Source organism: Arthrobacter psychrolactophilus (assembly GCF_003219795.1).
In the GTDB taxonomy this organism is placed as follows: domain Bacteria; phylum Actinomycetota; class Actinomycetes; order Actinomycetales; family Micrococcaceae; genus Specibacter; species Specibacter psychrolactophilus.
This window is the reverse complement of sequence record NZ_QJVC01000003.1, coordinates 115344-172299: the sequence shown is the minus strand read 5'-3', so window position 1 is coordinate 172299 and position 56956 is coordinate 115344. Positions and strand designations below refer to the sequence as shown.

General features: G+C 62.0%; 55 protein-coding genes, 1 tRNA gene and 2 riboswitches (2 of these 58 only partly in view). Of the genes, 31 read left to right on the top strand and 25 right to left on the bottom strand.

Annotated elements, in window-relative coordinates; translation table 11 throughout:
- Positions 1-775: the final stretch of a phosphoenolpyruvate--protein phosphotransferase gene (gene ptsP, locus CVS30_RS05240; RefSeq protein ID WP_181419705.1), read on the top strand. The gene continues 938 nt to the left of window position 1, outside the view; only the last 775 of its 1713 coding nucleotides appear in the window; its start codon lies beyond the left edge, outside the window; its stop codon occupies positions 773-775.
- A gap of 47 nt (positions 776-822) precedes the next feature.
- A complete protein-coding gene (locus tag CVS30_RS05235) occupies positions 823-1101 on the top strand; it encodes an HPr family phosphocarrier protein (RefSeq protein WP_110484270.1) in 279 nt (92 codons plus the stop codon).
- A gap of 24 nt (positions 1102-1125) precedes the next feature.
- Here the strand turns inward: CVS30_RS05235 and CVS30_RS05230 are convergent, their stop codons facing one another.
- A complete protein-coding gene (locus CVS30_RS05230; RefSeq protein WP_110484269.1) occupies positions 1126-1368 on the bottom strand; it encodes a helix-turn-helix domain-containing protein in 243 nt (80 codons plus the stop codon).
- Positions 1368-1865: a DUF2975 domain-containing protein gene (locus CVS30_RS05225; protein WP_110484268.1), complete on the bottom strand. Its 498-nt coding sequence runs from the start codon at positions 1863-1865 to the stop codon at positions 1368-1370. Before CVS30_RS05225 ends, CVS30_RS05230 begins: the two co-directional genes overlap by 1 nt.
- A 62-nt stretch (positions 1866-1927) precedes the next feature.
- Here CVS30_RS05225 and CVS30_RS17915 point away from each other — a divergent pair, with 62 nt between their 5' ends.
- From CVS30_RS17915 to CVS30_RS05190, 8 genes are all read left to right on the top strand, one after another.
- Complete coding sequence (locus CVS30_RS17915) at positions 1928-2071, top strand: hypothetical protein (protein ID WP_181419690.1); 144 nt, start codon at positions 1928-1930, stop codon at positions 2069-2071.
- Positions 2072-2152: 81 nt separating this feature from the next.
- Positions 2153-2761, top strand: coding sequence for a winged helix-turn-helix domain-containing protein (locus tag CVS30_RS05220; RefSeq protein WP_110484267.1), 609 nt, complete (start codon positions 2153-2155; stop codon positions 2759-2761).
- A complete protein-coding gene (locus CVS30_RS05215) occupies positions 2758-3477 on the top strand; it encodes an SRPBCC family protein (protein WP_220033864.1) in 720 nt (239 codons plus the stop codon). The genes CVS30_RS05220 and CVS30_RS05215 overlap by 4 nt, the downstream gene beginning before the upstream one ends.
- A gap of 207 nt (positions 3478-3684) precedes the next feature.
- Positions 3685-5166: an aldehyde dehydrogenase family protein gene (locus tag CVS30_RS05210; RefSeq protein WP_370800413.1), complete on the top strand. Its 1482-nt coding sequence runs from the start codon at positions 3685-3687 to the stop codon at positions 5164-5166.
- Positions 5159-6379, top strand: coding sequence for a CaiB/BaiF CoA transferase family protein (locus CVS30_RS05205; protein WP_110484264.1), 1221 nt, complete (start codon positions 5159-5161; stop codon positions 6377-6379). The genes CVS30_RS05210 and CVS30_RS05205 overlap by 8 nt, the downstream gene beginning before the upstream one ends.
- A 33-nt stretch (positions 6380-6412) precedes the next feature.
- Positions 6413-7207, top strand: a complete 795-nt coding sequence (locus CVS30_RS05200; RefSeq protein WP_110484263.1) for an enoyl-CoA hydratase/isomerase family protein — start codon at positions 6413-6415, stop codon at positions 7205-7207.
- Positions 7208-7358: 151 nt separating this feature from the next.
- On the top strand, positions 7359-8432 hold the full coding sequence (locus CVS30_RS05195) for a lipid II:glycine glycyltransferase FemX (protein WP_110484262.1): 1074 nt from the start codon (positions 7359-7361) through the stop codon (positions 8430-8432).
- A gap of 83 nt (positions 8433-8515) precedes the next feature.
- Complete coding sequence (locus CVS30_RS05190; protein ID WP_110484261.1) at positions 8516-9985, top strand: threonine/serine exporter family protein; 1470 nt, start codon at positions 8516-8518, stop codon at positions 9983-9985.
- Between the two features lie 86 nt (positions 9986-10071).
- On the opposite strand, the gene CVS30_RS05185 is transcribed toward CVS30_RS05190, so the two are convergent.
- Positions 10072-10926 carry a siderophore-interacting protein gene (locus CVS30_RS05185; RefSeq protein WP_245934442.1) on the bottom strand — a complete coding sequence of 285 codons (855 nt, stop codon included), beginning with the start codon at positions 10924-10926 and terminating at the stop codon, positions 10072-10074.
- A gap of 76 nt (positions 10927-11002) precedes the next feature.
- Complete coding sequence (locus tag CVS30_RS05180) at positions 11003-11761, bottom strand: uracil-DNA glycosylase (RefSeq protein WP_110484260.1); 759 nt, start codon at positions 11759-11761, stop codon at positions 11003-11005.
- Between the two features lie 169 nt (positions 11762-11930).
- On the opposite strand from CVS30_RS05180, the gene CVS30_RS18255 reads away from it, so the two are divergent.
- Both CVS30_RS18255 and CVS30_RS05170 read left to right on the top strand, forming a co-directional pair.
- Positions 11931-12233 carry a DUF3263 domain-containing protein gene (locus tag CVS30_RS18255; RefSeq protein WP_281268064.1) on the top strand — a complete coding sequence of 101 codons (303 nt, stop codon included), beginning with the start codon at positions 11931-11933 and terminating at the stop codon, positions 12231-12233.
- Between the two features lie 42 nt (positions 12234-12275).
- Complete coding sequence (locus CVS30_RS05170) at positions 12276-12869, top strand: LytR C-terminal domain-containing protein (protein ID WP_110484258.1); 594 nt, start codon at positions 12276-12278, stop codon at positions 12867-12869.
- Positions 12870-12962: 93 nt separating this feature from the next.
- On the opposite strand, the gene CVS30_RS18250 is transcribed toward CVS30_RS05170, so the two are convergent.
- Positions 12963-13463, bottom strand: a complete 501-nt coding sequence (locus CVS30_RS18250) for a TM2 domain-containing protein (RefSeq protein ID WP_110484257.1) — start codon at positions 13461-13463, stop codon at positions 12963-12965.
- Positions 13464-13917: 454 nt separating this feature from the next.
- Here CVS30_RS18250 and groL point away from each other — a divergent pair, with 454 nt between their 5' ends.
- Together groL and CVS30_RS05155 are read left to right on the top strand one after the other, a co-directional pair.
- A complete protein-coding gene (groL, locus tag CVS30_RS05160) occupies positions 13918-15543 on the top strand; it encodes a chaperonin GroEL (RefSeq protein ID WP_110484256.1) in 1626 nt (541 codons plus the stop codon).
- Between the two features lie 92 nt (positions 15544-15635).
- Positions 15636-16658, top strand: a complete 1023-nt coding sequence (locus tag CVS30_RS05155) for a ribonuclease HI family protein (RefSeq protein WP_110484255.1) — start codon at positions 15636-15638, stop codon at positions 16656-16658.
- Positions 16659-16691: 33 nt separating this feature from the next.
- Here the strand turns inward: CVS30_RS05155 and CVS30_RS05150 are convergent, their stop codons facing one another.
- From CVS30_RS05150 to CVS30_RS05140, 3 genes are all read right to left on the bottom strand, one after another.
- Positions 16692-16985, bottom strand: coding sequence for a WXG100 family type VII secretion target (locus CVS30_RS05150; RefSeq protein ID WP_110484447.1), 294 nt, complete (start codon positions 16983-16985; stop codon positions 16692-16694).
- Between the two features lie 136 nt (positions 16986-17121).
- Positions 17122-18642: a sensor histidine kinase gene (locus CVS30_RS05145; RefSeq protein ID WP_110484254.1), complete on the bottom strand. Its 1521-nt coding sequence runs from the start codon at positions 18640-18642 to the stop codon at positions 17122-17124.
- Positions 18643-18657: 15 nt separating this feature from the next.
- Positions 18658-19368 carry a response regulator transcription factor gene (locus tag CVS30_RS05140; RefSeq protein WP_110484446.1) on the bottom strand — a complete coding sequence of 237 codons (711 nt, stop codon included), beginning with the start codon at positions 19366-19368 and terminating at the stop codon, positions 18658-18660.
- Between the two features lie 181 nt (positions 19369-19549).
- On the opposite strand from CVS30_RS05140, the gene CVS30_RS05135 reads away from it, so the two are divergent.
- Positions 19550-20479: a sugar phosphate isomerase/epimerase family protein gene (locus tag CVS30_RS05135; RefSeq protein ID WP_110484253.1), complete on the top strand. Its 930-nt coding sequence runs from the start codon at positions 19550-19552 to the stop codon at positions 20477-20479.
- A 32-nt stretch (positions 20480-20511) separates the two neighbouring features.
- On the opposite strand, the gene CVS30_RS05130 is transcribed toward CVS30_RS05135, so the two are convergent.
- Together CVS30_RS05130 and CVS30_RS05125 are read right to left on the bottom strand one after the other, a co-directional pair.
- The gene (locus CVS30_RS05130) at positions 20512-21303 is read right to left on the bottom strand and encodes a class I SAM-dependent methyltransferase (protein WP_110484252.1); all 792 of its coding nucleotides are present in this window, start codon (positions 21301-21303) and stop codon (positions 20512-20514) included.
- A gap of 137 nt (positions 21304-21440) precedes the next feature.
- Positions 21441-21680, bottom strand: coding sequence for a hypothetical protein (locus CVS30_RS05125; protein WP_110484251.1), 240 nt, complete (start codon positions 21678-21680; stop codon positions 21441-21443).
- Positions 21681-21879: 199 nt separating this feature from the next.
- Here CVS30_RS05125 and CVS30_RS05120 point away from each other — a divergent pair, with 199 nt between their 5' ends.
- The gene (locus CVS30_RS05120) at positions 21880-22260 is read left to right on the top strand and encodes a cold-shock protein (RefSeq protein ID WP_110484250.1); all 381 of its coding nucleotides are present in this window, start codon (positions 21880-21882) and stop codon (positions 22258-22260) included.
- Positions 22261-22271: 11 nt separating this feature from the next.
- Positions 22272-22883: a DUF3027 domain-containing protein gene (locus CVS30_RS05115; RefSeq protein WP_110484445.1), complete on the top strand. Its 612-nt coding sequence runs from the start codon at positions 22272-22274 to the stop codon at positions 22881-22883.
- A gap of 333 nt (positions 22884-23216) precedes the next feature.
- Here CVS30_RS05115 and serC read toward each other — a convergent pair whose 3' ends face one another.
- Positions 23217-24344 carry a phosphoserine transaminase gene (serC, locus tag CVS30_RS05110; protein ID WP_110484249.1) on the bottom strand — a complete coding sequence of 376 codons (1128 nt, stop codon included), beginning with the start codon at positions 24342-24344 and terminating at the stop codon, positions 23217-23219.
- Positions 24345-24575: 231 nt separating this feature from the next.
- Here serC and CVS30_RS05105 point away from each other — a divergent pair, with 231 nt between their 5' ends.
- The 6 genes from CVS30_RS05105 (at position 24576) to CVS30_RS05080 (ending at position 29965) form a co-directional block, all read left to right on the top strand.
- Positions 24576-25271, top strand: a complete 696-nt coding sequence (locus CVS30_RS05105) for an iron-dependent transcriptional repressor DtxR (RefSeq protein WP_110484248.1) — start codon at positions 24576-24578, stop codon at positions 25269-25271.
- A gap of 135 nt (positions 25272-25406) precedes the next feature.
- A riboswitch (cyclic di-AMP (ydaO/yuaA leader) is annotated at positions 25407-25634 on the top strand.
- Between the two features lie 4 nt (positions 25635-25638).
- Positions 25639-26448 (top strand): M23 family metallopeptidase, encoded by an 810-nt coding sequence (locus CVS30_RS05100; protein ID WP_245934441.1) that lies wholly within the window; start codon positions 25639-25641, stop codon positions 26446-26448.
- A gap of 151 nt (positions 26449-26599) precedes the next feature.
- Positions 26600-26801, top strand: a riboswitch (cyclic di-AMP (ydaO/yuaA leader).
- Positions 26802-26805: 4 nt separating this feature from the next.
- On the top strand, positions 26806-27615 hold the full coding sequence (locus CVS30_RS05095; protein WP_245934440.1) for an NlpC/P60 family protein: 810 nt from the start codon (positions 26806-26808) through the stop codon (positions 27613-27615).
- A gap of 124 nt (positions 27616-27739) precedes the next feature.
- Positions 27740-28435 carry an NTP transferase domain-containing protein gene (locus tag CVS30_RS05090; protein ID WP_110484443.1) on the top strand — a complete coding sequence of 232 codons (696 nt, stop codon included), beginning with the start codon at positions 27740-27742 and terminating at the stop codon, positions 28433-28435.
- Entirely contained in the window at positions 28436-28747 is a 312-nt protein-coding gene (locus CVS30_RS05085; protein ID WP_110484246.1) for a DUF6457 domain-containing protein, read from the top strand.
- Between the two features lie 6 nt (positions 28748-28753).
- The gene (locus CVS30_RS05080; protein WP_110484245.1) at positions 28754-29965 is read left to right on the top strand and encodes a molybdopterin molybdotransferase MoeA; all 1212 of its coding nucleotides are present in this window, start codon (positions 28754-28756) and stop codon (positions 29963-29965) included.
- 279 nt (positions 29966-30244) lie between these two features.
- Here the strand turns inward: CVS30_RS05080 and CVS30_RS05075 are convergent, their stop codons facing one another.
- Positions 30245-32572, bottom strand: coding sequence for an FdhF/YdeP family oxidoreductase (locus tag CVS30_RS05075; RefSeq protein ID WP_110484244.1), 2328 nt, complete (start codon positions 32570-32572; stop codon positions 30245-30247).
- A 69-nt stretch (positions 32573-32641) separates the two neighbouring features.
- Between CVS30_RS05075 and fdhD the strand changes: the two genes are divergently transcribed.
- On the top strand, positions 32642-33475 hold the full coding sequence (gene fdhD, locus CVS30_RS05070; RefSeq protein ID WP_110484243.1) for a formate dehydrogenase accessory sulfurtransferase FdhD: 834 nt from the start codon (positions 32642-32644) through the stop codon (positions 33473-33475).
- Positions 33476-33545: 70 nt separating this feature from the next.
- Here fdhD and CVS30_RS05065 read toward each other — a convergent pair whose 3' ends face one another.
- The 6 genes from CVS30_RS05065 to CVS30_RS05045 all read right to left on the bottom strand — a co-directional run bounded on the left by CVS30_RS05065 (position 33546) and on the right by CVS30_RS05045 (position 37501).
- The gene (locus CVS30_RS05065) at positions 33546-33962 is read right to left on the bottom strand and encodes a hypothetical protein (protein ID WP_110484242.1); all 417 of its coding nucleotides are present in this window, start codon (positions 33960-33962) and stop codon (positions 33546-33548) included.
- Positions 33952-34098: a hypothetical protein gene (locus CVS30_RS17910; RefSeq protein ID WP_181419688.1), complete on the bottom strand. Its 147-nt coding sequence runs from the start codon at positions 34096-34098 to the stop codon at positions 33952-33954. The genes CVS30_RS05065 and CVS30_RS17910 overlap by 11 nt, the downstream gene beginning before the upstream one ends.
- 210 nt (positions 34099-34308) lie before the next feature.
- A complete protein-coding gene (locus CVS30_RS05060) occupies positions 34309-35160 on the bottom strand; it encodes a hypothetical protein (protein ID WP_110484241.1) in 852 nt (283 codons plus the stop codon).
- Between the two features lie 43 nt (positions 35161-35203).
- A complete protein-coding gene (locus tag CVS30_RS05055; RefSeq protein ID WP_110484240.1) occupies positions 35204-36004 on the bottom strand; it encodes an amino acid ABC transporter ATP-binding protein in 801 nt (266 codons plus the stop codon).
- Positions 35991-36650, bottom strand: a complete 660-nt coding sequence (locus CVS30_RS05050) for an amino acid ABC transporter permease (protein WP_110484239.1) — start codon at positions 36648-36650, stop codon at positions 35991-35993. The genes CVS30_RS05055 and CVS30_RS05050 overlap by 14 nt, the downstream gene beginning before the upstream one ends.
- 38 nt (positions 36651-36688) lie before the next feature.
- Positions 36689-37501: an amino acid ABC transporter substrate-binding protein gene (locus CVS30_RS05045; protein WP_110484238.1), complete on the bottom strand. Its 813-nt coding sequence runs from the start codon at positions 37499-37501 to the stop codon at positions 36689-36691.
- A gap of 331 nt (positions 37502-37832) precedes the next feature.
- On the opposite strand from CVS30_RS05045, the gene CVS30_RS05040 reads away from it, so the two are divergent.
- Entirely contained in the window at positions 37833-39734 is a 1902-nt protein-coding gene (locus CVS30_RS05040) for an ABC transporter ATP-binding protein (RefSeq protein WP_110484237.1), read from the top strand.
- Positions 39735-39757: 23 nt separating this feature from the next.
- Here the strand turns inward: CVS30_RS05040 and CVS30_RS05035 are convergent, their stop codons facing one another.
- Genes CVS30_RS05035 through CVS30_RS05020 form a run of 4 tightly spaced genes read right to left on the bottom strand, consistent with a single transcriptional unit; the run spans position 39758 to position 42521 of the window.
- Complete coding sequence (locus tag CVS30_RS05035; RefSeq protein WP_110484442.1) at positions 39758-40165, bottom strand: NUDIX hydrolase; 408 nt, start codon at positions 40163-40165, stop codon at positions 39758-39760.
- A 36-nt stretch (positions 40166-40201) separates the two neighbouring features.
- Positions 40202-40537 carry a YnfA family protein gene (locus CVS30_RS05030; protein ID WP_110484236.1) on the bottom strand — a complete coding sequence of 112 codons (336 nt, stop codon included), beginning with the start codon at positions 40535-40537 and terminating at the stop codon, positions 40202-40204.
- Positions 40538-40597: 60 nt separating this feature from the next.
- Positions 40598-41485, bottom strand: a complete 888-nt coding sequence (locus tag CVS30_RS05025; RefSeq protein ID WP_110484235.1) for an NAD(+)/NADH kinase — start codon at positions 41483-41485, stop codon at positions 40598-40600.
- Positions 41486-41489: 4 nt separating this feature from the next.
- Entirely contained in the window at positions 41490-42521 is a 1032-nt protein-coding gene (locus CVS30_RS05020) for an SPFH domain-containing protein (RefSeq protein ID WP_110484234.1), read from the bottom strand.
- A gap of 102 nt (positions 42522-42623) precedes the next feature.
- Here CVS30_RS05020 and CVS30_RS05015 point away from each other — a divergent pair, with 102 nt between their 5' ends.
- Entirely contained in the window at positions 42624-43358 is a 735-nt protein-coding gene (locus CVS30_RS05015) for an NUDIX hydrolase (RefSeq protein WP_110484233.1), read from the top strand.
- A gap of 106 nt (positions 43359-43464) precedes the next feature.
- Here CVS30_RS05015 and rarD read toward each other — a convergent pair whose 3' ends face one another.
- The 3 genes from rarD to CVS30_RS05000 form a co-directional block, all read right to left on the bottom strand.
- Complete coding sequence (gene rarD, locus CVS30_RS05010) at positions 43465-44388, bottom strand: EamA family transporter RarD (RefSeq protein WP_110484232.1); 924 nt, start codon at positions 44386-44388, stop codon at positions 43465-43467.
- Between the two features lie 26 nt (positions 44389-44414).
- Positions 44415-44486 (bottom strand) — tRNA-Arg (locus tag CVS30_RS05005).
- A gap of 70 nt (positions 44487-44556) precedes the next feature.
- A complete protein-coding gene (locus CVS30_RS05000) occupies positions 44557-45183 on the bottom strand; it encodes a hypothetical protein (protein ID WP_110484231.1) in 627 nt (208 codons plus the stop codon).
- Between the two features lie 32 nt (positions 45184-45215).
- On the opposite strand from CVS30_RS05000, the gene CVS30_RS04995 reads away from it, so the two are divergent.
- The 5 genes from CVS30_RS04995 to sucD form a co-directional block, all read left to right on the top strand.
- A complete protein-coding gene (locus CVS30_RS04995; protein ID WP_110484230.1) occupies positions 45216-46070 on the top strand; it encodes an inositol monophosphatase family protein in 855 nt (284 codons plus the stop codon).
- A gap of 58 nt (positions 46071-46128) precedes the next feature.
- Positions 46129-48708 (top strand): DNA helicase PcrA, encoded by a 2580-nt coding sequence (gene pcrA, locus CVS30_RS04990; protein WP_110484229.1) that lies wholly within the window; start codon positions 46129-46131, stop codon positions 48706-48708.
- Between the two features lie 75 nt (positions 48709-48783).
- Entirely contained in the window at positions 48784-54768 is a 5985-nt protein-coding gene (locus tag CVS30_RS04985) for a beta strand repeat-containing protein (RefSeq protein WP_110484228.1), read from the top strand.
- Positions 54769-55195: 427 nt separating this feature from the next.
- On the top strand, positions 55196-56365 hold the full coding sequence (sucC, locus tag CVS30_RS04980) for an ADP-forming succinate--CoA ligase subunit beta (RefSeq protein WP_110484227.1): 1170 nt from the start codon (positions 55196-55198) through the stop codon (positions 56363-56365).
- Positions 56366-56378: 13 nt separating this feature from the next.
- Positions 56379-56956, top strand: the 5' portion of a protein-coding gene (gene sucD / locus CVS30_RS04975) for a succinate--CoA ligase subunit alpha (protein ID WP_110484226.1). Its footprint extends 325 nt past the window's final position; only the first 578 of its 903 coding nucleotides appear in the window; it begins with the start codon at positions 56379-56381; the stop codon falls past the right edge of the window.

The following is a 56956-nucleotide window of genomic DNA, read 5'->3' as shown; positions in this document are numbered from 1 at the left end:
CTATGGAGCCGTCTTCGCCGCGTTCCCAGGCAAGAAGGTCGTGGTCCGTACGCTGGATGCCGGCGCCGACAAGCCCCTTCCATTTCTGACCAATGCCGACGAGCCTAACCCCGCTCTCGGTGTCCGCGGCTACCGCACCGATCTGACCAGCCCGGGAGTTCTCGAGCGCCAGCTGCAGGCCATCGCCGCTGCTGAGGCCGCCCATACGGCCGAGGTCTGGGTCATGGCTCCCATGATTTCCACGGCGGAGGAGGCGGCCGACTTTGCCTCACTGTGTGCCGCTGCTGGCCTGAAAACCCCCGGCGTCATGGTGGAGGTGCCCTCCGCCGCACTGACCGCCGCCACCGTACTGCGCGAGGTCAGCTTCGCATCCTTGGGTACCAACGACCTGACTCAGTACGCCATGGCAGCGGACCGGCAGCTTGGCCCGCTGGCAGCACTCAACAACCCGTGGCAGCCTGCCGTCTTGCAGCTCGTGAAACTGACGGCCGACGGCGCCGCGCTCGCCAGCAGCACCACCGGACTTCCCAAGCCCGTGGGAGTCTGCGGTGAGGCAGCAGCGGATCCGGCCCTCGCCGTCGTACTCGTGGGACTTGGCGTGACAACCCTTTCGATGAGTGCCCGTGCGCTGGCCGCCGTCTCTGCCGTCCTGAAAACTGTCACCTTGGACCAGACCCGGCACTTGGCGTTCACGGCTTTGGCCGCGCCGTCGGCCACCGAAGCGCGCGCTGCCGTCCGTGCCGGCCTGCCCATTCTGGACGAGCTGGGCCTGTAAATTTCAACCGTTTCGCCACCTGTTTTCCAACAACCAAGGAGCATCAAATGTCAGAACGCACCGCAATCATAGCCAGCAGTGTTGGTCTGCACGCCCGCCCTGCGGCGATTTTCACCGCAGCCGTGGCCGAACTGGATCTTGAGGTCACTATCGCCATGGAAGGCGAGCCAGCCGACGACGCCATGGAGGCCGACAGCATTCTTTCTCTCATGAGCCTCGGCGCAGCGCACGGCGATGTGGTGGTCCTCCGCGCCGAAGGGCCCGGCGCCGATGAAGCACTGGAGCGTTTGGTTCAGATCCTGGAAACGGATCACGACGCAGCATAAGCCTGCGGCTGTCCCGAAAACAGCTCAGTCAGCGGCGGCGCCACCTGATATCCCAGGTGCGCCGTCGGGCTCCCACCGCAGTATGTCCCCGGGCTGGCATTCCAATGCCACGCACAAGGCTTCAAGGGTAGTGAATCGAACGGCCTTAGCCCGGCCATTTTTCAGGACGGCCAGGTTTGCCGGCGTAATTCCAATCAAGTCAGCCAGTGTGCCAACCGCCATTTTGCGTCTGGCCAGCATGACGTCGATGTCAACGATGATGGACATCAGATGACCTCATCGATTTCTGCCTGCAGTTTGCTCGCCTCGGCGTCGCGGGCCACGGCCTGGGCCAACAACACCCGCAGGACCAGCACAATCAAGGCGACGCAGGCGATCAACAGCCCCGCACCGCCGATCAACAGCACCACGCCGGGAGCTACATCCTCTCCCGGTGCCAGTGCAGCGCCGAAGCTAAATGTCAGAAGCGACGCGGCAGCAATGGCGCCCATGATGATATTCACGTAGAGGAACGAGCCCCGGGAAAACACGGTGCCGCGCCGCACCATGGACAACAGTCGCCAGACGCACACCAAGGCAATCTGGACCGACACTATTCCCAGCAGGACAATGACAAGCAGCGGGATGCGAACCGCAGCCAGGGCGGCGTCGGATTCCTCTAGATCAACTGAAAGCAGCGGCACCATGACCACCTGAACGAACAGCGACCCCGCGAGGACCAGTGCCAACACGACCCTCAGGGTAAGAATGAGCAATTTTCCCATCGGGACTCCTTCGGTTGATTATCAGTAATAATATATCGTTAAACGATATGGTTGGATACGCCATGAGTTGTTTTTCGGAGCAGAGCGGTCCGGGCATGCCGCAGTCCTTGACCGCCGACGCTCAGCCAATGACCGAGATCAATGAGGGCCTGGGTGCGCTCGCCTACGGCCTCGTGGTGCGCCGGTTGTGCACCTTTTCCGATTGACCATCGCTACTGTTCTGCGGTGAAAGTGGATCCTGGAAGCAGTCTCTGGACAAATTTATTTGTCGGTGAGATGCTTGGAGCATGTTGGACGTTGCAGTCATCGAGAACGCGGCCGCGGCCGAGGCTACCCTGGACCCCATTCGCTCCAGGTTGCTGGCGGAATTGCGGGTGCCCTCCTCGGCGGCCACGGTGGCGGCGCGGATGGATTTGCCGCGCCAAAAGGTCAATTACCACTTGAAAATGCTCGAACGCCACGGCCTTGTGGTGTTGGTCGAGGAAAAACGCCGGGGCAATGTCACGGAGCGGATTATGGGTGCCACGGCGCATTCCTATGTCATTTCTCCCGCGGCACTTCCCGGTGTGGCCCCGGATCCTGCGCATGAACCCAACAAGTTATCGGCCCGGTGGATGTTGGCCGTGGCCGCCCGACTCGTGAAAGACGTCGGCACCCTGATTACCGGGGCGGAGCGGGCCAATCAACGCCTGGCCACCTTTGCCCTGGACGGGGAAATTACCTTTGCCACGGCGGCCGACCGCGCCGCCTTTGTCGCCGAACTCTCGGCCGCCACCACGGCGCTTGCGCAAAAGTACCACAGCGGCACTGGTGCCGGCGGACGCAAACATCGTCTCGTCGTCGCACTTCATCCCAGCGTCACAGTAAATCTTGGAAACGAACTGAAGGAGTCATGATGGGCAAGGAATTTAAGATCGTCCACGAAACCGAGGTCGATGGCACACCGCAGCAGGTTTTTGACGCCGCAACCGGCGGAACCTCTGGCTGGATGTGGCCCATGGAGATCGAGCCGAAGCTGGGCGGGGCGGGTCCGTTCGGCAGCACCGTGACCGTGTGGGAGCCGCCGCACCGCTACTCCAACCGCATGGAGGGCGAGGGTGGCTTCTTCAACCAGCTCGACTTTGACATCTCCGAGCTCGCCGACGGCACCTCCTGGCTGCGCTATGTGCACAGCGGCGTGTTCTTCGAGGACTGGGACAACCAGTACGACGGCGCCGCCAAGCACACTGCTTTCTACCTCCACACGCTGGGGCAGTACGTGAAGTATTTCGCGGGCCAGCAAGCCGCGTTCGCCGACGTTCAGGGCCCCGCCGCCTCGTCCTCGGCGCAGGCTTTTGTGGCGGTAAAGCATGCGCTGGGTTTGTACGACGCCGGAGCCGGGGGACACCTCAGCGTCACCATTGCCGGACTCGGGACGGTCGACGCCGTGGTGGATTACCTCGACGATAACTTCGTGGGGCTGCGCACTGAGGATGCCATGATCCGCTTCTTTGGTCGCAACGCTTTTGGCTCCGTGGTGGGCATGACGATCCACCTCTTTGCCGAGGGTGCGGATGCCCAGGCGGTCGGCGCGGCCTGGGACAGCTGGCTCAACGGGCTCTTCGAGCAGTAGCTGCGAGCGCCGGGCCCTGCGCGGATTCGACTCCTCGCGGGGTGGTTCCTGCGCGGGGCGCCCTTGCGTTGCCTGCTTGCTGGTGTGACAGTGGAGGCACGTCGCAATGTGGCGTCCTAGTTCACGGTCGTTGAGCTGGGGGAGTCGTCTAGCAAAGGGGCTTGAACGATGAATGAGCAGTTGCCCAGCAATTACAGTCAGGGGAGCGTGCCTGCTTGGGAGGTGCGTGACCATCCCATGTGGATCGACGGGGAGCCGGTGAGTTCGTTCTCGGGGCAGTGGCGCACGGTGGAGAATCCGGCCCACAGGGAGCGGGTCATCGCCCGGGTTCCGGCTGGCACCGAGGTGGATGTGAACCGTGCTGTGTTGACCGCCCGGGCAGCGTTTCCTGCGTGGCGGGCCCTGCATTTCACGGGCCGTTCCAAGGCCCTACTGGCGATCGCCGACGAGCTCGAGGCGCGTGCCGAGGAATTTGCTCGGCTCACCGCGCTGGATACGGGCAACGCCCTGCGCACCCAGGCCCGGCCCGAGGCCACCACCATGGTGGCCCTGTTCCGGTACTTTGCCGGGATCGCCGGGGAGGTCAAGGGCACCACGCTTCCGGCGGGCGAGAACCAGCTGCAGTACACGCGGCTCGAACCCCTCGGCGTGGTCGCGGCGATTCTGCCGTGGAATTCGCCCCTCATGATCGCCGCCTTCAAGGTCCCGGCCGCCCTTGCCGCGGGCAACACGGTCATCATGAAGGCCGCCGACGACGCCCCGCTCACCATCTTGCTGCTGGCCGAGGTCTGCAATAAACACCTGCCGCCCGGCGTCGTGAATGCCCTGACGGGGCGTGGCTCCGTGATCGGTGAGGCACTGGCCCAGCATCCCGGCGTCGACAAGGTTTCCTTCACGGGCTCCACCGAGGTGGGGCGTGGGGTCGCGGCCACGGCGGGTGCGCGGCTGGCGCATATGTCGCTCGAGCTCGGCGGTAAGAATCCCTCCATCGTCTTCCCTGACGCGGTCGACGACGAACTCCTCGACGGTCTCCTGCTCGCCTCCCGCTTCACGCGCCAGGGTCAAAGCTGTACCGCCGGTTCCCGACTCTTCCTCCATCAAGACATTTACGACGGCGTGCTGACGCGGCTCAGTGCCAAACTTGGCGCCCTCCGTGTGGGAGACCCGTTAGATGAGGCCAGCGATATGGGCGCCATCATCAACGCCAAGCAACACGCCTCCATCAATAACTACCTCGACGAGGGGCGGGCCACGGCAGGGATGAAGGCCGTGCTGGGCGGAAACGCACCCATAGATGGTGCGTTGACGGAGGGCTACTACCATCTACCCACCGTCTTTAGCGGGGGCCGGAACGATTTCCGGCTGTCGCGGGAGGAGATCTTCGGCCCCGTGCTGGTGGCTATTCCGTGGCGGGACACGGCAGAGGTCATTCGCATGGCCAACGATTCCAACTACGGTCTGGCGGCCTATGTCTGGAGCCATAATCTCGACGACGCACTGAATACGGCCCATCAGATCGAGGCCGGCTGGGTACAGGTCAATCAGGGCGGCGGTCAGGTGGTGGGCCAGTCCTATGGCGGGTACAAACAAAGCGGCATGGGGCGGGAAGTCTCCCTCGAGGGGATGCTGGCCGGATTCACACAAACCAAACAAATCAACGTGCGGCTGCGCGGAACAGCCCATGGATAAGGACGCCACGCTGCCCCTAGCAGGGACCCGGATCCTGGATCTGAGCCGGGCGCTCGCGGGCCCCTACGCCGCGGCGTTACTCTCTGACCTCGGAGCCACCGTCATCAAAGCCGAGAACATCAAGGGAGGGGACTCCAGCCGGGCCTGGCCGCCCTTCGAGGATGAGCACAGCCTGTACTTTGACTCCTGTAATCGGGGGAAGGAATCCATCGCCGTTGATTTCTATAGCCAGCCAGGCAGGGAACTGCTGTGGCAGCTGGCGATGAGTGCCGACGTCGTACTTGAAAACTTTCGCCCCGGCGTACTGGCCACGATGGGGCTGGACCCGGATGAGCTGCGGGCCGCCAAGCCGGAGCTGATCCTCGCCTCGGTGAGCGGATTTGGCGTGACCGGGCCGCTCGCGCAGGCGCCGGGGCTGGATCAGGTGGCGCAGGGCATGAGCGGGCTGATGTCGGTGACCGGGCCCGACGTGGCCGGGATGTGCCGGGTGGGGGTGCCGATCGTGGACATGGTGGCCGGGATCAATACGGCGCTGGGGATCGCGGCGGCGCTCGTGGCGAGGGGGCGCAGCGGGGAGGGGTTGGAGGTGTCGACCTCGCTGCTGGAGACCGGGCTCGCGCTGGGCGCCTTCCAAAGTCAGCGCTACCTCAGCACGGGGGAGGTGCCGGTGCCGCAGGGCAATACTCATCCCGCGCTGACGCCGTACGGAGTATTTGCCACGGCCGACATTCCACTCATTATTGCCGTGGGCAACGAGAAACAATGGCAGCAACTGTGCGGGCTACTCGGTGCGCCGGAACTCGTGGAGCGGCCCGAATACGCCACGGGCAAGCTCCGCCATGCCAACGAGGCTGCCTTGAAGGATGAGCTCGAGGCCCTGCTGGGCGAGCGCACCGCCGAGGCCTGGCTGCCGCTACTGCGTGCCGCAGCCATTCCGTCCGGGCCCATCTACAACTACGCGCAGGTGTTTGCCGACGAACAAGTGCGCTCGCTCGCCATGGTGGAGACGGTACAGCGGGCCGATGGTTCGGCACTGCCGCTGGTTCGGGGTCCCATCTCGGTGAACCGGCAGGCTCCGCGCATCCGCAAGGCCCCGCCGTCGTTGGGGGAGGACACGCTCGAGGTGCTGCGGGGGCTCGCGCTCAGCGAGGAACAAATCGCCGGGTTAGTAGACGCCGGGATCGTGTTGGCCGCGCCGCCTCCGCCCGCATGAGTACCATGGCCGGAGGACCACGAGAGGGTAGAGATGCTGCGAATTGAACAGTCCGGACCGGTGGCCACGCTCATCATGGACAATCCCCGGATGCGCAACGCCATCACGCAGGAGATGTGGCAGCAATTTCAGGAGCTACTGGAACGGCTCGACGCCGACGACGCCGTCAAGATCGTCGTGGTGCGCGGGGCCGGGGAACACTTTTCCGCCGGAGCCGACATTGCATCTGTGGAAAGGATCCTGCACGACCCCGCCACGGGACAGCACGACGGCGGCGACATCACCATCGCCGAGAACGCCCTAGCCCGCTTCCGCAAACCCACCATCGCAGCCATCGACGGCTATTGTGTGGGCGGCGGATGGCAGATCGCCGGCGCCTGCGACATCCGCCTCGCCTCCGAACGCGCCGTATACGGCATCACCCCCGCCAAGATCGGAATCGTGTACCCGCTCTCTGGCATCAAGCGCCTCGTGGAACTCGTAGGCCCGGCCACGGCCAAGTACCTGTTGTTCAGCGGCGACTTCATCGACGCACCCGAAGCCCTGCGCCTCGGCCTCGCCACTAAGGTCCTGGAAACCCACACCTTCTGGGATACGGTTCACGCCTTCGCGCTCCACCTTTCAGAGCGCTCGCAGTTCTCCACGCAGGGACATAAAGCCCTGATCAACGCCATCAGCGCCGAATCACACGACGTGGCCGAGCTCAGCGCCTATTGGCAGCGGCAAATGGTGGTGAGCGAGGACGCCGCGATCGGTGTGGCGGCCTTCTTGGCCAAGGAAACGCCCCGATTTAGCTGGCTCCGCCCCCACCCTCAGGAAATGCCATAGTTAGGCATTCTCGCTATAGGCCGAGCTATCGCGAGAATGCCCAGCTGTGGCGAGAATTCCCAACTATGGCGAAAACGGGAAGGAGCCGAGCTATCGGCGTTGCCCGGTAGACTTGCGGAAGCGAATAACTGCCAACGTAATTGAGGGTCTCTTGTCAGAATTTACCGCCCGATTTGCCACTGCTGCCGAAATTGATCAGTGGGACACGCTGGTTACGGCCAACCCCAACGGTGGCAATCTGCTGCAATCCGCTGCCTTTGCGGCCGTCAAGAAAAACTATGGCTGGGACACCCAGTTCGTGGCTTTCGAGGGTCCTGACTTCACAAGCTATAACCTGGTCTTGCAGAAGTCGTTCCCCATTCTTGGCAAGTTTTGGTACCTCATCAAGGGACCGGACGTCAGCGATGTAGCTCAGATTCCGCCCATGTTGGCGGCCTTGCGGAGCTTCGCCAAGCGCGCCAAACTCAACGTCTTTGCCGCCAAGATTGAACCGGACATCGTGTCCTCGGACGAGGCCCACGCGGTGCTCCTCGGTGCCGGACTCGTCAAGGTCCCGGATCTGCAGCCCAATGACAACACGGCGCTGTTGGATATCTCCATGGAATCGAACGAATTGCTGCGCAAGCTGCATTCACGTGGCCGCAACGCGGTCCGTCGCGCGATCCGTGAAGAAGTCGAGGTGGTCCGCATGGATCCCACGGAAGAGACCATGAAGACCATGTACGAGCTCATGGTGGGCACCATCACGGCCAAGTCCAACGCCACCGCCCGTGACTTTGACTACTACCGTCAGTTCTGGACCGAGTTCACCTCGCGTGGCCAGGGCCGCTTTTACTTTGTCTTCGAAGACGGTGTGGCCTCCGTTGGCGCGTTCGTCATCAACTACGGCGCTAAGGCGACCTACAAGGATGGCGGCTCGCTGCAGAAGCGAAACCAGTACGGTGACTCGCATCTGGTGCAGTGGGTAGCCATCAACGACATGAAGGAATTGGGAGCCCAAGAGTACGACTTCTGTGGCACCCCGCCCTCGGACCGGCTCAAGGACCCCACGCACCCGCACCACGGACTGGGTCTGTTCAAGACCAGCTTCTCCAAGACGGTCACCGATTTTGTAGGTTGCTACGATCTGGTGCTCAGCCCCATGCGGTATAAATTGTGGACACTGGCCGGCGAACGGGTATTCCGTCAGCTGTACACACGCCGCACCGGAAAGCAGTTTTACTAAGAAATTCAAGGGCACGGTTCAACGGCATGGAACAGCAGCAGATCCTGCCGTCTATACCGCCGGACACGGCCGCAGGGAGCAGAATGACTAACAATCCCGGTAGCCGGAACTATGACGACGTGGGCATGATCCCCATCGTTGCTCCCGGACGCCCCAACAAGGCCGCTCGCAGCGTGCTGCGCAAACTCGTTCAAGGCGAGGCGCCGCCCACGGCACCCATGAATATTGTGGATCGCCTAGCGGGCAGTCCGTACGCTAATTTCACCATTCAGGTGGGGAAAGCCGAGGAGTCTGCCCGCAAGACCATCGACTTTGCCCTGCGCCTAGCCGAGACCATGTTCCGGTATGGGGCGGGCGCCCTCGAAGTGGAAACAAGCATCATCGCCGTCACGGCGGCCCTGGGCTTGCGCAATATCGAGGTCGACATCACGAACCAGTCGGTCATCATCAACTACGCGCCCCGGGACGCGGTTCCCATCACGCTCCTGCGTGTTGTGCGGTCCTGGACCAACAACTACGCAGGTCTAGTGGCGATCCACGAACTCGTGACAGATATTGCCAGCGGTGGTGTGACTCGTGATGAGGCAACCCGCCGTCTCGAGGTCATCGTCAAAAAGCCCAAGCCCTTCCCCCGGTGGATGGTCTCCCTGGCCGAGGCGATCTTTGCCGCGGCTGTTGTTGGCGTCATCGGTGGCACGCTGTTGGGCATGGCGGTGGCCTTGCTGACGATTCTGCTGGCTGGTCAGGTCGCCAGAGTTCTCGGTAAATGGCGAGTGCCGGACTTCTTCGTGACCGCCATCAGCTCCTTTATCGTCACGATCGTGGCACTGCTCTGCTTCATGGCGAACCTTGCCCTGAGCCCCTCCGTGGTGGTGGCCGGTGGCATCCTGCTCATGCTGCCATCGGGGAGACTCGTCTCCGCGGTGCAGGATGCGATCAACGGGTTCCCCGTGACGGCAGCTGGACGCTTCCTGTCGGCCTTCCTCAGCTTTGGCGCTATTGTCTCGGGCATCGCGGTGGCCCTGGTCATGAGCTCGATGGCCGGTGCCGATTGGCTCGAGGTGGCCGAGCCCATCACGGGGACCAGGCCGCTCTATCTTGTGTTGATTCTTGTTGCGATCTCCACCGTGGCGATTTGTATCGCGGAACAAACCGCCATAAAGCTCCTACTGCCCACCATGGCCGTGGCCTTGGCTGGTTACCTAGCGTTTTACTACGGCATGGAAATCGGTCTGGGTAACCGCTTTGCGCCGGCCATTGCTGCCGTCGTGGTTGGCATCTTGGCACGTATTATTGCTCTGCGGTTGGGTGCGCCCCAACTCGTGGTGGCCGTTCCATCGATCATCTTCTTGCTCGTGGGTCTGTCGATTTTCCGGGCCATGTTTGTTATGACGTTGACGCCCGACGACTCGGTCAGCGGTGCCGTGGGTATCTTCAATGCGCTCATCATTATCTTGGCGGTGGCCGCCGGTGTGGTCCTCGGCGACAACATCGCCCGGCCGTTCACACGCAGCAATGGCCAAAAGGATCGGCGCCGCAACCGCCGCCGTTAGTCGGTGCAGGACAACAAAAGCCCAGATCAGGCGGTATGTTCCCCTGATCTGGGCTTTTGTTTTGCTCCGAATTAAGAGGGAGTGAACTACAAGATGATCCCAATGGGTTCCTTCTTTTCGGCCTGGAAGTTATCTTCCGTGCGGCCGTAGGCCCAGTACCCCGAGAGGGAGAGCTGGGAACGATCCAGACCGCGCTGCTTGAGCAGCAGATCGCGCAGGCCCTTCATGTATTCGCGTTCGCCGTGCACAAAGGCATGAACCGTTCCCTCGAGCCACGGGCCATTGCTGACAGCGTCCAGAAGGGCGGTGCTTTGATCGGGCATTGCTCCGTTGCGGAAAACCCAGGTGAGTTCCACGCCGTCGGGCTTGTTGATGGGCTGAATCTCTGCCGCCGTATCGACCTCGAGGTAGGCATGGCCGATGGCCTCGGCAGGCAGGAACTCCAGCGCGGCGGCGATGGCTGGCAGGGCCGCCTCATCTCCGGCAAAGAGGTGCCAATCGGCCTCCGGATTGGGCGTGTAGGCGCCGCCGGGGCCGGTGAAGATGATGCGATCGCCGGGAACCGCCGCAGCCGCCCAAGGACCGGCCAGGCCGGTGTCGCCATGAACAACAAAGTCGATCGCGATCTCTTGCTCGGCCACATTGACCCAGCGAACCGTGTAGGTGCGGGTGACGGGCCAGAGCTCGCGCGGCATGGTGTCGCGGATGTCGAAGACGTCGACCGGCTCCGCATACTCCACGCCGGGCTGCAGGAAGTTGATCTTGACGTACATATCGGTGGCGTCCTTGGCGACAAACTTCGCCAGATCCGGGCCGCCGGCAACGATGCGGACCATGTGCGGGCTCAGTCGTTCCGTGCGCAGTACCTGCAGGTTGAACTGAATGCGGGGACGGGGAGGACGGGCCGCCCGTTGAGCGGGAACGGCGTCTGCGGTTGTCACAAAAAGCTCCTCAAGAGGGCACTTGCCCAGCGTGGTGGACGCGTCGGGCGCGCCTAGTTAGGTTCTCCTAAAAAGTTTAGTTCATGGGCAGCGCCCAGTTGATGGGGCTCGCTCCCTGTTCCGCCAGCAGCGCATTCACGCGGCTGAAGGGTTTGGAGCCGAAGAAGCCCCGCGATGCCGACAAAGGGCTGGGATGGGCCGATTCAATCACGGCCGTTCCCGCCAACATAGGGGCCAAATTTTGGGCGTCCTTGCCCCACAGGACGCTCACGAGTGGCTTGTCCCTGGCTACCAGCGCCGCGATGATGGTATCGCTCACCTCTTCCCAACCACGACGGCGATGCGAGCCTGCCGCTCCCGGCGCCACCGTGAGCACTCGGTTCAGGAGGAAAACGCCCTGCTCGGCCCAGCTGCTCAGGTCCCCGTGCCGGGCCGGCGGGATCCCCAGATCCGAGCTGAGTTCTTTGTAAATGTTGTTCAAGCTGCGGGGGAGTGGACGGGTTTTCCTGTCGACGGAAAAGGACAAGCCCACCGAATGCCCCGGTGTGGGATACGGGTCCTGACCCACAATCAAGACCTTGACCTCGGCCAACGGCGTGCCCAAGACGCGCAGCACCTGGGTGGGGTGGGGCAGGAAGCGAGTTCCGCCGTCGTACTCGGCGGCCAACATGGCCCCCAAACGCTTCAGGGTCTGCTCCTGGGGCGCGAGAACGGCGGCCCAATCGGGAGTCATGAGCGTCAGGGGAGCGGTGTGGAGGGTGTCGAGCGCGCGGAGTTGGGCTTCGCTCCAGGGGGCAGGGGCGGGGAGGTCAAAGAGGCTGGGTGCGCTATCCATACTGTCCATTGTGAGCTATCGCTGAGCGTTGTTTCATTCCTCCACAGCTGGGGCTAGCGGGGTGCCCATCCACAGCTACTCACATGACATTGCTGTCTATGGCGCATATTATGGGATTAACAGGCCATGGATTATGGCTGGGCAAAAGGTTATACGGAAAGGGTGCGTTGTGGTTGAAGTAGTCCAGCATGGACACGTCCCTGCGGATGACGCCACGGCACCCGCGGATGGGCTTGACCCCCGCGCTGCGCAGATGCTTGAGCTGGAACGGCAGTGGTGGAAGTACGCTGGCGCCAAGGAACAAGCCATCCGCGACACGTTTAATCTCTCCGCAACCCACTACTATCAGGTGCTCAACGCCTTGATCGACACGGATGCGGCAATGGCCCATGATCCGATGCTGGTCAAACGGTTGCGTAGACTACGTACGTCACGCCAACAAGCCCGTTCGGCTCGCCGACTGGGCAATTGACGCGCCCAACACCTAACGTACCCACAAGGACAGCACTGCATAATGAGTAAATACCCGCGGGATGAATTCGACGACGTCGAGGAAAATTCGGCACGCCACGGCGTCCACCGATCGTCGCTTGAAACTCGAAAGAGCTCCCTAGCTCCGCTGATGTTCTTTGGTGTGGCGGCTCTGCTCGTCGGTCTGCTGGCCTTCTTCATCATGCCCAAGGTGCTCGACAATGGCACTCCGACGGCCAGTGAAACCACTGCTACGGCACCTGCCGAGCCTTCGGTCAGCGCCACGCCGTCTGCGACTCCGACGGAAGAGCCCACGATTGCTCCCGTCGAGACGCCGACCCCGGAGCCCACCCCCGAGTCCGTGGTTGATAAGTCCATTCCGGTGGCCATTTTCAACGCCGTGGGTACCTCGGGCCTGGCCGGTCGTTACTCGGCACTCGTCATGGGCGATGGCTGGAGCGTGTCGCAGTCGGCCAACTGGGCCGGTCAGCCGCAGGGCACCTCGGTCATTTACTACAACGGCATCGAGCAGAAGGCTAACGCCGAGGCCCTCAGTGTGCTGCTGAACATTCCGACCCTCCTCGACACCGCAGATCTGGGCATTCCGCTCGCCGTGGTTCTTGGCCCGGGCGCGTAAGCTCACGTAACGAATTTTCTCCAAAGCGCGACGGCGGCGACTCACCTTTTGATTCAAAGGCTTGAGTCGCCGCCGTCGTACTTTTTGTGAGAGCTAGTCCTTCAGGGGGATGCCCTTGCCGTCATTGCGGTAGTTTTCGCTGCCGATCAGAATCAAGATGCCCTCGACCAAGCCCCAGATTCCGATGGCCCAGGCCAAGATGCCGAAGCTCAGGACCGAGACGAGGAGCTGGATCAGGGCGATCTTGGTCTTACCCAAGTAGAAGTTGTGGATGCCCAAGGTGCCGAGCAGGATGCCCAAGATACCGGCAACAACCTTGGACTTTTGTTCGGCGCCATAGCCAGCTGCATAAGCCGGCTGCTGGTAGCCGCCCGGCTGACTGTAGTTGGGCTGGGAGTAAGTAGCCTGCGGTGCCACGGGTGCCGGTGCCACTGGAGGCTGCGGATAGCTGGGAGCTGCCGGTGGTGCGAAAGTTGCCGGGGCTTCGGGGGCTACCGGCGCCGAGTAGCTCGGCGGTGCCTGATATCCCGGGGCGGGCTGATCGTAGCCAGCGGGAACGTCGGAGCTTTTCTCGGGATTGTTGTTTTCTGTCATGGTCTCTCCTGGTCCTAGTACGTGCGCCTCGCAGCGCCGCCGGTTGAGTGGCGGTTCCTCAAGGTTTTCTGTGAATGGTGCTTATCCACAACGCTAGTCTCTTGCGGGCCGTGCCGAAAGGGAGCCACGTCAAGTCAGGCCAATAAGTCGGAATAGTTGCGTTGAGACATGAATTCTGGCAATTATCGCGGGGATTAACTCCGTTCGCCTGAAGCTCATACCACGTTCTCCGCTTGCACTCTGGTGTGGCGAGTGCTAATTATTGACTTAGCACTCTGAGGTGGCGACTGCTAATTTCTAGTCAGGCAGCCACCGTCGGGGTATTGAATTTCCTCATTGGGTGAGGGTTCACGGCTGTTGTATATAGATCAACAGCCGGGGATTCGTCCGTCGCGGGCACCGTAATGAGGATCTTGTATCCGTTAATGACTGTCCCGAAAGGACTGAAGCCTCCATGGCCAAGCTCATTGCATTTGATGAAGAGGCACGCCGCGGCCTTGAGCGTGGGTTGAACATCCTCGCCGACGCCGTCAAGGTTACCTTGGGCCCGCGCGGTCGCAACGTTGTTCTCGAAAAGAAGTGGGGCGCCCCCACGATCACCAACGATGGTGTTTCCATCGCCAAGGAAATCGAACTTGACGATCCTTACGAGAAGATCGGCGCCGAGCTGGTTAAGGAAGTCGCCAAGAAGACTGACGACGTCGCCGGCGACGGTACCACCACGGCTACCGTGCTGGCTCAGGCCCTCGTCAAGGAAGGCCTGCGCAACGTAGCTGCCGGCGCCGACCCGCTGTCCCTCAAGCGCGGCATCGAGAAGGCTGTTGCAGCCGTCATCGCTCAGCTGCTTGAAGACGCCAAGGAAATCGAGACCAAGGAAGAGATCGCCGCCACCGCGTCCATCTCCGCCGGCGATCCCGAAATCGGTGCTCTCATTGCTGAAGCACTGGACAAGGTTGGCAAGGAAGGTGTTATCACCGTCGAGGAGTCCAACACCTTCGGCCTGGAACTTGAACTCACCGAAGGCATGCGCTTCGACAAGGGTTACATCTCCGCTTACTTCGTGACCGACACCGAACGCCAGGAAACGGTCCTCGAAGACCCGTACATCCTGCTCGTGAACTCCAAGATCTCCAACGTCAAGGACTTGGTTGCTGTTCTGGAGAAGGTCATGGCTTCGAACAAGCCGCTGCTGATCATCGCCGAAGACGTTGAAGGCGAAGCCCTTGCAACGCTGATCGTGAACAAGATCCGTGGCCTGTTCAAGTCCGTCGCCGTCAAGGCTCCGGGCTTCGGTGACCGCCGCAAGGCTCAGATGGCCGACATCGCCATCCTCACCGGTGGCCAGGTCATCGCCGAAGAAATCGGCCTGAAGCTGGAAAACACCACCCTTGAACTGCTGGGCAAGGCCCGCAAGGTTGTTGTCACCAAGGACGAGACCACCATTGTTGATGGAGCCGGCGACGCCGAAGCCATCGCAGGTCGCGTTGCTCAGATCCGCGCCGAAATCGAAAACTCCGATTCCGACTACGACCGCGAGAAGCTGCAGGAACGTCTGGCCAAGCTGGCCGGCGGCGTTGCAGTCATCAAGGCCGGTGCCGCTACCGAAGTTGAGCTCAAGGAACGCAAGCACCGCATCGAAGATGCCGTGCGTAACGCCAAGGCTGCTGTTGAAGAAGGTATCGTCCCCGGTGGTGGCGTTGCCCTCATCCAGGCTGGCGTCAAGGCTTTCGAAGGCTTGAAGCTGACCGGCGACGAAGCAACCGGCGCCAACATCGTCAAGGTAGCTATCGACGCTCCCTTGAAGCAGATTGCTTTCAACGCAGGCATGGAGCCCGGCGTTGTGGTTGACAAGGTTCGTTCCTTGCCGACTGGCCACGGCCTGAACGCTGCAACCGGCGTTTACGAAGACCTGCTGGCTGCCGGCGTCAACGACCCGGTAAAGGTAACGCGCTCTGCTCTGCAGAACGCAGCTTCCATTGCTGGTCTGTTCCTCACGACCGAAGCTGTTGTCGCGGATAAGCCCGAAAAGGCTGCTCCGGCTGGCGGCGGCGAAGACATGGGTGGCATGGGCGGTTTCTAACCCCCACTGTTTTCTCTGGTCACGGGCGCTCTTCCTCCGGGAAGGGCGCCTGTGGCGTTTAAATGTCGGCGGAGTCTGAAAGTATATAAGGTATGACAATTGTTGCTGCTGCCGATGGTTCGGCTTTAGGAAATCCCGGCCCGGCTGGTTGGGCCTGGTACGTGGACGAGAACTGCTGGCGTGCCGGCGGGTGGCCTCACGGCACAAACAACATGGGCGAGCTCATGGCCGTCCTGGACCTGTTCAAGTCCACGGCGCATAGGCCCGAAGAACGGCTGCACATTCTGTGCGATAGCCAGTACGTCATCAACTCGGTCACCAAGTGGATGCCGGGCTGGAAGCGCAAGGGTTGGAAGAAGTCTGACGGCAAGCCCGTCCTCAACCTTGATTTGCTCAAGGAAATCGACGCCGCCATCGCTGGCCGAAACTACGAGTTTGAATGGGTCAAGGGGCATGCCGGTCATGAGCTGAACGAGGCCGCCGATGACCGCGCCCGAGACGCCGCCACCGCCTACCAAGCCAAGCGCGCCCCCCACGCCGGTCCTGGCTTCCCCGGAGCCGTGCTCGACACCGAGGTGGCCGAGCCTGCTGCCAAGCCCGCAGCAGCCAAGCCGGCAACAGCCGTGGGCTCAGCGACCCAGAATTCCAGCGCAGCGGTGTCGCCGGCTGCCACGGCTCCCGTGAAAACCGTGCTCCTCTTGGACGAGCTGGAGCAACCTGACTTGTTTTCCTTGCTGGATGACGACGCCGATCCGGCGTTCGACAACCACCGCGATGCGGCCCTGGAAACCGTCGTGGAGTTGGAACGGGAACTTCTCGACCCTGCCGTCCGCGCCGACCCCTTGCGTGTCGGAGAGCTGCTCCACCCGCAATTTGAAGAGATCGGCGTCTCGGGACGCCGCTGGTCTCGTGCGGAGATCCTGGAGATGTTCAGCGACGAGGAAGCCGTTGCTCGGGAGCTGCAGGTCCTGTCCCTGGCTCAGCTGGACGCCGAGACGGCGCTCCTGAGCTACCGTAGCGTCTCACCGAAGGGAAGCGCGCTGCGCAGCTCGATCTGGCAGCGTCAGGACGGCCAGTGGCGCCTGAGGCATCATCAGGGAACCACAGAGGTCTAAGCGGGAGGACGTTCGCGGCCCAAGACCCGGATGTCACCGCATCGTGAACATCCGGGTGTTGGCATCTTCGGCCTGTGCGTATTGCGTGGCAGCCATGGAGAGCGCTGCGTTGATGCTTTCTAGAGAAGCCTCAACCTTGAGCTCCGTGGCATGCCATTCCTGCAGGAGCGCCTGGAAGTTGGTGGCGGCCGATCCGGTCCATGTGGACTGCAGATCCAGCAGATTGCGCTTCATAGCGTCAACCTCCATCCTGATCCGCTCCACGGAACCCTTGACCGCGCTGCTTTTGAGTGCCAGATCGTCGCTGTTGACGTTGAACTGTGCCATGAGAAGAACCTTGTCTGTGAAGTGAAACTTCAAGAATTTCAGGGACAAGGATCAGCCTAGAATTCGCGGTGAGGCAGTGAAAGATAGCAACCCGAAAATGGGGACAGGACAGCTCGCAGTGGCGCTTGTGGAGGAGTCAGTCCACGTCGGAATCGTCGAAGATCTCGGAATCGACATCGTCCCGCTCATCTCCTGACAACGCATGGTAGGGCAGCTCAATGGCCATGGTGGCACCGCCGCCTGGTGTGTTTTCGAGGCGGACCGTGCCCTCGTGGGAGGCCACGATGGCCGAGACGATGGCCAGACCCAGACCGCTTCCTCCCGTGTTGCGATCCCGGGATGAGTCTGCACGGTAGAAACGCTCGAAGACGCGGGGTGCCTCTTCCTCGGAGATACCCGGACCGTGATCGCGAATCTTGATCACGGAGTACTTAGTGGTTCCCTCGGATCGGGTGCCGACCATGATCTCGATGGGGGAGCCCTCAGGGGTGTAACGCAGCGCGTTGCCCATCAGATTAGTGACGACCTGACGCAATTTCGCATCGTCTCCGACACTAGGCGCGGAGGTGCCAGGTCCGCCGTCGAGCCCCACCACCGCAAAACTGCGATCGCGCGCGGAGGCCGTGGCGTCCAAGACCGCGTCGTGCCCAATGATCAAGAGATCCACGGGCTTGAGTTGCAGGGGGCGCTGTTCGTCGATGCGGGCCAGCATGAGCAGGTCCTCGACGAGTTCGCCCATGCGCTTGGCCTCGCTCTCGATACGACCCATGGCCGTGCCGACATCCTCGGGAGTCTGCAGGGCGCCGTGGCGGTAGAGCTCGGAGAAACCACGAATCGTCACGAGCGGGGTGCGGAGTTCATGCGAGGCATCGGCCACGAAGCGGCGCATCTTCCGTTCGGACGCCGTGCGGGCAGCAAAAGCATGCTCAATGTGGGCCAGCATGGAGTTGAGCGAGACGGAAAGTCGCCCCACCTCCGTGGCAGGGTTCTCCACGTCCACGCGGCGCGAGAGGTCGCCGTCGGCAATAGCGGCGGCCGTCTTCTCGACACGTCGCAGCGGCCTAAAGGACCTGGTAACGGTCCAGTAAGCAATCATGGTGCCCAAGGTGATGGTCAGGATCGCCACGCCCGCAATGACGACCGCGAGCCGTTCCATGGTCAGATTCAGGCTCTCATAGGGAATGCCCACCACCACATAGCCCGTATAGGTCTCCGGAGTAAGGGAGCCGAGGGCGGGTTTGTAGTCGAAGCCCTGGGGTGCCAGAACCGTGATGCGCCAGGGGGCGCCACCGTCGCTGCTAGGAACCGTGAAGGTGGTGCCGTTGAGGTCTTTGGCCTGAGCCAAGGAGTACATCGAATAGACGGGCTTATCTTGACCGGACCGGTTTTGATCCGCGAGCGAGCCCTCGGCGAAGTGAAAACCCACGTAGTAATCAAAAGTGAACGGTGTCTGACCGGTGCTTTTTGAGTCCACCGTGCCGTGGCTGATGATGGAGTTTTGGAAGGTCTTGAGCTGGGTATCCATCTGATCTTCCAGGACGGAGTGCAGCAAAAGAAACGTTGTGGCGCCGAGCGCCAACAAAGAAACGCTCAGCAGGGCGCTGATGATGGCCACCAGCTGGGAACGCAGGGAGGCGTTCTTCCACAACGTAATCAAAGTCAGTCCCGAGCGTTAGCGCTTGTCGGCCGTTCGCAGCACGTAACCCACGCCGCGCTTGGTCTGAATCAAGGCAGGAAGCGAGGCGTCGATGTCTACCTTGCGGCGCAGGTAGGAAATGTACGATTCAACGATCGAGGCGTCGCCATTGAAGTCGTATTCCCACACGTGATCCAGAATCTGGGCCTTGGACAGTACCCGGTTGGGGTTCAGCATGAGGTAACGCAGGAGTTTGAACTCGGTGGGGGACAGTTCCACGGTCTTGCCGGCGCGGCGCACCTCGTGGGCGTCGTCGTCGAGCTCGAGATCGGCAACGCGCAGGACCGCGTCGTCGTCTTCCATGGGCTGGGTGCGGCGCAACACGGCACGGATACGGGCCACGACCTCGTCGAGGCTGAACGGCTTGGTGACATAGTCATCGCCGCCGACCGTCAGGCCGGTGACCTTGTCCTCGGTGTCGTCCCGGGCGGTCAAGAAGAGCACCGGGAAGTGCCTGCCCGCGGCGCGCAGCCGGCGTGTGACGGTAAAACCGTCCATGTCCGGAAGCATGACGTCGAGGACGGCAAGGTCAGGGTTGTGCTCTTCGGCAGCGGCGAGGGCTTCGCGCCCATTAGCCGCCGCGATGACCTCAAAGCCTGCAAAGCGCAGGGAGGTGGAGAGCAGCTCACGAATATTGGGCTCGTCGTCTACAACAAGCAACTTGGCTTCAGGTCCGGTCTTCTTCACCATTTCAGTCTCCGACCATTGGCTGGGAATATGCTGGATATTCCGTGGGTAAGTACTGTCAGCATACGCCCAGAGAGTTCCCAGCGACTAGTACGGTTACGCCGGGCCGCGGAAGCATTGCTGGAAAGCGGTTGCCCGGATAGTCTGGAGCCATCACCGTTCACCGCTGAAAGGTTTTTTCATGCCGTTGGCCTTCTCCACGCTGGGTTGCCCCGGGGACTCACTTGCCCAGGTCATCGCCACCGCCCACGCTTCCGGAGCCACGGCGCTGGAGCTACGAGCGGCCCCCGGGGAATTCATTTTCCCCGGCATGAGCCCGGCCCAGTGCGCCGAGGTGTCCCGGCAGCTGAGCGACGCCGGGATCGGCGTTCTTGCCCTCGCCAGCTACGTCAAGGTGTGCGCTCTTGACGCGGACGACGCCGAAGCTGCCGCCACCTCCGCAGCGCCCGTCACCGTCGCCTCACGTGAGTCAAGCGCGCACGATCCGGTGCTCGCGGAGCTGCTGGCCGCCGTCGAACTTGCCGCGGCTCTGTCGGTGGGAAATAAGACTCTGGGCCTCGACGGTGCTCAGGTACGCGTCTTTCCGGGGGCCGGATTGGATCCGGTTGCGCCGGGGGAGGAACCCTCTTCGGAGTTGCGGGCCGCGGATGCGTTAGGGGCGCGTCGGCTCAATGCGGCGGCCGAACGCGCGCGGGAGCTCGGCGTGACGATGTTGCTGGAAACCCATGACTCGCACCCGCGGGCTACCGACATTTCGCGGATTCTGTCGCAGGTAGACGCGGCTGCCCCGGTCAAGGTCATTTGGGATTTGATGCATCCGTGGCGTTACGACGAGGCGCCCGAACGCACGGCTGAGCTGTTGGCGGAGTCGCTGGCGTACGCCCAATATAAGGACGGCATGCGGAATCCGGGAAGCAACTCCGTGACGCTCACGCTGCCGGGCGAGGGTGAGTTGCCGCTGCCGCAGATGCGCGCGCTGGCGGCGGGGATTTCGGCGGCGCACGGAGTTGCCGATCCGTGGATTTCACTGGAGTGGGAGCGGGCCTGGCATCCGGAGCTGCCTCCCGTGGCCGATGCGCTGGGAGCGCTCAAGGCAAGCTTGGCGCTGTAGGAGGCGACAACCGCGTCCTCGATGGGGACGGGTCAGGGGAGGTGGGCGTAAATCTCCACGGGGGACAAGACACCGGAACGGAAGGCGGTCATGAGATTGCTGAGGGCGCCAGCATCGACGCCCACGGGACCGCTGGACGCCGTGGACTTCTCGAGGAATTCGATGCCTTCTGCGAGGGGCTTAACTTCCTGATCAACCTCGAATCCGGCCTGTTCGAGCGCGTCGCTGTAGGCCAGCGGCGGCTGCACGAATGAGGTGTCGGGCGTCTGTGCCCAGGGGAGTGGGTATTGCTCGATGTCGCCGCCCATGAGCATGATGTCGTACACGGCCATGATGCCGCCGGGGCGCAGCACTCTGGCTGCCTCGGCAAACACCTGGTCCTTGTTTTGGATATTCATGCCCACATGCACCAACAAGGCCACATCGAAGACAGATTCGTCGAACGGTAAGGCCAAGATGCTGCCCTGGCTAAAGGTGGCCAGACTCGAGAGCCCGGTGCGCTCCGTCAGGGATCTGGCGGCGGCGACGAACTGTGGTGTGAGGTCGACGCCATGAACCGTGGCACCAAAGTCGTGGGCCAGATGACGTGCCACCCCGCCCGTTCCGGATCCGAGATCGACCACGTGGCTTCCGGCGTTGACGCCTGCCCGGGTAGCGACGCGTGTTGTGGCCTGGGCTCCGCCAATGTGCAGCTGATCTGCTCCGTGGAGATCGGCGGGCACAAAATGCTGGGGATTTCCGCCGGCAGCCTTGATGATGCCTAGCAACACATCTTCGACATTGCCTCGGCTGTAGTGCGCGGCTACTGACTCTTCGGTGTTCATAACGCCTCCACGAAGTACGGGCGGCTGAGCGGACTCCGCCTGCTTCTGATCCTACTCCGGAGCCTCTGCCATGGCACTGGGAAATATCGCGCCAGAGCGTGGCCGGGGACGAAGCCGAGGTGGGGAAGGCTGGGAGGTTAGAGCCGGCGTCGGACGGTCACCGAATGCATCACGCTGGCGCCCATCATGAGGAAGGCGAGCGGCAGGGCGATCATGGAGATCCAGTTGAAGCCGGGCCACGGGGTGCCACCGGCCCACTTGCTGATGAGGACCACGATGAGGGCCACGAGGGCAATCAGGGCCATGGCCATGGCCGTGTAATTGAAAATCTGCCAGCCGCGGCCAACGGTTTGCGGGGCCGAATAAAGGGGACTCATGCTCATAACGCTAACAGCGGACAGTTTCAGCACAAAGCCGCGGTACTGTGGCGAACACGGTAACCTAGAACCTAGTAGAGCGATACGATCTGCCATTGCAGGTACCGGCCGCAAGATTCCCGGCCGTGAGTACAGCGAAGAGCAGCCAGACAAGGCAGATTCGTCAATCACGCCAATGACTTTTTAAGGGGTAAAGCAAGTGCCTATCGGCAAAGTGAAGTGGTACGACAACGAAAAAGGCTTCGGCATCATCGCAGCGGATGACGGACGCGAAGTATTCCTGCGCGCCAACGCCCTGCCCGCCGACGCTGGCGACATCAAGCCCGGCATGCGCATGGAATTCGGTGTGGCCGACGGTCGCAAGGGCGCCCAGGCCATGGCGGCGAAGATTCTCGAGCGCAGCGGTTCGGTCGCCAAGGCCAAGCGTATGCCTGCCCGCGATCTTGCTCCCATCGTGCAGGACCTCGTTTCCCTGTTGGAGCACTCCATCGGATCCCTGACCAACGGCAAGTACCCTGACGGTGACGCGAGCAAGATTGCCGCGGCGTTGCGCAAGGTCGCCGACAACTTCGACGCATAACGGTGCCCAACATGACCGAACTTCTCGGCGAATCAACCGCCACCCCTGTTTCATCCGATGCAACGCCGGAGCAGGAGAACCCCGTAGCTGGTGCAGCCGAAACAGAAGCGGCTGAGACCCAGCGCCCGGGCATTCCGCTGTGGCGCGTGGGTAAGCCCGATTCGTTCCTTGCTGCTGAGGTGGATCCTGCCCGCAGCGCCGTGCTGAGTATCGCCACGGTTGACGAGATCGGCAAGCACGTCGGCGCCCGCAGCGAGGGTGTCCGCTGTGTGACGCACCTCTTCGAATGCAACAAGCCCGGGTACCGCGGCTGGACGTGGTTTGCCACGCTGTCCCGGGTGTCGCGCGGCAAAGAGGCAACGGTCAACGAGGTGGGCTTGTTGCCGACCGAGGACTCCGTGCTGGCTCCGGCCTGGGTGCCGTGGTCCGAGCGTGTCCGACCCGAGGATCAGGCCGCCGCTGATGCTGCCATGAACCTCCATGCTCAGCACACCGCCGCGCATGAGGCGGAGCACTCTGAAGAAGAGTCCGACGGCGGAGCTGCCGCGACTGAGCTTGCGACCGACGAAGCAGCGTCCGAGGACGCCGCGGTTGCTGCTCCGGAAGAAGACACCGCGGAGTAATTCTGCCGCTTCACAGTGTTTTGCTGCTGACTCTTAGTCGCTAAATAAGGGCCGATTCCCCTCGAGGAATCGGCCCTTATCTTTTGTTCCGTCCGGTTCAGAACTTGCAAGATGCGCCGAGGGGCACAGGTGGGAACCCTCCGGAAGTCCCCTGGCTGGGTGCCAAGGCGGGTTCCCGGCGTCGGGCCTGCCTGATTCTTCCCTGCCTGATTCCTCCCTACCTGATTCCGCGTTGAGTCGCCAGATCGCGCCCTTAAACCGCAGCGATAACGGCGTGATGTGACGGGTCAACGTTAGGGAAGTGATTGGTGAGGGGCACGCCGTCGGACTTACTTAGATATTTTCGATCACGTAGTCGATGCACTTGGTCAGTGCGGTGATGTCTTCGGGATCGATTGCTACGAAGGTGGCGATGCGCAGCTGATTGCGGCCCAGCTTGCGGTAAGGCTCGGTGTCGACGATGCCATTGGCACGGAGCACCTTGGCCACAGCAGCGGCATCGACGGACTCGTCGAAATCGATGGTGCAGATGACGTTGGAGCGGTCTTCGGCATTGACCACGTAGGGGGTAGCGACGGCGGATTCCTCGGCCCAGGTGTACAGGCGGCCTGCGGAATCGGCGGTGCGTGCGGAGGCGAAGTCGATGCCGCCGTTGTCATTGAGCCACTGAACCTGGTTATTCAGGGTCACCAGCGTGGACAGCGCAGGCGTGTTGTACGTCTGGTTGAGCAGCGAGTTGTCAATGGCGGTGTTCAGGTTCAGGAAGTCCGGCACCCAGCGGTTGGAGGCACCAATGCGCTTGGCGCGCTCCAGCGCAGCGGGAGAGAACAGCCCAAGCCAAAGTCCGCCGTCGGAGGCAAAGTTCTTCTGAGGGGCGAAGTAGTACACATCGCTCTCGCTGACATCAACGGCCAGGCCGCCAGCAGCGGAGGTGGCATCGATGAGGACCAGTGCGCCCTCATCGGCGCCGGCAACGCGCTTCACCGGAGCGGCAACACCCGTGGAGGTCTCGTTCTGCGGCCAGGCGTAGGCATCCACGCCGGCCTCGGCCACGGCCACCGGGCGGGTGCCGGGAGCGGAGGTGATGATGGAGGAGGCATCCAAGAACGGCGCGTTGTTCGTGGCGGCGGCAAACTTCGAGCCAAATTCACCAAAGGAAAGGTGCTGGGCCTTGTTCTCAACCAGGCCGAACGTTGCAACGTCCCAGAATGCGGTGGAACCACCAACACCCAAGATCACTTCGTAGTCGTCCGGGGCGCCAAAGAACTGCTTCAGGCCGCTGCGAACATCGCCCACGAGGTTCTTCACGGGTGCCTGGCGGTGAGAGGTGCCCAAGAGCATGGCTCCGGCCTCGGAAAGAGCAGTAACCTGCTCGGGGCGGACCTTGGACGGGCCGGCACCGAAGCGGCCGTCGGCGGGTCGCAGGCTGGCGGGAATGGTGAGGGGCGTGGATTCGCTCACGGGTTACTCCAAAATTTAAGCGATGGAAGTTTCATTAGTTGCCAAGGGCTGTTGCCAATTCTGCCGTACTTCACGCCGATAGCGGAAAAGCCGTGTCCAGCTAAGAAATAAACTGCACAGCTACTGGGTTGGAGCAGGTAGCAGGGTTTCCCGGGATCGCGGCAATCAGGCTAACGTAGAGGGTGATGCTCTTTGCACCAAAAACTTGCCCAAAAACAGGAGGATGCTCACGTGGCTGACTTGATCGACACGACCGAGATGTATTTGCGGACCATCCTGGAGTTGGAAGAAGAGAACATCGTTGCCCTGCGCGCACGCATCGCCGAGCGCCTGCACCATTCTGGGCCGACTGTTTCTCAAACCATCGGCCGCATGGAACGCGACGGTTTGGTCATTGTTTCCGGCGATCGCCACCTAGAGCTGACGCCGGCAGGTCGCGACAAGGCAACCCGAGTCATGCGCAAGCACCGCTTGGCCGAACGCCTGCTCTCCGATGTCATCGGTCTGGACTGGGCCTATGTTCACGAGGAAGCGTGCCGTTGGGAACACGTCATGAGCGAGCGCGTGGAACAGCGCCTCTTTGACCTTCTCGGCAAACCCGAAGAATCTCCCTACGGCAACCCGATTCCGGGACTTGAAGAGCTTGGCGGAGAGATTTCCCCGCTTTTCGCTGCGGGATTGGTCACACTCGTTGATGCCATGAGCAGCTACGCACCGGGCCAGGAAGTTGTGATTCACCGCCTGTCCGAACGCATCCAGGTTGAGCCGGAATTGCTCCTGCAACTTGATGAGGGTGGCTTGCGCCCAGGTGCCCGAATTTCCCTAGAACAAGTCGGAGAATACATCTCCGTGCGTGTGCCGGGCATCGAAGGCGCCCTTGAGCTGCCTCCGGAAGTGGCCTCGCATGTTTTCGTTTCCATGAGCTAAGAACGCCTGAAGCGTTCTGACAAGCCGCTATTGATATTCCAGGTAACGGAGTTATTACGTTTACCGCTTGTACCGTATAGTAATATCTAACGCCGTAACCAAAGCGTTACCTGTGTGCGACACCGAGCCTTGCCTTCGCACGCAGGACTAAAACATTCAGGCAAGGACGGGGGAACCACTTATCGGTTGGCCATTTGGTCAACCTTGGGGTGAAGCCCAATCTCATCGCATCACATTGCCGTGACGCTTTCCGTGGGGAAGCGCCATAGCTTGACGTGTGCCGTGAGAGCTGGGCCGGATCAAAAGTTACACTCTCTGATCCGAATCCGACAGCTAACTTCGCAGGTGAACTATAGAGAGGTAATTAGTGTCAGAGGTCAAACAGCGGGGACGTCGCAAGGCGTCATCGCCGGTAACTCATGAGCTGTCTGCTCACCTTGGTAGTCGTCGCGAAGCTCTTGCAGCAGAACGCGCCAACGCCACCCCCAATATTTCCGTAGCCCAGTTGCTGCGTTCCGGTGCCGCCAGCGGAGCCGGACAAAAAGTTGGCGTTGCCATGGCCGCCACCGGCCTCGTCTTGGCCGTCACCTTGCCGTCAACTCAGGCCGCAGAAGTCCCCAGCGTTCAGGCTTCCTCGGTTTCCTCGGTTGAGACCGTAGTCACCGCAGCCGCTGATATCCCCATTACTTTTGCTTCACCCCAGCTGGCAAGCTCCATGAGCCCGGACGGACAGCTCAAGGAAACGCTGAAGGTTGAAGCCTCCAATGTTGCTCCTCAGGCCGCCAAGGGAACGCTCTCGGCTCCGCTGAAGACCCTGGTCCCGAGCTCGCCGTTCGGCGACCGGATCAGCCCCATCACCGGCCAGGTTGATGAACACCACACTGGCCAGGATTACGCCATTGCCAGCGGCACCGAGGTGCTTTCCGCAGCTAGTGGAACCGTTACCTTCTCCGGCTGGCACACCTACGGTGGAGGCAACCGCGTGGTTGTTGACCACGGTAACGGCCTCTCCACGTCCTACAACCACATGAGCAGCAATGCGGTCAAGGTTGGCCAAAAGGTTGAACGTGGCGAAGTTGTTGGCTTCAGCGGCTCAACCGGAGCCTCAACGGGCCCCCACCTGCACTTCGAAGTCATTGTCGACGATGAGACCGTTGACCCTATGGGCTGGCTTTAATTCCTCCACAACCCACTTTTAGTTACGGATTAGTCACAAGACCGTGACCTGAACGTGACATTGGGAAAAATCTGTTGTACCGTCGATATCGCGTCAACTTCGAATCAAGTCGTCGCCCATGTGCAGATTGCCTAGCTCTGCCACCGCACGTGGTCCGTTCGTATCAATCGTCTGGCAGGGGCGGGGGAACCACAATTATCGGTTTGAGCGCTACGCGCGAAGACCTTGGGGTGAAGCCGCGAAGCGTTAGTTCATGCAGAGGAAGCCAATTCCTTCGCTGATCAAATGTGGAGCGGCCGGGTGACTCCCATCCGAATCCGACAGCTTACCTCGCAGGCATTGGGAGAGGAAACCTTCTTGGCTTCAAATATTGCTCTTGGGCGCCACCGCGCCGAAGCTGCTAAGACCAGTCCGATCTCCACCCTCACGAAAGCCGTCAGCTCCAACGTCGGCGGGGTTGGTCGTCAGGCAGCTGTTATTGCAGCCGCTTCTGGTCTGGTTTTGACATCTGGTATCGCAGCAAACGCGGCTACTCCCACTGTGGAGCGCGCTTCTGACGGTGCTACCACGCTGAACTTGAATGCTGGACTTGCTTCCAACATCACGGCAGCATCCACGGTGAAGATCGCTTTCGCCGTACCCGCCATCACCTCCACCCCTGCTCCCGTTGTGGCGCCGGTAGTTGTAGAGGCACAGTCCGACAACGTTGCAAACGTTGAAAACGTTGCAGCCGCAGCTGATGTTGCAGTAGCTTCCGCTCCTGTCGCAGCCAAGGCCGCAGCTCCGACCGTCACCACCAGCACCCCTGTTGCTGAGACCAAGCCTGCTGTTGCAAGCGGAATTGGCGCCACAATCGCCAGCGCTGCCTTGTCACAGATTGGTGTTGCTCAGGATTGCACCGCACTCGCCAGCAACTCCTTGGCTGCCGCTGGAATTAACTTCCACGACTGGCCGGCTGGTTACCTGAGCTTGGGCCGTACGGTCTCTCAGGGCGAAGCACAGCCCGGTGACTTGATTTACTACGCAGATGGCGGCATGGGCCTGGCTCACATCGCTGTTTACATTGGTAACGGCCAGGCCGTACATGGTGGATGGGGTGGCGGCACAACCGCTATCTTCTCCGTCAACGTCGGTTCGGGTCCCGTTTACATTGCAATGGGTCACTAAGACCGATATTGCCTAATGAACCTCGTCTTCGGACGGGGTTCATTTATTTAAGCCACATTCGAGCACGCCCAACAATGGTGTTGAGGTGCTCTTTGGCGGTCCTGACACTATCTTCGGGGGCAGCATGCAGATCATCATTGTGGCCGGAGGCCTGTCGCGCCGACTCGGGGGAGTGCCGAAGGCTGGCCTCATACTCGAGGGCCAAACGCTTCTGGCGCGCACCGTGGACGCCGCGGCGGACTTCCTCGAAGCCACCGGGCTGGAGACTGCCGGGCGCTCCGCCCTGCCAGCCACCGCCCAAGGCGAGCTGGGCCGGGAGGCGCGTATCGCCGTCGTGGGTCCCGTAGAGAAGATTGCCGAATGGCTGACCACGGCCAGACGTGGGGCAGAGGTCGTCGCCGTCCAGGAGGATCCGCCGTTTGCCGGACCCGCTGCGGGGCTAGCTGCCGGTCTGGGGGCCTTGACGGCGCCGGCTGACTTCGTGCTCGTACTGGCGTGCGATATGCCTCATGCGGGCGATCTGATGCGGCTCCTGTATGAGCACGTGGATGCAAGCGAACCCGGAGAGGGTGTTATGGCCAATGCTGAGGGGCGGAAGCAGCCGTTGGCCGCCATTTATCCGCGATCGGCGCTGCAGGAGGCAGTTGCGGCGGCGCGTGCGGCTCACCGGCTGGAAAACGCCTCCGTGTTCTCCTTGATTGCTAAGGTAAACACCAAGGAATGCGTCGTTCCAGCAGCGCTGGCGGCCGACATCGACACCTGGGCGGATGCCCGCGCGCAAGGCATCGCCGCGGATCCGGCCACCGCAGAAGGACAGTAATTGGAAAATCACGACGAGGTTCTGCAGGCCTGGACGAAGAAACTGCTGGAAGCCTTTGAGATCGCCGATATTGACGTCGATGTCAATGCCGTCCTCAGCCTGGCCGGAGTTGCCGCACACTCGATCGTGCGCCCCGCAGCGCCCGTGACAACCTTCGTCGCGGGTCTTGCGGCCGGGCTCGCAGCTGGCATGGGGCAGACCAGCGAGGCCAACGCCATGGCTGCTGCACTGGGCATGGCCAAGAAGTTGGCCGCTGCGGAGGCGCCCACGGCACCTGCCGCCACGGATACGCCCAACCCCGCCGGAAACTAACGCTTCATGGTGACCGCGGCCAGCACGCCCGAGGAGTCTGCGCTTCCCCACACGTGGTCCGAGGCTCGTGAGCGTGCCTGGGATGTGGCGCAGCCACTTCCGGCCCATGCGCTCCCGCTGTCGTTGGCCGTGGGGCGGATGCTGGCCGACGACGTCTTCTCCCGTCACGCCATGCCCCACTATGCCTCCTCGGCCATGGACGGCTGGGCGATTGCCGGCAGCGCCCCGTGGATCTTTGCAGAACCCGGCACGAAGCTGTCCGCCGGTCAGGCTGTCCCCATCCTCACGGGTGGGTTGATTCCCCAAGGGGCCAAGGCGGTCCTGCGCAGCGAGTCGGGCGTCCTCTCCACGGACGACGACGGACTCCCAGTTTTGGTCCTTGGCGGCACCGCGCGTCCGGGGGAACCGAAGAACGGACAACACATTCGGCCTGCCGGCCAGGAAGCCGCCACGGATGACTTGCTGATCAAGGCCGGGGTGGTTTTGAACCCGGCCCATATTGCCCTGGCCGCACTCGGGGCCATGGATGAGCTCTCGGTACTCGGCAAGCCGGCCGTGAAGATTGTCTTGACGGGGGATGAGGTTGTCGCCTCGGGCATCCCGGAGCCTGGGTTTGTCCGTGACGCTTTTTCTCCTCAGCTCGGGGCCGTGGTCGCCATGCTGGGAGGATCGGTTGTGGGGCTGCAACGGGCCGCCGACACTCTGGCCTCGATGCTTGATGCCCTCGACGATGACGAAGATGACCCCGCGGACGTCATCATTACCACCGGGGCAACCGGCCGTTCAAGTGCGGATTTTCTACGCGAGGCCATCACGGCCATGGGCGGCACTTTCCACGTTTCACACATGGCCATGCGCCCGGGCCATCCGACACTGCTGGCAGAACTGCCCGATGGGCGCTTCATTCTGGGACTCCCCGGCAATCCGCTCGCCGCCATGGTGGGTCTCATAACGCTTGGCGCGCCGCTGCTGGCTCGGCTGGGTAGCCTGCCGTGCCCGGTCACCACGGAGGTGGCCTGTGGCAGCCCCATTAAGGATTACCACGGGCCAACTCGGCTCATGCCCTATCGCCTCGTCTACGGGCTGGCCTCGCCCTGCGCCCACACGGACTCCGCGATGATGCGGGGCCTCGCCGCGGCCGACGGCATCATGGTGGTCCCGCCCCACGGGGCAAAGATGGGCGAAAGTCTCACCGCCATTCCCCTGCCTTGGGCCTAGCCACGTTGAGTCGCCACATCACGCCGCTATGAATCTCCAGAAGGGCGTGATGTGGCGACTCAACAGGGGAACCAGGGGAGAGCTCGGCTCCGTGGCAGGAAAGTGGTGTCCATAGCCGGAACACGGAGCATCCGGCGAGAAAGTGGCGTGTTTGGCGGGAAAACCGGGCGCCCGTGGACGTGAAGCCCCTCAGGATTCCCCGCCGCACGTTGAGTCGCCACATCAGGCCGTTATAAATCTCCATAGGGGCGTGATGTGGCGACTCAACAGGGGAGGAAGCTAGGAAACAGGCTCCAGACGGATCACGACGGACTTCGAGGTGGGCGTTCCACTGAAATCGGCCGTGGAATCCAAGGGAACCAGGACATTCGTCTCGGGATAGTAGGCTGCCGCGCAACCCACGGGCGTGGAGTAGGCCACGACACGGAAGTTGGGTGCACGGCGGTCGCGGCCGTCCTTCCATTCCGAGACCAGATCCACCATGGTGCCGTCGGCAATGCCGAAGGAATCTAGATCCTTCTGGTTGACGAAGACCACGCGGCGGCCGTTCTTGATGCCTCGGTAGCGGTCATCCTTGCCGTAAATGGTGGTGTTGTACTGATCATGAGACCGCAGGGTCTGGAGGAGCAGCCGGCCCTCCGGAACCTCGGGGTATTCCAGCTCGTTGCCCGTGAAGTGGGCCAGCCCCGACGCGGTGGTGAAGGTGCGGGAATCACGCGGACCGTGCGGCAGGACGAAGCCGCCGGGCTGTTCGATCTTTGACTCAAAGTCCTCAAAGCCGGGAATGACCGCCGCGATATGGCCGCGAATCAGGCTGTAGTCACCTGCCATAGCATCCCAATCGGCGACGGGAGCACCGGGGAGGGATCCGCCGTCGGGCGTTTCAAAAAGCAGCTTGGCGAGCTGACACACAATCGCGACCTCGGAGAGCAGATTATCCGACGCCGGGGCCAAGCGTCCGCGCGAGGCGTGCACAGCACTCATGGAATCCTCGACCGTGACGCGCTGATCGCCGCCGGCCTGGGTGTCGCGCTCGGTGCGGCCCAAGGTGGGCAGGATGAGTGCCTGGTGGCCGGTCACGAGGTGCGATTTGTTCAGCTTCGTGGAGATCTGGGCCGTGAGGGAGAGGTTGTTGAGCGCGGCCTCGGTGACCTCCGAATCCGGTGTGGCTCGGACAAAGTTGCCGCCCATGCCCAGGAAGACCCCGGCCTTGCCATCGCGCATGGCTCTGATGGCGGCGACGGTGTCGTAACCATGCGGGCGCGGGGAGGTAAAGGCGAATTTGGCATCCAGCGCGTCGTGGAACGCGGGCGACATGCGCTCGAAGATGCCCATGGTGCGGTCACCCTGGACGTTGGAATGTCCACGGACGGGGCACACCCCGGCGCCCGGTTTGCCGATGTTGCCCTGCAGGAGCAGCAGGTTGACCACATCGCGCAGCGTGGACACGGAGTGTTTGTGCTGCGTCAGACCCATGGCCCAGCAGACCACGGTCGCCTTGGATGCCAGCAGTCGCGCGCCGGTGGTGCGAATCTGCTCCTCCGTGAGCCCCGACGCGCGGACAATCTCCTCCCACGTGACGGCCTCGAGCTGCGCCAGGTAGCCACTGAGCCCCGTGGTGTGAGCGTCGATGAAGGTGGTGTCGAAAACGCGGCCGGCATAGCGCGATCCCGGACGGCGGTGCTCCTCCAACAGGAACTTACCCAGGCCTTGGAAGAGCGCCTGGTCGCCGCCAAGTTTGATCTGCAGGAAATCGTCGGCCAGGGGAGTGCCGCCGCCCACCAGACCGCGCATGGTCTGCGGGTTGTCAAAACGCATCAGCCCGGCCTCGGGAAGCGGGTTGATCGCGACGATCGTGGCCCCGTTTTTCTTGGCCTTTTCCAGCGCCGTGAGCATGCGGGGGTGGTTGGTGCCGGGATTTTGCCCGGCGATGAGGATCAGCTCGGACTGGTAAATGTCCTCGAGGGAGACCGAGCCCTTGCCAATGCCGATCGTCTCCGTCAGGGCCGAACCACTGGATTCATGGCACATATTGGAGCAGTCCGGCAAGTTGTTCGTCCCGAGCCCGCGCACCAGTAGCTGGTACAGGAACGCGGCCTCGTTCGAGGTGCGCCCCGAGGTGTAAAAAATGGCCTCATTGGGGTCCTTGAGCGCCTTGAGCTCGTCGGCTAGAATCCCCAGTGCCCGCTCCCACGACACCGGAACATAGTGATCGCTGCCCTCGGCCAGGAACATTGGATCCGTCAGGCGGCCCTGCTGGCCTAGTCGAAAATCGTCCCATTCGCGCAGCTCACTGACGCTGTGCTCTGCAAAGAACGACGGCGGCACGCGCCTCTTAGTGGCTTCCTCAGCGACAGCTTTGGCCCCGTTTTCGCAAAATTCGGCGGTGTGTCGCTTATCAGCCTCGGGCCAGGCACAGCCGGGGCAGTCGAAGCCGTCCTTCTGATTGATTCTCAGCAGGGTCTGGGCGGTGCGAACCGGCCCCATCTGCTTGAGCGAGACTTCCATGGAATGCAGAATTCCGGGAATACCCACGGCCTTTTTCTGCACGCTACCCACTGAGAGCTGCTGTTCGTCAATGTTTTTCTGCGGCGCCTTGCCAGCCATGATGGTTCCCTTCACTGCAGAGCATCTACTGTTGAGCTTAGACGCTTTAGCTTTTTTTTGGAGGAATACATGGGACGGCTCATCCGCAGGGTCAAGGCCACCAAGGTCAACATCACCGATGACCGCCGGGTTGTGCGCGAGGAAGCACTTGCCGTAGAGGAACCCCTTGAAATTCGGCTAGGGCATGAGTCCTTCAGCGTCACCATGCGCACCCCGGGCGATGATTTTGATCTGGTGGCAGGTTTCCTACTCTCGGAAGGGATCATCTTTGAACCGGAACAGCTGATTTCGCTGCGGTTCTGCGCCGGAGAGGACGAAAACGGGCAGCAGACCTTCAACGTGGTGGAGGCACAGCTCCGCCCGGATGTCGCCATGCCCTTGCAAGCCGCCCAACGTCACGTGACCACCTCCAGCGCGTGCGGGATCTGTGGCACAGCGTCCATTGACGCGGTGCACAAGTCCTCCCACTTTGGGGTCCTCGCACCCGTGGAGGAGGTGATCCTGTCGGCGTCTGTGCTGGCAGGACTGCCTGATACGCTGCGCGAACAGCAGAAGTTGTTTGAAAAGACCGGCGGCGTCCACGCTGCGGGGCTCTTTGCTCCGGACGGGGAGCTCCTCTCACTGCGCGAGGACGTAGGACGGCACAACGCTGTGGACAAGGTACTGGGTGCCGCCTTCAGAGAGAAACAGCTTCCCCTCTCCAACACTATTTTGCAGGTATCGGGAAGAGCATCGTTTGAGCTCGTTCAAAAGGCCGCGATGGCAGGGGTGCCGATTCTCTCAGCCGTGAGTGCGCCGTCGTCCCTAGCTGTTGAACTGGCTCACAGTGCGGGAATCACCTTGGTAGGATTTAGCCGCGGCAACTCCTTAAACGTGTACACGCACCCGGGGCGCATCGGCTGACGCGGCGCTCCGTGCTCTGGGAAGCGCCGGTGTTCATGAGGCGTTTTTGGTGCTTGCTCAGAAGAGCTATCTATTGTGCGCCGCTGGCGAATGCGCGAATTTCATCCACTGTGGGCGTCACGGGCAGTCCGAGCTCAGTGGGGCGGATACCGTTGTCCACATCACCCTCTGAGAAGACGTAGTAGGCCACAGAAATGGTGCCCCTGGTGGAGCCCGAGGTGTTGGCAAAAGTGTGCAGAGAGTCGGAGAGCACCGTTTCCAGGGAGGCATCTGCGGACGCGGTGAGACGGACTGTGATGCGCGTGCTCATGCCGTTGTTGGTGTTGTAGGTGGTGCTTGCGTGAACTACCCCGGGGACGTCGGCGAGGGCGGCGTCCATATCCTTGACGAGTCTGGCTTCGGTGCTGGTGCATCCGGCCAGGAACATCACGACCAGTGTGGCTAAGGCGAGAAAGCTCAGTGATGCGTGGGGACGGTTACGTCGCATTGGTGACCAATTCTGTGATGTCGGGGAAGGCTGTCTCGATGCGCTCGGCCACGGAACCGGGCTCATCCGGCGTGCCACGGCCATCGCACGCCGCCAAGAGTCCCCTGGCGATCAACAACCTTGTCTTCTTGAACACGAGAGCTCTGTTCCTTAACTGGTGCGTGCGTTGGGGATATCCACAACACTAGCCCTAGCCGGGACGTTGGCGGTGAATGGATTCTAGGGCAGGGCCTTTTTCCTGGTCAGCAATCTCAGAGGATGTCGCCGAGTTCTATCGTGTACTCTGACAACCCCGCGAGTGCCGACGTGGCACGCACTATGTTAACGGCGAACCGCATCCCCGCGTTTACCGGGCGGCTGCCTCCTCAGCCGTGCCAGCAGCAGATCCCTTTTCGTCAGCGAGCAGAATCTCGTGCGCACCCGCCACGGCGAACATCAGTTCGTGGGCAATGTGCCCCGCAGGGACCTTCGTCAGCTTAATTTCTGACGCTGCGTCGTTGGCACCTGAAGCAGATGTCACGTTGTTGGTGGTCACCGAAAACAGTGTTTCTCCCTGTACCGACCACACGGCCGAGAAGACGCGCGGCGGGAGTCCGGTGGAGACCGTGGTGACGCTGAGCGTGATGTTCGCGTCCTCGGCAGGAATTGAGGCCGGCGTGGTTCCTGTGCTGATGACCACGGCGGGCTCGGAGTCCACGGGCGCGTTCTGAGCACGAGCACGGACAACATCGAGGGGTGGCAGCAGGCGGGACACCGCATCCCACAAGTTTTCCTCGCTGAACAGTGTGATCTCCATACTGTCCTCGCTGCCCGTGATGGTGGTTCCGGCCAGGCCCTGCTCGGAGAGATGCCGCTGGTGGACGGCTAGTCCGCGCCCAGCCTGCAGCCCCACGGCAGTGGTGGTGCTGACACCGTTGTATGTGCCCCGCGCCGTCACCGTGATGGGTGCCGCGAGAAGAAGTGCGATGGCGCCCATCCACTGCCGTGTAATCTCACCTGGCATCGGTGACATGCCCAAAGTCTGTAGTTCTGACCAGCCAGCGGCCGTAGCGTCGTCGTCCACAGGCTGAGGCTCGGTGACCGGCTCTGCGGCAAGTCCCAGCGTGGCACTGGTTGATTCACACAGCAGTGTCCAGGCAGTGGTGCTCATCTGCACACGGCGCAAAATGATGGGGCGTGCCGTGGTTGCTTCAGTCATGATGTTCCCTTGAACGTTGTTGAATGCGGTCAGCGGCTAGTGCCTAAATTTCGTGGAGGAGGCGGCGCACGAACGCCTGGGTCCGTTCTTCCTTGGGATGGCGCAGCACCTGGCTGGCCGGGCCGCGTTCCACCACGAGGCCGTCGGCCATGAAGACCACCTCATCGGCTGTTTGCCGGGCAAAGGCCAGCTCATGCGTGACGATGACCATGGTCCAGCCCTCGTCCGCGAGTTCCTTGATGACGGCAAGCACGTCGTCCACGAGCTCGGGATCGAGGGCAGATGTAGGCTCGTCAAAGAGCAGCAGCTGCGGCTTCAAGGCCAGCGCCCGGACAATGCCCACACGCTGCTGCTGTCCACCGGAGAGCTCAAAGGGGTAGGCGTCCTTCTTTTCCAACAAACCCACACGGTCGAGCAGCTTTTCGGCCTCGGCGACGACCTCGGCACGGGGACGCTTCTGCACCTGAACCGGGCCCTCGATGACATTCTGGAGAACTGTCATATGGGGGAAGAGATTGTAGTGCTGGAACACCATGGCACTGCGATCACGCAGGGCCGAAAGCTGCGCGGCACGCGCCTTCTTCGGCAGCGCGGCATCACCAAAGTCGACCGTGAGCGGCCCCTCGGCCGAGTTATCCCGGGCACCCACCGTGACGGATCCGCCGTCGGGCGTCTCCAGACCGTTCAAGGAACGCAAGATGGTGGTCTTACCGGAGCCCGAGGGGCCGATGAGGGCCACGACCTTGCCGCGGGGGATGTCGAGATCGATCCCGCGCAGCACCGTATTGGAGCCGAAGGACTTGCCGAGCCCGCGGACCTGGAGAACTGCATCAGTGGGCGACATAGCGGTCCAACCTCTTCTCCACCCGGGTTTGGGCGGTCGACAAAATTAGGCAAATGACCCAGTAAATCAGGGCGGCTTCAAGGTAGAGCAGCATGAATTCCTGGCTGAAGGCCGCAACCTGCTGCGCCACGCGGAACAACTCCGTGACCAGGATCAGGGACGCCAAGGAGGTGTCCTTGACGAGCGAAATGAAGGTGTTGGACAGCGGTGGCACCGAGACGCGCGCGGCCTGGGGCAGGATGATCCGCAGCAGCGTCTGATTGCGCGACATGCCAATCATGTGCCCGGCCTCCCACTGGCCCCGGGGGACCGAGAGGATCGCGGCGCGGATGATCTCGGCAGCGTAACCTCCCACATTCAAGGAGAAGGCGATGATGGCGCTGGGCCAGGGATCGAGCTTCACCCCGACGGCGGGCAGGCCGTAGAAGATCACGAAGAGCTGCACCAGCAGGGGAGTGCCTCGGATGATCGAGACATATATGCGCCCCACTCCGCTGGCCACCTTGTTGGAGCTGATGCGCATGACCGCAATAACGAGCGCGATCAGCAGCCCCAAGACAAACGATGCCAGGGTGAGTGGGATAGTTCCCTTGAGAGCACCCAAAAGCATGGGGCCAAGGGAACTCCAGAAAAGATCAAAGTCCATGGCTGAACTCTATCCCGCGATGCATGAGGTGGTGGTGCTTACTTGCTGAAGTCTTCGCCAAAGTACTTGTTGCTCAAGGTGGACAGGGTGCCGTCGGCGGCCAGATCCTTCAGGGCGGTGTTCACGGCGTCATTGAGGGCCGTGGAACCCTTGCGGAAGGCGAAGGAGGAATCCGAGGATTCGTCCGTGGTGGCGGCGATCTTAAGGCCGGAGTTGGGCGTGTTGCTCTGGTAGTCCAAGAAGGTGAGCTTGTCGTTGACGATTGCGTCGACGCGGCCGTCCTTCAGGAGGGAAACGCCCTGAGCCCAACCCTCAACGGCTTCAACGTTGGCGCCGCTTTCCGTGGCGAGGGTGTACCAGTTGCTCGTCAGCGACTGAGCCGTGGTCTTGCCCTTGAGATCGGCCACGCTGGCGATGTCCTTGTTCTCTTCCAGAGTCACAACGACGCCGTGGGAGACCGTGTAGGGGGTGGACAGTTCGTATTTTTCCTGGCGGGTCGGGTTTACGCTGACCTGGTTGGCGACGGCGTCAAAGCGCTTGGCCTCGAGTCCGGCGAACATGGAATCCCACTGGGTCTCTTCAAACTTGGCCTTGACGCCGAGCTTCGCGGCGACGGCCTTGGCTACTTCCACGTCGTAACCGGTGAGCTCGCCCGCGCCACCTTCGTGGAAGCTGAAGGGCTTGTAGGTGCCTTCGGTGCCGAAGATGATCTGGCCGGCGTCTTTGACGCTGCTCAGTGAGGTATCGCCTCCAGCCGAGGAAGCACTGTCGCCGGTGCCACCGCCGCATGCCGCGAGGACCAATGAGGTTGCCGCCAAGAGGCCAACGAGTCCAAAGCTGCGACGATTCATAACTGTGTGTTCCTTTGCTGTGAAGGATTGCCCGGAGGAAATCCATGAGGCCGCGAAGAAGTATGGCCGCGGCGGTCCATGACTGGACGCTATCACTGAGCAACAGTGAATATCGAGAATATATTTCCCTTCGTGACACTTTTGTGAAGCGTGTGACTTGACCCACCTGGCGGACATAAGTTAGCGAATTCGTTGAAACAATCGCCGTCCCTTTTGCTGCCCGTACAAATGACGAGGCCTGCAGCGGAATTACCACCGGAGGAATACCCATGCCAGCGCCTGAGGTTTAGGCTTATAGCTTGCCCTCTTTATCAACTAAGGAATTACACGTATGAGCATGGAAGGCGCGGCATGGAGCTCACTTTGGAGCACCATGCGCATGGACAAATCCAAGGACGCTATTTCTCGAGATACGCTTCGTCGCACCGTACGCTTCGCTAAACCGTATAGCCGGAAACTACTGGTCTTTGTGGTGCTGTCGGTGGTTTCGGCTGCCCTGGCCGTGGCAACGCCCGTGTTGGCTGGACGGGTCGTGAACGCGATTGTGGCCCAAACCGCCGTCGACGTGGTGGTGAACCTGGCCGTGCTGATTGCCATCGTGGCCGTGCTCGACGCCGGACTCTCGCTCGTGATCCGCTGGATCTCGGCGAACCTGGGGGAAGGCGTCATCCTAGATCTGCGCACCGCTGTGTTTGATCACGTCCAGCGCATGCCGATCGCCTTCTTTACCCGGACCCGCACGGGTGCCCTCGTGAGCCGGCTCAACAACGACGTCATCGGCGCCCAGCAGGCATTTTCCGGCACGCTTTCCGGCATTGTGTCGAACTCCGTGCAGCTGGTGTTGACGCTTATCGTCATGCTCAACACCTCCTGGCTCGTGACGCTCCTGGCCCTGATCTTGCTGCCCATCTTCCTCATGCCGGCCCGCCGCTTTGGCCGACGATTGGCCGGGCTGCGCCGGGAAGCTGCGGACCTCAACGCGGACATGAGCACGCAGATGACGGAGCGGTTCTCTGCTCCCGGCGCCACGCTTGTGAAGCTGTTTGGCCGCCCGGCTGAGGAATCTCGTGAGTTTGCCTCCCGTGCCAGTCGGGTGCGAGATATCGGTGTGCGCACGGCCATCTTGCAGTTCGTCTTCTTCACGGCACTCATGTTGGTGTCCTCACTGGCCCTGGCCCTCGTGTATGGCCTGGGTGGCGCCTTGGCCATCGGTGGCTCGCTTAACGCGGGCGACGTCGTCGTGCTGGGGATGTTGCTGACCCGCCTGTACGCTCCGCTCACCGGACTCGCCAATGCCCGCGTGGACATCATGAGCGCCCTCGTCAGCTTTGACCGGGTGTTTGAGATCCTCGATCTCAAGCCGCTCATCGCCGAGAAGGAGTCGCCCACATCGCTGCCGAAGGGGCCGCTCGCCGTCGAATTCAACGATGTGCGTTTTGCGTACCCGGCCGCCGACAAGGTCTCGCTCGCCTCGCTTGAGGACGTTGCCGTGTTGGATAACCGCGGCGGCGACGACGTGCTGCACGGGATCTCTTTCCGTGCTGAACCCGGCCAGACCATTGCCTTGGTGGGGTCCTCTGGCGCCGGCAAGTCCACGATCGCTCAGCTACTTTCAAGGCTGTACGACGTCGATTCCGGCACCGTGCGCTTGGGGGGCGTCGACGTGCGGGACTTGTCCTTCGACGGCCTGCGCGCCGGGGTTGGCATGGTCACGCAGGACGGACACCTCTTCCACGAATCGATCCGTTCCAACCTTCGGCTGGCGAAGCCGGACGCCACCGACGCCGAGATTTGGGATGTGCTCAAACGCTCCCGCCTCGAGGCGTTTGCGCTGGCCCTGCCCGACGGTTTGGACACCGTGGTGGGCGAGCGTGGCTACCGGCTCTCCGGTGGTGAGCGTCAGAGATTGACGATCGCGCGACTGCTTCTGGTGCAGCCCGCTGTGGTGATTTTGGATGAGGCCACGGCCGCTCTTGACTCGACGAATGAGGCCGCGGTTCAGGCCGCCTTAGGCGAGGCGCTGGAAGGACGGACCGCCTTGGTCATTGCGCACCGGCTATCCACGATTCGCTCGGCCGATGTCATCTTGGTGCTCGAGGCTGGGCGCATCGTGGAGCAGGGAACGCACGACGAACTCATCGTGCGCGGCGGACGTTATGCCGAATTGCACGACACCCAGTTCGCCCAGGCCGTTGCAGCCGTCTCGGAGGCCGCGGTCCCGGAGGAGAACTAGACCCGGACCGCGTTGGGCGCTGTTTAGGCGGTCAGCGCGGGGATCACATATTCCGTCAGGAGCGGTGCGAGATCGTCGAAGTTGTGTGCGGTGGAGATATCCATCCAGCGCAACTCGGCGATCTCTGCCGTTGGATGGATAGCTGCCGAATCCCATGTGCCCGGGGCAATGAAGACCGTGGCTTGGATATCGGTGTCGGATTCGTTGGCTGCCGTTCCGGTCCAGACGCCCATGAGCTCGAGGTTTTCCGGGGCCAGGGTGATACCGACTTCCTCGGCCAGCTCGCGGGAGGCCGCCTCGGCGGCACTTTCTCCGCTCTCCGGCTTGCCTCCGGGGTGCATGAACTTGGTGGTTCCGGATTTCCGAACGGTCAGCATCCGGCCTGAGGGATCGTAGATGCAGACGGCGGAGACTTTCAAAACAGTTTTCACGCCTCTGATCTTAGCCTCCACGCCTGAGCTCCGTTCTCAGGCGGCGCGGGGTGCGAACATGATGACGCTGACGCCGAGCAGGGCGATCAAGGCCCCGATAATGTCCCAGCGGTCGGGGCTGAACTTGTCAAAAATCATGGCCCAGATGAGCGATCCGGCGATGAAAACCCCGCCGTACGCGGCCAGAACCCGACCAAAATTAGCATCGGCCTGCAGGGCCGCGATGAAGCCATAGGCGCCCAAAACAACCACGCCGAGCCCGGCCCACCACCACGACTTGTCTTCCCGAACGGCCTGCCAGATCAGCCAGGCGCCGCCTATTTCTGCCACGGCGGCCAGCGCAAAGAGCACCACGGTTCGCAAGATTGTCATGGTTCCATCATCTCCTGCCGCAAACGCCGCGACGGAATGCGTGTGCCCACGGAGGGTGGTTTAGATCAGGCGCAGGCGTCGAGTGCTGAGGGTGACCGTGATGTCCTGACCCCACGAAGCGGTCAGTTTGTCGCCTTCCATCCCGTCGCCAAAGATCACCAGCTGATCCGAGGCTGCCGTGATGCGCAAGATGTCGCCGGAATCCAGGGTGCCTTCCGTGAGCGTGGCGCCCGTTGCCGGGGAGGGCCAAGCCTCGCGGACAAACCAGGCCAGTTGTGGATCGCTGGGCGCCGGGAGGGCCCGGCCGCCGCGGTCCTTGGCGATCGAGGCGGACCAGCCGGTGGCGCCCGTCCCTGAGGAGATGATCACGCCAGAGGACGATTGCCGCTCAACCCGGCCGTCCGGCGTCGTCATTTGATAGTGAGCCGACTGGTGGGAGGAGTGGCCCACAAAAATTTCGTTAAGGGCCGAGAGCTCCTGGCCGTCGTCGAGGCGGGCCGTGACCATGGTCAATTCGTGGCAGCGCAGGGCCGCGGGGTCCGCTGCTGCGGCGAGGAGCTTGGCGGCGGCCGTGGGGGAGTTGCGGACCAGAATGCCGGCGTTCGTGCCAATCTCCGGGTCGATGCCCAGGACCGGCTGACCGCTGAGATACTTCGCCGTATTGGCCACGAGTCCGTCCTGCCCAACGACGGCGATCAGGTCATCTCCGGTGAACATGAAGCGGCTGAGATCGGCCCGCTCCACCTCAGCGCGGCGCCACTCGGCAGGTACCGCGGCCCGGATTTTATCCAGGGCGGCCAGGATGGACTCGTGCCGGTCCTGCACCTCGCGCAGGTTCCGGCCCCGGGTGCGGAGGAAAAATTCCGCCTGGCCGGGCGTGGCATGCCGGTCCAGGAGCTCCTGAAATTCGGTGCGCCGGAAGACGATGACGAGGCGAGGATTTCCCATGGTCTTACTTTCCTAGGGTGGGCAGGCCGGCTTGATCGGCGGGGGTGTTCGGCATCAATCCTGCCAGAACGCCGCTGAGCAGGTCCGGGGTGATGGTCAGATTGTTGATGTTTGGCAGTGATGCGGCGGCCTCGCGGAAGGCCAAGGCCAGCAAGGTTGCCTGATCCATGTCCTTGTAGACGGCCATCGTGGCGGCTTCGCGGGCGGCGGCCGCTTCACCGACCAGCTTGAGCTGATGGGCCTCGGCCGTGGCGCTGATACCTTGGCGTTCGGCCTCGGCGGTGGCCTGAATGAGTCCGGCGGCGGCAACTTCCTCGGCCTGACGGCGGGCGTTGGCGCCTTCCTGCGCCACGAGGTGCTCGCGACGGGCGGCCAATTCAATCTTGCTCGCCATCTCGTTTTCCGAAATGGTCCGCTCGCGCTCCACGGCGACAGCCCGGCGTTCGTACACGGCCTTGTCAGCGTCGGCCTGAAGCTGTTCGCGCACCGGAGTCTGCAGGGCTCGTTCGACGTCGGACTCGGGCCGGACCGCGAGGACCTGGACGCCGAGGATTTCAATACCCGTGGAGATCAGGCGGCTATCGGTCTGCAGTGCCCCCGTGAGGAGATTGCGCAGCTCGCTGACCCCTCGTTGCAGCGCTTGCGCCAGCGTGGTTGTGGCGATCTGGTCGATCGCGTGGCTCTGGCAGAGCTGGCCGATGATGGTGGCCACCTGTTCGCGGCCGGCCATGGTGGCTGTCCCGCTGGGCTGGAGGGCAAAGTCCAAACGGCTGGCGACCGAGACCGGGTCGTTGAAGCGGTAGGTGACATTGGCCTGGACGCTGACGTCCTGATGATCGTTCGTGATGGCGTGGAAGAGGATGGGCAGTTCCTGATCGTCCACGGGGACCTCGCTCAAGACCGAGGATGCGGGGCGGAACCAAAATGCCTGGCCAACGCCTTGGTGGCGGACGGTGCCCTTCTGCAGGTGGACGACGTATCCGGTGGGGCTGCCGAGGAAGTGGCTGATCCAGGGGTAGCGTTTGATGGTGGCCATGAGATGCTCCTTCTCGTTGTTATCGTCAATTTGACGATAACAACAGCGTACGGCACATTTCGATTTATTGTCAATATGACGATAAGTGTTTAAGCTGGTTCTATGCCTGCTGCTTATTCAGACCCTGCTCGCTTTCCTGTGACGGTCGACGTCGTCGCCCTCACCGTCAACGAGGGGGCACTTCACGTTCTCCTCATCACTCGCCTCATCGAGCCCTTCTGCGGAGAATTGGCACTTCCAGGCGGTTTTGTTTTGCCGGGGGAGGGGCTGCGGGAGGCTGCGGCTCGGGAATTGGCCGAGGAATCCGGAGTTGCGCAGATACCTGGCTACCTAGAGCAATTGCATAGCTATGGACCCCAGGGGCGCGACCCGCGAGGCGATGTGCTGACGGTGGCGCACCTCTTGCTGGCGCCGAACTTTCCCGTGCTCGCGGCGGGCAGCGATGCTTCCGGTGCCGGGTGGTATCCCGTTCAAAAACTGCTCGATGGGGAGTTGCAGGTGGCCTTTGATCACCTGCTCATCGTCTCCGACGCCGTGGAACGCGCGCGCTCAAAACTTGAGTACTCGCCGCTGGGAGCAGCATTCTGCGGAGAGGAATTCACGATTGCGCAATTGCGGGCTGTGTACGAGGCCGTGTGGGACACTCGCCTGGATCCGCGGAACTTCCATCGAAAGGCCACGGGAACTCCCGGCTTCCTCGTCGATACCGGCACCGTCAGCGGAGGGGAGGCCGGGCGACCTGCTGCCCTGTTCAGGCTGGCTGATGAGGCACGGTTTGTCCCCGGTGAACCTGTCCGCGCGGTGCTCAACCCGCCGCTCATGCGCCCACGAGGGTGAACGCCGGGGTCGCACAGCTGATCGATTGAAAAGGGAACGCCGTATAGTGGTGCGGCGTTGCCCAAAACGGCCGTAAAGTGATGCGGCGTTTGAGTGGAGGGGGAGGTTATTGTGGCAGGCCGGTGGGGCGGCGGCTGTCTAGGCTCATGAAGAGCAACGCCACAAAGATGGGCCCGTAAGTGAACAACGCCGACCAGCCAAGGGTTTCGCCGAGATACAGCGAAACCAGCAGCAACAGCAGCGGCTCCACATAGCCCAGTAATCCGAACAGCGAGAGCGGGAGCCACTTGCTGGCCAGCAGATACAGGCCCATGGCCGCCCCGCTCAGCACGCCGATCGACATGGCGCTCCATAGCCCCTGAGCGCCAAGCGAGTTCGCTGTTAAACCGTGCGGGCCCGCCACGATGAAGTAGATCCCCAACGGCAATAACACCATCAGCTCGCAGGCAAACGCTGTCAGGTGATCGAAGCCGATCTTCCGGCGCAAGACAAAATATATCGGGTAGCCCAGGCACACCAGCAAGGTTGGCCAGGCCAAACCACTGGCCGCAAAAGCCTCATGCGCCACACCCGCGACGGCGGCTCCCACGGCAAGTTTGCGCAAGGGGCTGAGTCGATCGGCAAAGAACACTCGCCCGGCTAGCACCATGCTCAGCGGCAGTAGGAAATAGCCAAAGGAAACCGACAATGCCATATTGTGCAGCGGAGCCCACATGAACAGCCACAACTGCACGCCGACCAGCCCAGAGGCTAAGACCCCCAGCGCAAGGAGTGCTGGCCGCCGTCGAACTTTCACTAGGAGGGCACGAGCCTCGGCGCGAGCAGAGGGCAGAAACGGCAGGATGCAGCCCAGCGTGGTGAGCGTCAGGACGATGCGCCAGCCAAAGACTTCTTCCGCGCCCCAACCGGGCAAGAGCCCCGCGAGGAGGAAGATGACGGCGAATAACACCGAGGCGATGAGGGAGGCGGCAACGCCGCGCCCGCCCGTGGGGGAGGGGCCGGTGCCTGCCAGTGATGAGCCAGAGGTCATGGCCCCATCCTCGTCGATTGAAAGAGTGCCCCCGCCGGGGATCGAACCCGGATCTGCCCTTTAGGAGAGGGCTGTCTTATCCATTGGACTACAGAGGCGCGTCACCAAGCCTAGCGGACGAGGCAGGCATGCAAAAAACGAGCGGGTCCCGGTGCCGGGACCCGCTCGTTAGGACTGGGTCGGGGCGGGCTTCTTACGCCGGCTCAGGAACAATGCCACGGCGATGCTGAGCAGGGTCAGGGCCAGCAGTAACCAGCTCAGCGAGACCAGCGTGGAGGGCAAGGTGACGGCGCCCGCGCTCAAGGTTTCGGCACCCAGCATGGCGTCGATGCTCGCGTTGCCCCACAGGGAGATGCCGGCGAAGAGAATCGGGAAGGCCCACAAGACCCACCGCACGGCCTTCTTGGCGACATTCATGGCGATCATGGTCATGGCGGAGAAGGCAAAGACCAGCGCGAATAAGGTGCCGGCCGTCTTCTGCACGTAATTGAGCTGGCCCAGGGCGTCGGCGTCCATGGCGGAGCGCAGCGCCTCAACGTGCGCCATATCGAAACCAAACACCATCGACTGCGGCATGGCGAGACCGTCGGAGAGGTCTGTCAGCTGCTGCAGCGTGAGCATGTGGAAGTACCAAAACAAGAGCAGGCTGGCCGCTGAGCCGGCGATCAGGATCAGGTTCGCGTTGCCCTGCGCCTTTTGCGGGGAGCGCTGAGTGCTCGTGTTAACCACGGGGGTCTGCGGTGGGGTGGCGGATTCGCCATGTTTTGCAGCGCGCTGAGCGGGAGTTTTAGCCATGAAATCATTATCGCCCAGATTAGGGTGGAGCCATGGCTAACATTTCCCTCTCAGCGCCCACCGACAGTGAATTGGCGGCGAAACTCCTGCGCGACGCCGGCGCCCTGGCCCATTCGATCCGCTCCGGCGGCCTGGCCGAGCTCCGTGCCGGCAGCCATATTAAGGCTGGCGTCTCCGATTTCGCGACCGCCGCCGACCTCGCCGCCGAAAAATACCTCTTCGAAGCCTTGCGCGCGGCCCGGCCCGAGGACTCCATCCTGGGCGAGGAGGGCGCCGGCTTCGAGGGCAGCTCCGGACGCTGCTGGGTCATCGACCCCGTGGACGGCACCTTTAACTTTGCCAGCGGCTCACGCTATTGGTGCGCGGCCTTGGCCCTCGCCGCGATCCCGGAAGACTCCTCTTTAAGTGCGACGTCGGACCCCCTCGCCGACGCTGAGGTACTTCTCGGCGCTGTGTATCAGCACGAGGAAGACAAACTGTGGATGGGTGGCAGCGAACATCCCGCAACGCTCAACGGTGCGGCAATCACAGTGGATACCCGGGATGACATTTCGCAGTTATGTGCCGGAAGTTATATTCACCCGGGCTGGTTGGCACAGCCCCAAGCTGCCGAGCCATGGCAGCGCGCCGCGGTTTTGCCGGCCACGTTGCGCATGATGGGTTCGGGATCCTGTGATCTCTCCCGCGTTGCGCAGGGCGAACTCGGTGCCTGGTTCCAACACAGCTGCCCGTCCTGGGACTGGCTCCCGGGTAAGGGGATCGTGCGTGCGGCCGGCGGGGACACCGCCGTCGTGCTTGTCGATGGGCTGAACTGGTTCCTGGCCGGGCCAGCCGGTGCGGTGGCGCAGCTCAAGATCGCACTAGAAGGCGGTGCGCTGCCGGCGTAGCTTTTCACGTAGGGCGGAGTGAGGAATGTTGGTGGGGCGAACTAGACTGGATCTCACCATGGATATGTTGTTTGACCCTTACCCCGAAAAGCCCAAGCCGACGTTCAGCGCAGGGGCCGGGCTGCCGCTCTGGCAACCCTTTGAGCAGGACGATCCGGGTGCCGACGCGCCCGAATTTGGCGAGGCCGGCGGAGTTCCTGTGCCGCCCGACGGTGACGGCGGGGCGGAATTTGCTGGGTCCGAGGTTGCCGCGGGGGCCAGTTATGGCGGCCCGGGATTGCCGTCCTCGCGGCGTTGGCCGGATCCGGCGGAATTGCTCGAAGGGATGAATCCGCAGCAGGAAGCTGCCGTGGTGCACTCGGGCGGTCCGCTCTTGATTGTGGCGGGTGCCGGCTCGGGCAAGACCCGTGTTTTGAGCCACAGGATCGCTTATCTGCTGGCTACGGGGCAGTCGCATCCGGGGCAGATTCTGGCCATCACCTTCACCAACAAGGCCGCGGCCGAAATGCGCGAACGCATCGAGGCTTTGATCGGTGACGCCGCGAAGACCATGTGGATCTCCACCTTCCACTCGTCTTGCGTGCGGATCTTGCGCCGTGAGGCCAAGGTCATCGGTCTCAATACCAACTTCTCTATCTATGACTCCGCTGATTCCCTGCGCCTCATCACCCTCGTGTCCAAGGGTCTGGATCTGGACCCGAAAAAATTCGCGCCCAAGGCCATCATGCACAAGATCTCGGCGCTGAAAAACGAGCTCATCGATGACGATGAAAACTCCATGAACACGAACTTCAACGACCCCTTCGCGGCCGCCGTGGCCGAGGTATACAAGGGTTACACGCAGCGCCTGCGCCAGGCCAACGCCATGGACTTTGACGATCTCATCGCCCAGACCGTGTACATGTTCCGGGCCTTCCCTGGTGTTGCCGAGTACTACCGACGCCGTTTCCGTCACGTGCTGGTGGACGAGTACCAGGACACCAACCACGCCCAGTACGCCTTGGTCAAGGAGATTGTTGGCACCGATGCGGACGATTCCGTGGAACCGGCGCAGCTGACGGTGGTGGGCGATTCCGATCAGTCCATTTATGCCTTCCGTGGCGCGGATATTCGCAACATTGTCGAGTTCGAGCAGGACTACCCCTCCGCGGACACCATTAAGTTGGAGCAGAATTACCGTTCCACGCAAAACATTCTCAGCGCCGCCAACGCCGTGATCGCCCGAAACCCGAACCGCCGGGAGAAGCACCTGTGGACGGCCGAGGGCGACGGCGAAAAGATCGTTGGCTATGTGGCCGAATCCGAGCATGAGGAAGCCCGTTTCATAGCCAAGGAGATCGATCGGCTCCAAGATGAGACGGAGATCCGTCCCGGCGATGTCGCCATTTTCTACCGCACTAACGCTCAGTCCCGCGCTATCGAAGACATTCTGGTCCGGGTGGGGCTGCCGTATCGCGTAGTCGGTGGCACCCGCTTCTACGAGCGTAAGGAAATCAAGGACGCCCTGGCATACCTGCGTGCCCTCGTTAACCCGGATGACGACGTCAACCTGCGCAGAATTCTCAACGAACCCAAGCGTGGGATTGGCGACCGTGCCGAAGGTGCCGTTGCGGCTCTGGCGGAACGGGAACGGGTATCGTTCTCGGCCGCCTTGGCGCGCGCCGATGAGGCTCCCGGCATTGCCTCGCGTTCGCTCAACGCCGTCAACGCTTTTGCCAAGATGATGTCTGACCTTGGCGAGGTTGCTGCGACAGCCAGCCCGGCCACCGCGCTGGAAGCTGTCCTAGAGCAGACCGGCTACCTCGAGGCTTTGCGTAACAGTTCTGATCCACAGGATGAGTCGCGCGTTGAGAACCTGGCTGAACTTCTCGCCGTCGTGCGTGAATTTGGGCAGGAGAACCCGGAGGGGACGCTGGGGGAGTTCCTGGAACAGGTCTCGCTTGTGGCCGATGCCGACCAGATCCCCGACGCACCCGGTGGCTCCGAAGCCGAGGCTGCGGCGGCGGTGGCCGAGGCAAAGCGGCTCGGTGTCGTGACACTCATGACGCTGCACACGGCCAAAGGACTGGAGTTTCCGGTGGTGTTCCTGACGGGTATGGAGCACGGAATTTTCCCGCATTCCCGTTCTGCCACCGACCCCAAGGAATTGGCGGAGGAACGGCGCTTGGCCTATGTGGGGCTGACACGTGCCCGCGAGCGGCTATATTTGACCCGTTCCGAGGTGCGTAGCCTGTGGGGGCAGAGTCAGTACAACCCCGCGAGCCAGTTCATTGAGGAAATCCCGGCCGAACTCATTGAGTGGAAGCGTGAAGGCACCTCGCGGGTTGCTCCGGCGATCGGTGGCTTTGGGAGCAGCCGTTACTCGGGATCCTCATGGGGTGCGGGATCGGCCGTGGGTGGTCGTGATACCGGGGTGCTCCCGCCGAGCATTTCCGCCCGTGCCGCTGCTGGTCGGGTGCAACCGCAGAAGGAAGTCGTCTCGGTGAGCGTTGGCGACAAGGTCAACCACACGAGTTTTGGCAATGGCACGGTGCTCGAGGTGAGCGGTGCGGGAGACAAGGCAGTGGCCAAGGTTCGCTTCGAGATCGGCGAGAAACGGCTGCTGCTGCGATATGCACCGTTGGTCAAAGAGCAATAGACCTAAGTCGATTGTCTGGATTAAATCCTTCAGTTAGGCTTAGAGGTGGATAATCAAATAGCAGCAAGGAACGTCATGGTCTCACGTCCCCGCTTCACCTCCGTCATGGGCATTTTCTTAGCCCTCGTCTTAAGTTTTGCCTCGGTGGGAGTGATCGCCCAGCCTGCGCAGGCCGAGACTTCCGCAACCGTGACGATCACCTCGGCTTCCCCCACGGCGCTTCGCCTCAACCCGGGGACTTGCACGGCATCGAACACGCGTGCCCACTACACCATGGTGAAGATTCCCTTTGACTACAACGGGGGCAGTGGTCAGGTGAACTTCTCACTGACCATCAATAGTTCAGCTGCTACCACAGCAATGATTTACCAAGGCGCCTTCTTGCCGGATGACCCTGGAACCAATTGCTACATCACGGGCTGGAGCCAGCGAAGTGGTGCAAATAAGACCACTAAATTTGGTTTTAGTAACGGGGAAATGGTCGGATACCCGGTGACGCCTTGGTATCTGGTGTTGGCTAGTGATGACCCGGGTGCCGGTGTCAGTGCAAGTGTCTCTATCACCTCTAGCCAGGGGACTGTTGCCGTAGAGCCTCAGATGGAACCCGTGCAGCTCACTACGACGTCGCCACTGCCCGGCGGAGTCGTGGGTGCACCGTACAACACCACCCTCACTGCCACCGGTGGAACCGGACCTTACCGCTACACCGTGACGGGACTTCCCGCGGGGCTGAGCATATCCACAGCCGGAGTCATCTCGGGAACCCCCACGAATGCCGGGTCGTTTACGGCAGCCGTGACGGTCACCGATGAGCAGGGCAGGACCGCAGTCAAGAGCTTGGGGCTGAGCATCGCGGCCCCCTCCATTGCCGTTACGCCCACCACCATGCCAGCCGCACAGTTTGGCGCTCCGTACAGCCAGACTATCTCCGCATCCGGAGGTATTGGGCCCTACCGCTACGCACTGACGGCCGGTGCCCTGCCCCCCGGCGTGAGCATGAGCAGCGCTGGAGTTCTCAGTGGCACGCCCGCAGCTGGCGGCACCTTCTACTTCACGGTCACGGCCACAGATTCCGGCAATTTCACCGGCGCCCGGACCTACTCGCTGCCCGTCGGCGCCCCGACCATCACCATAGCGCCGCTAACAATGCCGGCCATGCAGGTATTTGAACCACTGTCAGTAACTGTCACGGCAAGTGGCGGAACCGGACCCTATTCGTATTCAATCGCCGCCGGTGCTCTGCCCGTCGGAGTGACGCTGTCATCCACCGGTGCGCTCACCGGAAAACCCACCACAGCTGGCCCGTATTCCTTCACGGTGCTGGCTCGGGACAGCACCGGCCCATACTCGTCCAGCCGGTCGTACAGCGGCACCGTTGCTCCACCGCAACTTCCTGTCATCCTCCCTGGACAACTTCCAAGCGGTGTGGTCGGTATGGTGTACTCGCAGCAACTGATTGGTGCGAACGGTGTGGGGCCCTATACTTTCGAGCTGGACTCGGGCGCATGGCCTGCCGGTATCACCATGAACAGCGCAGGTCTGATTTCAGGTACGCCCACTGCGGGTGGTTCCTTCCTTCCCGGGCTTAAGATCACAGACTCGCGTGGCCATGGGAGTATCCGGCAATTCCCGCTCTCCATGGGCCGGCCAACCTTTTCCTTTGCTCCTGCCACCCTTCCCGGAGCGACTGCGTACAGCCCCTATTCCGTTGACTTGACTGTCAGCGGTGGTGTGCGACCGTACACCTATTCAAAGTCAAGTGGCACGCTGCCCAGCGGGATCACGCTGGCGACCGATGGGACCTTGTCCGGGACCACCACTGCTTCTCCCGGAACTTATGACTTCACTGTCAGTGTCACGGACAGCACTACGGGGGAAGGACCTTACAGCGGCGTCAAGGACTACCAACTCACCGTTGTTGCCCCCACACTGCCCACCATCACCCCCGTCACGGTGCCGGGTGGAACGGCCGGGACTGCCTACTCGCAACAGCTCAGCGGGGCCACGGGTGTGGCGCCGTATGTCTTCTCAATCGATTCCGGCGCACTGCCAGCAGGCATCAGCCTGTCGAGCACAGGATTGCTCAGCGGCACTCCAACAGCAACGGGAACCTTCCCAGTGGCGGTCAAGGTGGCGGACGCACGCACCCTGAGTAGTACCAGGAACTACATCATCACCATTGCGGCCCCGTCGATCACCATTACACCCGCAACGCTGCCGGGCGCCAACGTTGGCGCAGTCTATGCCGTTGACGCTGGTGCCACAGGCGGGACCGCGCCGTACAGTTTTGCGGTGTCCTCCGGCTCATTGCCGGCAGGGCTGACGCTGACGGCGGCTGGCAAGCTTGCCGGAACGCCAACTGCACCCGGCACCAAGAACTTCACCATCACAGCCACTGACGATCTGGGATTCACCGGTTCGCGGGCGTACAGCTTGTTCAGCTCACCGGCTGCGCTGGTCTTGGGACCGACATCCCTTCCCGACCCTGTCGCCGGGGATTCGTACTCGGCCCAGCTCGTCACCACAGGTGGCTACGGCGACTTTAGCTACGCCGTCACGTCCGGTACCTTGCCCACGGGTCTCGTCTTGGCACCGGATACGGGTCTCATCTCGGGAACCCCGACGGCGGTTGGCAGCTACGGTTTCACGGTCACCTCAACGGACGTTGCCACGGCAGGCCCTAACCCGGTGTCGGTGAACCGCAGCTACACCCTGGTGGTACCCGCGGTTCCGCTCCAGCTCGTGGGGCAGCTGCCACAGGCCCACGTTGGCAGTACCTACACCGGAGCATTGGCAGCCAGCGGTGGTACAGGACCGTACACCTTCGTCTTGCAGCCCGAGGAATCGCTGCCCGCCGGATTGTCTCTGGCAGCCAACGGGCTCCTGACAGGAACCCCGGAGCTGGCCGGCACCTTTGACGTCGCCGTGAAGGTGACTGATGTCTACGGCTCCGCCAGCAACCTCACCGGATCCTTGACTGTGGCTCCGCTGATCACTGTTGCTCCTGGCACGCTCCCGGATGCGCAGACTGGTTCAGCGTATTCACAGCAACTCACGGCGTCAGGTGGAGCCGCGTCCTACACTTTCGCGGTCACTGATGGAGCCCTTCCGGATGGTCTGACTTTGTCTGCTGACGGTGCGCTCACGGGAACTCCCACGGTGCATGGCAGCTCAAGCTTCACCGTTACGGCCAAGGACGCCGGTAACTTCTCCGGAACCAAGGATTACACCGTCTCCGTGAAACCTGCCGCAGTTGTTGTGGGGCCTGCCGCCTTGCCGGCCCCGGCAGCCGGTGACGTCTACTCGGCGGAGCTGACAGCCACGGGTGGAATTGGACCGTTCACGTTTGCAGTCACCGCCGGCAGCCTGCCGACGGGACTGGCGCTGGCCCAGGACACAGGAATTATTTCCGGCACCCCGACGGCGGTGGGTAGCTATAACTTCACCGTCACCGCAACTGACGTTGCCACGCTCAATGATGTCCCCGTGGTCACTACGAACAAGGTCTACACCCTAGTGGTGCCCTCCGTCCCGCTGGAGTTGATAGGTACCCTGCCGCAGGCTCACGTTGGCAGCGACTATTCGGGAACACTGGCGGGAACAGGGGGCAAGGGTCCCTACACCTTCGTCCTGCAGCCCCAAGCAACATTGCCTGCGGGTCTGTCCCTGACCGCCAACGGGCTCCTGACGGGCACCCCCTCGGTTGCCGGTGACTACGACCTGGACGTTACACTGACGGACGTTTACGGTTCCAGCAGCAATGAAACGGCCTCCCTGACGGTGGCTCCGGTGGTTGTTGTTACACCGGCCGACCTTCCGGGCGCACAAACCGGCAGCGACTACTCACAGCAGCTCACGGCCAGCGGCGGCACGGGACCCTACACCTTTGCCGTCACGGCAGGCAGCCTGCCTGCTGGTCTGGCACTGGCGACAGACGGCGAGCTCACGGGAACGCCCACGGTGCATGGCAGCTCCAGCTTCACTGTCACTGCCACGGATGCCGACGGTTTCCCGGGTGACATCGCGTACACGCTCTCGACGATCCCGGCCGCCGTCGTCGTTGGACCGGAATCCCTTCCCGCAGCGACTGCCGGAGGCTTGTATTCGGTGCAGCTGACCTCCTCCGGCGGAATTGGCCCCTTTGCTTATGCCATCACCGATGGTGCTCTCCCTGCAGGTCTATTGTTGGCCGCTGATACGGGCATTATCTCGGGAACTCCGACGGCGGTTGGCAGCTTCGCCTTCACTGTCACATCCACGGATCAAGCCACGGGCACCGGCACTCCAGTCGTTACCGCCAGCCGCGCCTACTCCGTGGACGTTCCGTCGTATCCGCTGCATTTGGTGGGTAATTTGCCACAGGCCAAGGTGGGGTCCGACTTTACGGGCGCTCTGGCTGGCGGTGGCGGAACTGGCCCCTACACCTTCGCGCTGCAGCCTCAGGAAACCTTGCCGGATGGCTTGACTTTGGCATCCAACGGTCTCATCACGGGCACCCCGACCGTGGCCGGTACTTACGATCTGCCGGTCACATTGACGGACGTTTATGGTTCGGTCAGCAATGTCACGGGGTCATTGACTGTGGCTCCGCTGATCACGGTTGCTCCTGGCACGCTCCCGGATGCGCAGACTGGTTCAGCGTATTCACAACAGCTCACGGCGTCAGGCGGAGCGGCGTCCTACACCTTCGCCATCACTGACGGATCCTTGCCGGATGGCCTGACCTTGTCCGCTGACGGTGTTCTAGCAGGAACCCCCACAGCGCATGGCAGCACGTCCTTTACCGTCACAGCCAAGGATGCCGACGGTTTCCCGGGTGACATCGCGTACACGCTCTCGACGATCCCGGCCGCCGTTGTGGTTGGCCCGGAAACCCTTCCCGCAGCGACGGCTGGTAGTTCGTATTCGGCGCAGCTGACCTCGGCTGGCGGAATTGGTCCCTTCGGTTATGCCATCACCGATGGTGCTCTCCCGGATGGCCTGTCGTTGGCTGCTGATACGGGCATTATCTCGGGAACTCCGACGGCGGTTGGCAGCTTCGGCTTCACCGTGACATCCACGGATCAAGCCACGGGCAACGGCACTCCTGTTGTTACCGCGAGCCGTGTTTACACTGTCGACGTGGACTCGGCTACCTTGCACCTCACCGGCACGCTGCCTCGGGCCGAGGTAGGGGAGAGCTACACCGCACAGTTGACGGCTAGCGGAGGCGTGGAGCCGTATACCTTTGCCCTTCAAGGCGCTTCCGCGCTGCGGGCGCGCTTGGCAGCCGCGAGCACGGGATTGCCTGCTGGGCTCACGATGACCAGCGGTGGCGCCATTGCCGGAACGCCCACGGAAGTGGGCATTTTTGAAGTGGCAATCATTGTCACCGACGCCTACGGTTCCACGGGGGGCGTCAAGACCACCTTGACCGTTGCTCCGGCAGCAGTTGTTCCGACACCGACGCCGTCCGTCAGCCCGACACCGACACCGACTGAGACGCCGAGTGCGACTCCTCCGGTATCGCCCTCCGCAACTCCCACGGAGGAGCCTAGCGCCACGCCTTCGGCAACTGTTGTTCCGTCTGAGACGCCTAGCGCGACTCCTTCGGTGACACCGACTCCGACGGAGTCTGCTTCGCCGAGTGCGACGCCTTCGGTAACGCCTTCTGCAACTCCCACGGAGGAGCCTAGCGCCACGCCTTCGGCAACTGTTGTTCCGACTGAGACTGCAACTCCATCTGAGACGCCTAGCGCTACTCCTTCGGTGTCGCCGACTCCGACAGAGTCTGCTGCGCCGAGTGCGACGCCATCGGCAACTGCTGTTCCGACTGAGACGCTGGCTCCGACGGAAAAGCCGAGCACTGATCCTAGCGAGTCGGCGGAGCCGACGAAGCCGTCTACTCCGGTCAAGAGCCCAACGTCGATGATTCAGCCGACGGCCACTAGCTCTACGGCTCCTACCAAGGTGCCGTTGGCAACGACGGGAGCCTCCGGGGTTTCCTGGTTGGCCTATGGCGGTATTGCCGCAGTTCTGATTGGTCTGATTGCTCTGGCACTCAAGAGAAGACGCCACTAGAGTCAATAATTTGAGGGCTGCGACGAAATCGTCGCAGCCCTCAAATTTTTTCTTTGCTCCCACAGATAAGGTGCGTGGCTCTTGTCGTCGCGGCAATGGAACTGGATTCTCTATAGCGTTGGAACGGTCACCTTTAACATTTTGAATTGCCGTTGCCACCAGATGATTTCACCGCTACGGATAAGGCAACGGAAGCTGTTCCTCGCTTCCAGTGCCGTTGTCTCTTAGCCAAGCCCTGCGGAATTGGCGATATGAGCGTTAGATGAGTTACGCCGTCGTGCGTTAAAAGCAAGGAATTGTGAGCTGAATTACCGCTTTTTCCTGTGGTCAAGGCGGGAAATATGTGCTTTTGGTTCTAGGCGGTAATGTGTAAAAAGGGGTCAACGCCCCTCGAAATCACTACTTCGACGCAGAAGGACACAAATCCGTGGACCTGTTTGAATACCAGGCGCGCGACATGTTTGAGGCTCACGGCGTTCCCGTGTTGGCCGGCATCGTGGCGCACACCCCTGAAGAAGCAAAGGCAGCAGCCGAGAAGATTGGCGGCGTAACTGTCGTCAAGGCACAGGTTAAGGTCGGTGGCCGCGGTAAGGCTGGCGGCGTCAAGGTAGCCAAGAACGCTGATGAAGCGTTCGGTTACGCATCCGATATTCTCGGCATGGACATCAAGGGTCACACCGTAAACACGGTCATGATCGCTCAGGGTGCAGACATTGCTGAGGAGTTCTACTTCTCGGTTCTGCTGGACCGCGCCAACCGTAACTACCTGGCCATGTGCTCGGTAGAAGGTGGCATGGAGATCGAGGAGCTTGCAGTTGAGCGCCCCGAGGCTCTGGCCCGTGTTGCCGTTGATCCGGCCGTTGGCATCGATCAGGCCAAGGCCGACGAAATCGTCGCTACTGCCGGGTTCAACGCTGAACTGGCACCCAAGGTCGCCGCCACGATCATCAAGCTGTGGGACGTCTTCAAGAAGGAAGATGCCACCCTCGTTGAGGTCAACCCGTTGGTTCTCACCGGCGCTGGCGACATCGTAGCTTTGGATGGCAAGGTCTCACTCGATGAGAACGCTGACTTCCGTCACCCGCATCACCTGGAGCTCGAAGACGCTGCTGCAGCTGACCCGTTGGAGGCCAAGGCTAAGGCTGCGGACTTGAACTACGTCAAGCTCGACGGCGAAGTCGGCGTTATCGGCAACGGTGCCGGCCTGGTTATGTCCACGCTGGATGTTGTTGCTTACGCTGGCGAAAACCACGGCGGCGTCAAGCCCGCCAACTTCCTTGACATTGGTGGTGGAGCATCCGCAGAGGTCATGGCCGCTGGTCTGGACGTTATCCTCAACGATCCTCAGGTCAAGAGCGTTTTCGTTAACGTCTTCGGTGGCATCACTGCTTGTGACGCTGTCGCAAAGGGCATTGTTGGCGCACTGGCCGAGCTCGGCGCAGCTGCTAACAAGCCGCTCGTTGTTCGCCTCGATGGCAACAATGTTGAAGAAGGCCGTCGCATTCTCAACGAAGCCAACCACCCGTTGGTAACCCTGGCCGCCACGATGGACGAGGGCGCCGACAAGGCTGCCGAACTCGCCAACGCTTCGAAGTAGGGGAAAGAAACACATGTCTATCTTCTTGAATAAAGATTCCAAGGTCATCGTCCAGGGCATCACCGGCGGCGAAGGCACCAAGCACACCGCTCTGATGCTCAAGGCTGGCACCCAGGTTGTTGGTGGCGTCAACGCACGCAAGGCCGGCACCACGGTTGTTCACGGCGACGTTGAACTGCCCGTTTTCGGTACCGTTGCCGAGGCTGTCGAAAAGACCGCAGCAGACGTCTCCATCGTGTTTGTCCCCCCGGCATTCACCAAGGACGCTGTTGTTGAAGCCATCGAAGCCGGCGTTCCGCTGGTCGTTGTCATCACCGAAGGCGTGCCGGTTCAGGACTCTGCCGAGTTCTGGGCGCTGGCTCAGTCCAAGGTTGACGCTGACGGCAAGCAGATCACCCGCATCATCGGCCCGAACTGCCCCGGCATCATCACCCCCGGCGAAGCACTCGTTGGCATCACCCCGAACAACATCACGGGCAAGGGCCCCATCGGCTTGGTTTCCAAGTCCGGTACCTTGACCTACCAGATGATGTTCGAACTGCGCGACCTGGGCTTCTCCACCGCGATCGGCATCGGTGGCGACCCCGTCAT

What these genes read in the sequence shown, in the direction of transcription:
- CVS30_RS05015 (WP_110484233.1), top strand. Translation starts at nt 42,624, where the DNA reads ATGCCTGCTGCTTATTCAGACCCTGCTCGCTTTCCTGTGACGGTCGAC.
- CVS30_RS05030 (WP_110484236.1), bottom strand. Translation starts at nt 40,537, where the DNA reads ATGACAATCTTGCGAACCGTGGTGCTCTTTGCGCTGGCCGCCGTGGCA.
- CVS30_RS04995 (WP_110484230.1), top strand. Translation starts at nt 45,216, where the DNA reads ATGGCTAACATTTCCCTCTCAGCGCCCACCGACAGTGAATTGGCGGCG.
- CVS30_RS05235 (WP_110484270.1), top strand. Translation starts at nt 823, where the DNA reads ATGTCAGAACGCACCGCAATCATAGCCAGCAGTGTTGGTCTGCACGCC.
- CVS30_RS05040 (WP_110484237.1), top strand. Translation starts at nt 37,833, where the DNA reads ATGAGCATGGAAGGCGCGGCATGGAGCTCACTTTGGAGCACCATGCGC.
- CVS30_RS05060 (WP_110484241.1), bottom strand. Translation starts at nt 35,160, where the DNA reads ATGACTGAAGCAACCACGGCACGCCCCATCATTTTGCGCCGTGTGCAG.
- CVS30_RS05190 (WP_110484261.1), top strand. Translation starts at nt 8,516, where the DNA reads ATGACTAACAATCCCGGTAGCCGGAACTATGACGACGTGGGCATGATC.
- CVS30_RS05055 (WP_110484240.1), bottom strand. Translation starts at nt 36,004, where the DNA reads ATGTCGCCCACTGATGCAGTTCTCCAGGTCCGCGGGCTCGGCAAGTCC.
- CVS30_RS17915 (WP_181419690.1), top strand. Translation starts at nt 1,928, where the DNA reads ATGAGTTGTTTTTCGGAGCAGAGCGGTCCGGGCATGCCGCAGTCCTTG.
- CVS30_RS05080 (WP_110484245.1), top strand. Translation starts at nt 28,754, where the DNA reads ATGGTGACCGCGGCCAGCACGCCCGAGGAGTCTGCGCTTCCCCACACG.
- CVS30_RS04985 (WP_110484228.1), top strand. Translation starts at nt 48,784, where the DNA reads ATGGTCTCACGTCCCCGCTTCACCTCCGTCATGGGCATTTTCTTAGCC.
- fdhD (WP_110484243.1), top strand. Translation starts at nt 32,642, where the DNA reads ATGGGACGGCTCATCCGCAGGGTCAAGGCCACCAAGGTCAACATCACC.
- CVS30_RS05000 (WP_110484231.1), bottom strand. Translation starts at nt 45,183, where the DNA reads ATGGCTAAAACTCCCGCTCAGCGCGCTGCAAAACATGGCGAATCCGCC.
- CVS30_RS05230 (WP_110484269.1), bottom strand. Translation starts at nt 1,368, where the DNA reads ATGTCCATCATCGTTGACATCGACGTCATGCTGGCCAGACGCAAAATG.
- CVS30_RS05220 (WP_110484267.1), top strand. Translation starts at nt 2,153, where the DNA reads ATGTTGGACGTTGCAGTCATCGAGAACGCGGCCGCGGCCGAGGCTACC.
- CVS30_RS05205 (WP_110484264.1), top strand. Translation starts at nt 5,159, where the DNA reads ATGGATAAGGACGCCACGCTGCCCCTAGCAGGGACCCGGATCCTGGAT.
- CVS30_RS05180 (WP_110484260.1), bottom strand. Translation starts at nt 11,761, where the DNA reads ATGGATAGCGCACCCAGCCTCTTTGACCTCCCCGCCCCTGCCCCCTGG.
- CVS30_RS05170 (WP_110484258.1), top strand. Translation starts at nt 12,276, where the DNA reads ATGAGTAAATACCCGCGGGATGAATTCGACGACGTCGAGGAAAATTCG.
- CVS30_RS05050 (WP_110484239.1), bottom strand. Translation starts at nt 36,650, where the DNA reads ATGGACTTTGATCTTTTCTGGAGTTCCCTTGGCCCCATGCTTTTGGGT.
- CVS30_RS05115 (WP_110484445.1), top strand. Translation starts at nt 22,272, where the DNA reads ATGACCGAACTTCTCGGCGAATCAACCGCCACCCCTGTTTCATCCGAT.
- CVS30_RS18250 (WP_110484257.1), bottom strand. Translation starts at nt 13,463, where the DNA reads ATGACAGAAAACAACAATCCCGAGAAAAGCTCCGACGTTCCCGCTGGC.
- CVS30_RS05020 (WP_110484234.1), bottom strand. Translation starts at nt 42,521, where the DNA reads ATGGCCACCATCAAACGCTACCCCTGGATCAGCCACTTCCTCGGCAGC.
- CVS30_RS05155 (WP_110484255.1), top strand. Translation starts at nt 15,636, where the DNA reads ATGACAATTGTTGCTGCTGCCGATGGTTCGGCTTTAGGAAATCCCGGC.
- CVS30_RS05075 (WP_110484244.1), bottom strand. Translation starts at nt 32,572, where the DNA reads ATGGCTGGCAAGGCGCCGCAGAAAAACATTGACGAACAGCAGCTCTCA.
- CVS30_RS05065 (WP_110484242.1), bottom strand. Translation starts at nt 33,962, where the DNA reads ATGCGACGTAACCGTCCCCACGCATCACTGAGCTTTCTCGCCTTAGCC.
- rarD (WP_110484232.1), bottom strand. Translation starts at nt 44,388, where the DNA reads ATGACCTCTGGCTCATCACTGGCAGGCACCGGCCCCTCCCCCACGGGC.
- CVS30_RS05215 (WP_220033864.1), top strand. Translation starts at nt 2,758, where the DNA reads ATGATGGGCAAGGAATTTAAGATCGTCCACGAAACCGAGGTCGATGGC.
- CVS30_RS05135 (WP_110484253.1), top strand. Translation starts at nt 19,550, where the DNA reads ATGCCGTTGGCCTTCTCCACGCTGGGTTGCCCCGGGGACTCACTTGCC.
- pcrA (WP_110484229.1), top strand. Translation starts at nt 46,129, where the DNA reads ATGGATATGTTGTTTGACCCTTACCCCGAAAAGCCCAAGCCGACGTTC.
- CVS30_RS05125 (WP_110484251.1), bottom strand. Translation starts at nt 21,680, where the DNA reads ATGAGTCCCCTTTATTCGGCCCCGCAAACCGTTGGCCGCGGCTGGCAG.
- groL (WP_110484256.1), top strand. Translation starts at nt 13,918, where the DNA reads ATGGCCAAGCTCATTGCATTTGATGAAGAGGCACGCCGCGGCCTTGAG.
- CVS30_RS05090 (WP_110484443.1), top strand. Translation starts at nt 27,740, where the DNA reads ATGCAGATCATCATTGTGGCCGGAGGCCTGTCGCGCCGACTCGGGGGA.
- CVS30_RS05225 (WP_110484268.1), bottom strand. Translation starts at nt 1,865, where the DNA reads ATGGGAAAATTGCTCATTCTTACCCTGAGGGTCGTGTTGGCACTGGTC.
- CVS30_RS05025 (WP_110484235.1), bottom strand. Translation starts at nt 41,485, where the DNA reads ATGGGAAATCCTCGCCTCGTCATCGTCTTCCGGCGCACCGAATTTCAG.
- CVS30_RS05150 (WP_110484447.1), bottom strand. Translation starts at nt 16,985, where the DNA reads ATGGCACAGTTCAACGTCAACAGCGACGATCTGGCACTCAAAAGCAGC.
- CVS30_RS05045 (WP_110484238.1), bottom strand. Translation starts at nt 37,501, where the DNA reads ATGAATCGTCGCAGCTTTGGACTCGTTGGCCTCTTGGCGGCAACCTCA.
- CVS30_RS05200 (WP_110484263.1), top strand. Translation starts at nt 6,413, where the DNA reads ATGCTGCGAATTGAACAGTCCGGACCGGTGGCCACGCTCATCATGGAC.
- CVS30_RS05130 (WP_110484252.1), bottom strand. Translation starts at nt 21,303, where the DNA reads ATGAACACCGAAGAGTCAGTAGCCGCGCACTACAGCCGAGGCAATGTC.